The 57231-nt window shown below is 70.2% G+C and carries 50 protein-coding genes, 1 tRNA gene and 2 pseudogenes (1 of these 53 cut by a window edge); 20 read left to right on the plus strand and 33 right to left on the minus strand.

Translation table 11 applies throughout. From position 1 onward, the window contains the following. Positions 1–274: 274 nt before the first annotated feature. Both ACGFU7_RS07865 and clpS read right to left on the minus strand, forming a co-directional pair. On the minus strand, positions 275–859 hold the full coding sequence (locus tag ACGFU7_RS07865; RefSeq protein WP_393693378.1) for a DUF2017 domain-containing protein: 585 nt from the start codon (positions 857–859) through the stop codon (positions 275–277). A gap of 45 nt (positions 860–904) precedes the next feature. Beyond that, entirely contained in the window at positions 905–1240 is a 336-nt protein-coding gene (gene clpS / locus ACGFU7_RS07870; RefSeq protein ID WP_393693380.1) for an ATP-dependent Clp protease adapter ClpS, read from the minus strand. 56 nt (positions 1241–1296) lie between these two features. Here clpS and ACGFU7_RS07875 point away from each other — a divergent pair, with 56 nt between their 5' ends. Continuing rightward, positions 1297–2625 carry a nicotinate phosphoribosyltransferase gene (locus tag ACGFU7_RS07875; protein WP_393693382.1) on the plus strand — a complete coding sequence of 443 codons (1329 nt, stop codon included), beginning with the start codon at positions 1297–1299 and terminating at the stop codon, positions 2623–2625. Between the two features lie 174 nt (positions 2626–2799). Then, the gene (locus ACGFU7_RS07880; RefSeq protein ID WP_393693384.1) at positions 2800–3384 is read left to right on the plus strand and encodes an isochorismatase family protein; all 585 of its coding nucleotides are present in this window, start codon (positions 2800–2802) and stop codon (positions 3382–3384) included. A 66-nt stretch (positions 3385–3450) separates the two neighbouring features. Here the strand turns inward: ACGFU7_RS07880 and ACGFU7_RS07885 are convergent, their stop codons facing one another. Together ACGFU7_RS07885 and ACGFU7_RS07890 are read right to left on the minus strand one after the other, a co-directional pair. Then, the gene (locus ACGFU7_RS07885; RefSeq protein WP_393693386.1) at positions 3451–3795 is read right to left on the minus strand and encodes a hypothetical protein; all 345 of its coding nucleotides are present in this window, start codon (positions 3793–3795) and stop codon (positions 3451–3453) included. 124 nt (positions 3796–3919) lie between these two features. Then, positions 3920–6319, minus strand: coding sequence for an immune inhibitor A domain-containing protein (locus ACGFU7_RS07890; protein WP_393693388.1), 2400 nt, complete (start codon positions 6317–6319; stop codon positions 3920–3922). A 371-nt stretch (positions 6320–6690) separates the two neighbouring features. On the opposite strand from ACGFU7_RS07890, the gene ACGFU7_RS07895 reads away from it, so the two are divergent. After that, a complete protein-coding gene (locus tag ACGFU7_RS07895) occupies positions 6691–7056 on the plus strand; it encodes a hypothetical protein (protein ID WP_393693389.1) in 366 nt (121 codons plus the stop codon). A 79-nt stretch (positions 7057–7135) separates the two neighbouring features. Here the strand turns inward: ACGFU7_RS07895 and ACGFU7_RS07900 are convergent, their stop codons facing one another. Together ACGFU7_RS07900 and ACGFU7_RS07905 are read right to left on the minus strand one after the other, a co-directional pair. Next, positions 7136–7834, minus strand: coding sequence for an RDD family protein (locus ACGFU7_RS07900; RefSeq protein WP_393693391.1), 699 nt, complete (start codon positions 7832–7834; stop codon positions 7136–7138). A gap of 134 nt (positions 7835–7968) precedes the next feature. Further along, the gene (locus ACGFU7_RS07905; RefSeq protein ID WP_393693393.1) at positions 7969–9636 is read right to left on the minus strand and encodes an RDD family protein; all 1668 of its coding nucleotides are present in this window, start codon (positions 9634–9636) and stop codon (positions 7969–7971) included. Between the two features lie 212 nt (positions 9637–9848). On the opposite strand from ACGFU7_RS07905, the gene ACGFU7_RS07910 reads away from it, so the two are divergent. Continuing rightward, positions 9849–10325, plus strand: a complete 477-nt coding sequence (locus ACGFU7_RS07910) for an SsgA family sporulation/cell division regulator (RefSeq protein WP_393693395.1) — start codon at positions 9849–9851, stop codon at positions 10323–10325. A 23-nt stretch (positions 10326–10348) separates the two neighbouring features. Here ACGFU7_RS07910 and ACGFU7_RS07915 read toward each other — a convergent pair whose 3' ends face one another. After that, positions 10349–11716, minus strand: a complete 1368-nt coding sequence (locus ACGFU7_RS07915; RefSeq protein ID WP_393693397.1) for an FAD-binding oxidoreductase — start codon at positions 11714–11716, stop codon at positions 10349–10351. A 98-nt stretch (positions 11717–11814) separates the two neighbouring features. Between ACGFU7_RS07915 and ACGFU7_RS07920 the strand changes: the two genes are divergently transcribed. Beyond that, a complete protein-coding gene (locus ACGFU7_RS07920; protein ID WP_393693399.1) occupies positions 11815–13518 on the plus strand; it encodes a tetratricopeptide repeat protein in 1704 nt (567 codons plus the stop codon). A 102-nt stretch (positions 13519–13620) separates the two neighbouring features. Here the strand turns inward: ACGFU7_RS07920 and ACGFU7_RS07925 are convergent, their stop codons facing one another. Together ACGFU7_RS07925 and hppD are read right to left on the minus strand one after the other, a co-directional pair. Then, entirely contained in the window at positions 13621–14808 is a 1188-nt protein-coding gene (locus tag ACGFU7_RS07925; protein ID WP_393693401.1) for a hypothetical protein, read from the minus strand. 246 nt (positions 14809–15054) lie between these two features. After that, positions 15055–16200 (minus strand): 4-hydroxyphenylpyruvate dioxygenase, encoded by a 1146-nt coding sequence (gene hppD / locus ACGFU7_RS07930; RefSeq protein ID WP_393693403.1) that lies wholly within the window; start codon positions 16198–16200, stop codon positions 15055–15057. A gap of 134 nt (positions 16201–16334) precedes the next feature. On the opposite strand from hppD, the gene ACGFU7_RS07935 reads away from it, so the two are divergent. The 8 genes from ACGFU7_RS07935 to ACGFU7_RS07970 all read left to right on the plus strand — a co-directional run bounded on the left by ACGFU7_RS07935 (position 16335) and on the right by ACGFU7_RS07970 (position 22951). Then, a complete protein-coding gene (locus ACGFU7_RS07935) occupies positions 16335–16808 on the plus strand; it encodes an Lrp/AsnC family transcriptional regulator (RefSeq protein WP_393693405.1) in 474 nt (157 codons plus the stop codon). A 15-nt stretch (positions 16809–16823) separates the two neighbouring features. Next, complete coding sequence (locus ACGFU7_RS07940; protein WP_393693407.1) at positions 16824–17471, plus strand: ABC transporter permease; 648 nt, start codon at positions 16824–16826, stop codon at positions 17469–17471. Continuing rightward, the gene (locus tag ACGFU7_RS07945) at positions 17416–18735 is read left to right on the plus strand and encodes an ABC transporter ATP-binding protein (protein ID WP_393693409.1); all 1320 of its coding nucleotides are present in this window, start codon (positions 17416–17418) and stop codon (positions 18733–18735) included. Before ACGFU7_RS07940 ends, ACGFU7_RS07945 begins: the two co-directional genes overlap by 56 nt. Continuing rightward, positions 18732–19649: an ABC transporter permease gene (locus tag ACGFU7_RS07950; protein ID WP_393693411.1), complete on the plus strand. Its 918-nt coding sequence runs from the start codon at positions 18732–18734 to the stop codon at positions 19647–19649. The genes ACGFU7_RS07945 and ACGFU7_RS07950 overlap by 4 nt, the downstream gene beginning before the upstream one ends. A 1-nt stretch (position 19650) precedes the next feature. Then, the gene (locus ACGFU7_RS07955) at positions 19651–20631 is read left to right on the plus strand and encodes a glycine betaine ABC transporter substrate-binding protein (RefSeq protein ID WP_393693413.1); all 981 of its coding nucleotides are present in this window, start codon (positions 19651–19653) and stop codon (positions 20629–20631) included. 73 nt (positions 20632–20704) lie between these two features. Further along, positions 20705–21313, plus strand: a complete 609-nt coding sequence (locus ACGFU7_RS07960; RefSeq protein WP_393693415.1) for an ArsR/SmtB family transcription factor — start codon at positions 20705–20707, stop codon at positions 21311–21313. 23 nt (positions 21314–21336) lie between these two features. Further along, positions 21337–21534 carry a hypothetical protein gene (locus tag ACGFU7_RS07965; protein WP_393693417.1) on the plus strand — a complete coding sequence of 66 codons (198 nt, stop codon included), beginning with the start codon at positions 21337–21339 and terminating at the stop codon, positions 21532–21534. A 4-nt stretch (positions 21535–21538) separates the two neighbouring features. Then, entirely contained in the window at positions 21539–22951 is a 1413-nt protein-coding gene (locus ACGFU7_RS07970) for an MFS transporter (protein ID WP_393693419.1), read from the plus strand. Here ACGFU7_RS07970 and ACGFU7_RS07975 read toward each other — a convergent pair. The 4 genes from ACGFU7_RS07975 to ACGFU7_RS07990 all read right to left on the minus strand — a co-directional run bounded on the left by ACGFU7_RS07975 (position 22881) and on the right by ACGFU7_RS07990 (position 28639). Beyond that, complete coding sequence (locus ACGFU7_RS07975) at positions 22881–23669, minus strand: S16 family serine protease (RefSeq protein ID WP_393693421.1); 789 nt, start codon at positions 23667–23669, stop codon at positions 22881–22883. The two genes, ACGFU7_RS07970 and ACGFU7_RS07975, sit on opposite strands and share 71 nt — an antisense overlap. Positions 23670–23888: 219 nt before the next feature. Next, entirely contained in the window at positions 23889–24530 is a 642-nt protein-coding gene (locus ACGFU7_RS07980; RefSeq protein ID WP_124723277.1) for an IclR family transcriptional regulator, read from the minus strand. A 337-nt stretch (positions 24531–24867) separates the two neighbouring features. After that, positions 24868–26838 carry a hypothetical protein gene (locus ACGFU7_RS07985; protein ID WP_393693423.1) on the minus strand — a complete coding sequence of 657 codons (1971 nt, stop codon included), beginning with the start codon at positions 26836–26838 and terminating at the stop codon, positions 24868–24870. A 184-nt stretch (positions 26839–27022) separates the two neighbouring features. Continuing rightward, positions 27023–28639: a hypothetical protein gene (locus tag ACGFU7_RS07990; protein ID WP_393693425.1), complete on the minus strand. Its 1617-nt coding sequence runs from the start codon at positions 28637–28639 to the stop codon at positions 27023–27025. A 303-nt stretch (positions 28640–28942) separates the two neighbouring features. On the opposite strand from ACGFU7_RS07990, the gene ACGFU7_RS07995 reads away from it, so the two are divergent. Then, complete coding sequence (locus ACGFU7_RS07995) at positions 28943–29518, plus strand: hypothetical protein (RefSeq protein WP_393693427.1); 576 nt, start codon at positions 28943–28945, stop codon at positions 29516–29518. Positions 29519–29632: 114 nt separating this feature from the next. Here ACGFU7_RS07995 and ACGFU7_RS08000 read toward each other — a convergent pair whose 3' ends face one another. The 4 genes from ACGFU7_RS08000 to ACGFU7_RS08015 all read right to left on the minus strand — a co-directional run bounded on the left by ACGFU7_RS08000 (position 29633) and on the right by ACGFU7_RS08015 (position 33658). After that, positions 29633–31414, minus strand: coding sequence for a DEAD/DEAH box helicase (locus tag ACGFU7_RS08000; protein ID WP_393693429.1), 1782 nt, complete (start codon positions 31412–31414; stop codon positions 29633–29635). Positions 31415–31578: 164 nt separating this feature from the next. Further along, entirely contained in the window at positions 31579–31947 is a 369-nt protein-coding gene (locus ACGFU7_RS08005; RefSeq protein WP_393693431.1) for a type II toxin-antitoxin system death-on-curing family toxin, read from the minus strand. Next, complete coding sequence (locus tag ACGFU7_RS08010) at positions 31947–32144, minus strand: Arc family DNA-binding protein (protein WP_383973851.1); 198 nt, start codon at positions 32142–32144, stop codon at positions 31947–31949. The genes ACGFU7_RS08005 and ACGFU7_RS08010 overlap by 1 nt, the downstream gene beginning before the upstream one ends. A 32-nt stretch (positions 32145–32176) precedes the next feature. Next, complete coding sequence (locus tag ACGFU7_RS08015; RefSeq protein WP_393693433.1) at positions 32177–33658, minus strand: MFS transporter; 1482 nt, start codon at positions 33656–33658, stop codon at positions 32177–32179. A gap of 186 nt (positions 33659–33844) precedes the next feature. On the opposite strand from ACGFU7_RS08015, the gene ACGFU7_RS08020 reads away from it, so the two are divergent. Beyond that, positions 33845–33919: transfer RNA gene (locus ACGFU7_RS08020), tRNA-Cys, on the plus strand. 323 nt (positions 33920–34242) lie between these two features. Here ACGFU7_RS08020 and ACGFU7_RS08025 read toward each other — a convergent pair. The 9 genes and pseudogenes from ACGFU7_RS08025 to ACGFU7_RS08065 all read right to left on the minus strand — a co-directional run. Beyond that, a pseudogene (locus ACGFU7_RS08025) lies at positions 34243–34799 on the minus strand (hypothetical protein); the annotation flags it as partial. A gap of 105 nt (positions 34800–34904) precedes the next feature. Continuing rightward, positions 34905–37241: a xanthine dehydrogenase family protein molybdopterin-binding subunit gene (locus ACGFU7_RS08030; RefSeq protein ID WP_393693435.1), complete on the minus strand. Its 2337-nt coding sequence runs from the start codon at positions 37239–37241 to the stop codon at positions 34905–34907. After that, a complete protein-coding gene (locus ACGFU7_RS08035; protein WP_393693437.1) occupies positions 37238–38938 on the minus strand; it encodes a 2Fe-2S iron-sulfur cluster-binding protein in 1701 nt (566 codons plus the stop codon). The genes ACGFU7_RS08030 and ACGFU7_RS08035 overlap by 4 nt, the downstream gene beginning before the upstream one ends. After that, entirely contained in the window at positions 38935–39831 is an 897-nt protein-coding gene (locus ACGFU7_RS08040) for an FAD binding domain-containing protein (RefSeq protein ID WP_393693439.1), read from the minus strand. The genes ACGFU7_RS08035 and ACGFU7_RS08040 overlap by 4 nt, the downstream gene beginning before the upstream one ends. A 518-nt stretch (positions 39832–40349) precedes the next feature. Beyond that, entirely contained in the window at positions 40350–42011 is a 1662-nt protein-coding gene (locus ACGFU7_RS08045) for a beta-N-acetylhexosaminidase (RefSeq protein WP_393693583.1), read from the minus strand. Between the two features lie 22 nt (positions 42012–42033). Continuing rightward, positions 42034–42346: pseudogene (locus ACGFU7_RS08050) on the minus strand (ABC transporter permease subunit); the annotation flags it as partial. Positions 42347–42480: 134 nt separating this feature from the next. After that, positions 42481–42732: a hypothetical protein gene (locus ACGFU7_RS08055; RefSeq protein ID WP_393693588.1), complete on the minus strand. Its 252-nt coding sequence runs from the start codon at positions 42730–42732 to the stop codon at positions 42481–42483. A 297-nt stretch (positions 42733–43029) separates the two neighbouring features. Continuing rightward, positions 43030–43323, minus strand: coding sequence for a DUF3039 domain-containing protein (locus tag ACGFU7_RS08060; protein ID WP_072484142.1), 294 nt, complete (start codon positions 43321–43323; stop codon positions 43030–43032). Positions 43324–43353: 30 nt separating this feature from the next. Next, positions 43354–43914, minus strand: a complete 561-nt coding sequence (locus ACGFU7_RS08065) for a YqgE/AlgH family protein (protein WP_124723250.1) — start codon at positions 43912–43914, stop codon at positions 43354–43356. A 276-nt stretch (positions 43915–44190) separates the two neighbouring features. Between ACGFU7_RS08065 and murA the strand changes: the two genes are divergently transcribed. Beyond that, positions 44191–45531, plus strand: coding sequence for a UDP-N-acetylglucosamine 1-carboxyvinyltransferase (gene murA / locus ACGFU7_RS08070; RefSeq protein ID WP_393693441.1), 1341 nt, complete (start codon positions 44191–44193; stop codon positions 45529–45531). Between the two features lie 255 nt (positions 45532–45786). On the opposite strand, the gene ACGFU7_RS08075 is transcribed toward murA, so the two are convergent. From ACGFU7_RS08075 to ACGFU7_RS08100, 6 genes are all read right to left on the minus strand, one after another. Further along, positions 45787–46068, minus strand: a complete 282-nt coding sequence (locus ACGFU7_RS08075) for an HU family DNA-binding protein (RefSeq protein WP_003968811.1) — start codon at positions 46066–46068, stop codon at positions 45787–45789. Positions 46069–46381: 313 nt separating this feature from the next. Further along, positions 46382–47815, minus strand: a complete 1434-nt coding sequence (locus ACGFU7_RS08080; protein ID WP_393693443.1) for an NAD-dependent malic enzyme — start codon at positions 47813–47815, stop codon at positions 46382–46384. Between the two features lie 471 nt (positions 47816–48286). Beyond that, positions 48287–50665, minus strand: coding sequence for a HelD family protein (locus tag ACGFU7_RS08085; protein ID WP_393693445.1), 2379 nt, complete (start codon positions 50663–50665; stop codon positions 48287–48289). A gap of 103 nt (positions 50666–50768) precedes the next feature. Next, complete coding sequence (locus ACGFU7_RS08090) at positions 50769–51674, minus strand: anti-sigma factor family protein (protein WP_393693447.1); 906 nt, start codon at positions 51672–51674, stop codon at positions 50769–50771. Next, entirely contained in the window at positions 51671–52258 is a 588-nt protein-coding gene (locus ACGFU7_RS08095) for a sigma-70 family RNA polymerase sigma factor (protein ID WP_393693449.1), read from the minus strand. The genes ACGFU7_RS08090 and ACGFU7_RS08095 overlap by 4 nt, the downstream gene beginning before the upstream one ends. Before the next feature lie 89 nt (positions 52259–52347). Next, on the minus strand, positions 52348–52971 hold the full coding sequence (locus tag ACGFU7_RS08100) for a CGNR zinc finger domain-containing protein (protein WP_393693451.1): 624 nt from the start codon (positions 52969–52971) through the stop codon (positions 52348–52350). Between the two features lie 454 nt (positions 52972–53425). Here ACGFU7_RS08100 and ACGFU7_RS08105 point away from each other — a divergent pair, with 454 nt between their 5' ends. From ACGFU7_RS08105 to ACGFU7_RS08120, 4 genes are all read left to right on the plus strand, one after another. Next, positions 53426–53932 carry a SigE family RNA polymerase sigma factor gene (locus tag ACGFU7_RS08105; RefSeq protein ID WP_393693453.1) on the plus strand — a complete coding sequence of 169 codons (507 nt, stop codon included), beginning with the start codon at positions 53426–53428 and terminating at the stop codon, positions 53930–53932. A gap of 11 nt (positions 53933–53943) precedes the next feature. After that, the gene (locus ACGFU7_RS08110) at positions 53944–54414 is read left to right on the plus strand and encodes a hypothetical protein (RefSeq protein WP_393693455.1); all 471 of its coding nucleotides are present in this window, start codon (positions 53944–53946) and stop codon (positions 54412–54414) included. 110 nt (positions 54415–54524) lie between these two features. After that, positions 54525–55748, plus strand: a complete 1224-nt coding sequence (locus tag ACGFU7_RS08115) for a glycosyltransferase (RefSeq protein ID WP_393693457.1) — start codon at positions 54525–54527, stop codon at positions 55746–55748. Next, on the plus strand, positions 55745–57025 hold the full coding sequence (locus ACGFU7_RS08120; protein ID WP_393693459.1) for a hypothetical protein: 1281 nt from the start codon (positions 55745–55747) through the stop codon (positions 57023–57025). Before ACGFU7_RS08115 ends, ACGFU7_RS08120 begins: the two co-directional genes overlap by 4 nt. 11 nt (positions 57026–57036) lie before the next feature. Here ACGFU7_RS08120 and ACGFU7_RS08125 read toward each other — a convergent pair whose 3' ends face one another. Further along, on the minus strand, positions 57037–57231 hold the 3' portion of the coding sequence (locus tag ACGFU7_RS08125) for a GNAT family N-acetyltransferase (RefSeq protein ID WP_393693461.1). It continues 372 nt past the right edge of the window; only the last 195 of its 567 coding nucleotides appear in the window; its start codon lies off the right edge, out of view — the gene reads right to left on this strand; the stop codon is at positions 57037–57039.

Genomic DNA, 57231 nt, shown 5'->3' on the forward strand with positions numbered 1-57231 from the left:
CGGATATGGATGGAGTGCCGCCGGCGGTCGCCGGCCTGTAGCGCCCTCGGGAACAAGGGTGGCGTCCCCGAGCGGTCGTGAAGATTTATCACGGGCATACGGGTGATTCGTCGGACACGATGTGGCGCACACCATAGGAAAAAGCGGACAAGGGTTTCCAGTCGCCGCAAAAGAGACCGTTCAGGTGACGGGATCGTTATTCGGATTTGAGCGTCCGTTGAGCGAACGCGGTGCGCGAGTGATCGGGAAGCCCCTATTCGGGAACGTGCGGCAACTACGGCATCAGGGTTTCCACGAGGGTTTCCTGGAGCGCACCGAGCCAGAGATAGGCCATGACCATCGGCTTGCGCGGATCGCTGTCGGGAAGCCGGTAGAGCGAGCCGGCCTCGCCCCCGTCGTCGTCGGACACCTCAAGGCGGGTGCCGATGGTCAGCCGGAGGTCATTGAGCGCGCCGAGCCAGTTACGGCATTCGTCGCCGGTGAGCTCCAGCACGGCGCCGCCGTCCCCGGAAATGGAGAGGGCGTCCAGGGTGCGTACGACAGTGAGGGCGTCGTCGCGCTTGCGGGTGCGCAGATCGTTCTCGGTGAAGCGGCGGAACTCGGCGGAAGCGGCGCGCAGTTCGCTGTCCTCGTCGCCGTACGCCTCGGGGAAGAGGCGGGCCAGGGCCGGGTCGGTGGGCGGTTCACTGGGCCCCTCGGCGAAGAGGGCGGCGAGCGGGTCCTCGCCCTCGGCGGGTTCGTCGCCGGGGCCGATCAGTTCCAGCAGCTGGACAGCGAGGGAGCGCAGGATCGCGATCTCCACCTCGTCGAGCGCGACGGCCGCGCCGCCGCCGGGGGTGGCCTCGAAGTGGCCGGCCATGGGTTCTCTCCGATGGTGGGTCGGGCGGGGCAGAGGGCGATCGGTCTAGTTGCGGTCCTGCGTGAGGGTGGCCCACAGCCCGTAGCCGTGCATGGCCTGGACGTCGCGTTCCATCTCCTCGCGGCTGCCGCTGGAGACGACGGCGCGGCCCTTCTGGTGGACGTCCAGCATCAGCTTGTGGGCCTTGTCCTTGGAGTAGCCGAAGTAGGCCTGGAAGACATAGGCCACATAGCTCATGAGGTTGACCGGGTCGTTGTGAACCAGCGTCACCCAGGGGACGTCGGGCTCGGGGACGACGAGGTTCTCCTCGGCCGATTCGGGACGCTCGATCTCTGTGGGGGCGACGCTCACCACCCCATGCTGCCACCCGGGAGGGGTCATCGCACAAACGACCCGAGATCTCGTCACTCTGACGAAATAGGGGTAGCATCCGGAACATGAACTCTGCGGACCTTGGGCGACGGGTCGGTGTGCCGTCGACCGCGCTCTTCACCGACCAGTACGAGCTCACGATGGTGCAGGCCGCGCTGAAGGCCGGCACGGCCGACCGGCGCTCGGTCTTCGAGGCGTTCACCCGCCGGCTGCCGGAGGGGCGGCGCTACGGCGTCGTCGCGGGCATCGGACGGGTGCTGGACGCGGTGGAGAACTTCCACTTCGACGACGAGATGCTCACCTTCCTGCGCGAACAGAACGTCGTCGACGGGCCCACGCTCGCCTGGCTGGCCGACTACCGCTTCAGCGGTGACATCTGGGGCTACCCGGAGGGCGAGGTGTACTTCCCCGGCTCGCCGATCCTGCGGGTCGAGGGCTCCTTCGCCGAGTGCGTGCTGCTGGAGACGGTGATCCTGTCGATCCTCAACCACGACTCGGCGATAGCCGCGGCGGCGTCGCGGATGTCCGCCGCGGCGGGCGGGCGCGGGCTGATCGAGATGGGTGCACGACGCACCCATGAGCTGTCGGCGGTGGCGTCGGCGCGTGCCGCGTACATCGGCGGCTTCGACACCACATCCGACCTCGCCGCGGGCTTCCGCTACAACATCCCGACTGTCGGGACGAGCGCCCATGCCTTCACGCTGCTCCACGACACCGAACGCGACGCGTTCCGGGCCCAGGTCGACTCGCTGGGCCGGGGCACGACGCTGCTGGTCGACACGTACGACGTCGCCGAGGCGGTCCGTACGGCGGTCGAGGTCGCCGGGACCGAACTGGGCGCGGTACGGATCGACTCCGGGGACCTGCTGCTGGTCGCGCACCGGGTCCGGCAGCAGCTGGACGAGCTGGGCGCCACCGGGACGAAGATCGTGGTGACGTCGGATCTGGACGAGTACGCGATCGCATCGCTGGCCGCGGCGCCGGTCGACGCGTACGGGGTGGGCACGCAGCTGGTGACCGGCAGCGGGCAGCCCACCTGCTCGATGGTCTACAAGCTGGTCGCCCGCGCCGGGTCCGCCGACCCCGCGGAGCCGCTGCGTCCGGTCGCCAAGAAGTCGCTCGGCGCGAAGTCGTCGATGGGCGGTCGCAAGTGGGCCGCGCGCCGGCTGAACGAGGACGGGGTGGCCGAGGCGGAGGTGATCGGCACCGGCCCCGTACCGGCCGGGCTGGCCGACCGGCAGCTGTTGGCCGAGCTGGTCAGGGGCGGTGAGGTGATCGCCCGCGAGCCGTTGGACGCGGCACGTGAGCGGCACATGGCGGCGCGGGCGGGGCTGCCGATGTCGGCGATGCAGTTGTCGCGCGGGGAGCCGGTGATTCCCACGGAGTACGTGTGAGGGGGTGGGCGAGGGGAAGGTGACGGGGGTCGTCCGGTGACCGCTTTGTCCTCAATCTCCGGACAGGCTTCTTTACGTCCCCTCCCTAAGCCGCTCCGGAGTCTCTAGGCTCGAATGCGGCCCCCCCATGACCGCCGACCGTCCCCCACCGTCCCCCATCGAAGGACACCCGCCATGCACCGCGCCTTGATCGTCGTGGACGTTCAGAACGACTTCTGCGAGGGCGGCAGCCTCGCCGTGGCGGGGGGCTCCGATGTCGCCGCCGCCATCACCGACCTGATCGGCGAGGCCCAGGCCGGGTACCGCCATGTGGTGGCCACCCGTGACCACCACGTCGACCCGGGCAACCACTTCTCCGCGCAGCCGGACTTCGAGCACTCCTGGCCCGCGCACTGTGTCGCCGGTACGGAAGGGGTGGGCTTCCACCCCAATTTCGCCCCTGCGGTCGCCTCGGGGGCGATCGACGCGGTGTTCGACAAGGGTGCCTACGCCGCGGCGTACAGCGGCTTCGAGGGCCTCGACGAGAACGGTGTGGGGCTGGCCGACTGGCTGCATGACCGCGGGGTCACCGAGGTCGACGTGGTCGGCATCGCGACCGACCACTGCGTGCGGGCGACGGCGCTGGACGCGGTCCGGTCGGGCTTCACGACGCATGTGCTGCTCGACCTGACCGCGGGGGTCGCCGAGGAGACCACGGAGCGGACGCTCGAGGAGCTCCGCAGGGCGGGCGTGAAGCTTTCCGGCAAGCCCGTGGTGTAGCCGGGCGGGAGACGGGCGTAAGCCGCGGCTCACGCCCGTCGCCGGCACCGGCGCCGCCTCCGTGCCTCAGGCCGGGTGGCTGGCCGGTACGGCCGGAACCGCCGGACGGAGCAGCGCCCGGATCGGGTGCCAGAGTTCCTGGGCCTGCTGCGGTCTCGCTCGCCAGAGCACCCCGTCCGGGTGGTGCAGCACGGCGGTGATCTCGTCCGGGGTGGGCGGCTCGGCGTTGCCGCGGAGGTAGACGGCGCGCAGGCCCAGATTGCGCAGCCGGGTCAGCGCGCGGGCCCGGTTGGCCGCGTGCACCAGGACCCGGACCGGGGCACCAGGACCCGTTCCGTCCGTCGGACCGGTCAGGGTGATGGCCACCACCACACTGCCGTTCGGCAACTTGCTGAACCCTCCGCCTGCCATGCTCCGCGCTCCCCCGTGAGACGTCGTGTCAATAAGGATCTGAACAAGACGCACCTAAACACGATCGGCCGCCGCCCGCTAGAGGGCGACGGCCGATCAAGCTCTGACCTGCGGTGATGCGGGGTTACTTGTGCGAGGCCCCGACCTTGACGATCATCGTCGAGCCGTCGCGCGGCTCGCTGACGATCGTGATCCGGGTGTTCGTGTCAGCGACCTGAACACTTCCGGTCTCGTTTTCCTTGTACCAGTAGGTGCCCTTGTGGTCGTCGAAGACCGGGATGCCGACCTGCGGCTTGATCTTCAGCGCCACGTCGGCGTTGTGCAGCGTGAAGCCATCGGTCGCGTACCGGCTGAAGGGCGCGTCGAAGGGCTGGATCTTGTTGCGGATGACCGTGCCGTCCGCCCACTTCAGCGGCTTGGCGTGCGCGTCGACCGGCAGGATCAGGCCCTTGCCCGGGTGGGCCGAGACGTTGTTGTCCTTCTGGGAGGTGTCCCAGAGCCAGATGAGCAGACCGTTCTGGTACGGGTAGTGCTCGACCCAGTCCGGACGGGTCTTGGAGAAGCCGAAGTTGTACGGGCCGACCTTGAGGGTCTGGTCGTAGCTGACGTACTGGCGGTTCTCCGCGAGGTAGAACTGCGGGTATTCCTTGGTGAACGACTCGCCGACGCGGGAGAAGCCCTTGGCGGTCCAGCCGTTGTCGTCGCCCTCGGCGTTGTCCGTGAAGAGCGCGGCACCGTCGGCGTTGACCGAGATGGTGTCGGCCGCGAAGCCGACGCCGCCCGCGCCGCCGTCGGTGGCGTAACGGAAGCGGATGTCGATCTTCTTGCCCGCGTAGGCGTCCAGCGGGTAGGAGAGGGTCTGGTACTTGCCGGAGACGTCGGTCAGGGCCGGCTTGTCACTGGCGTCACGCGGGATCGCCTTGCCGTCGGCCGTGCCGTCGATCGCGGTCCAGCTGGTGCCGCCGTTCTCCGATACCTCGGCGTAGAGGTAGTCGTAGTCCTTCTCGATGTCCCACCAGCCCGAAAGGTCCAGGGATGCCTTGGACTTGCCGGTCAGGTCGACCGGGCGGGACAGGGTGTTGTTCAGGTTGTCACCCATGTCGCTCCACCACTGCTTGGAGCCCTCGGCGGGCTTCGTGACAGCGGTGGTGACGGGCTTGTCGGGCAGCGAGACGACGAGCGCCTGCTTGTCCTTGGTGTTGTACTCGGACACGCCCAGCTTGTGGGTGGAGTTCGTCGCGGCCTTGGCCTCGGCGTAGTTGAGCCAGCCCAGCTGGAACTTGTCCCAGGCGGTCATGTCGCCGGGCAGGTCACCGATCGAGTTCTTGCCGGTGCCGAGCCAGGAACCGGCCGACATCAGGGACCAGAAACCGACCGAGTTCTCAGCGGTGTTGGTGGTGTCGTACAGGTCGGGCAGGCCCAGGTCGTGGCCGTACTCGTGGGCGAAGACACCCAGGCCGCCGTTCTCGGGCTGCGCGGTGTAGTCGCCGACCCAAATGCCGGTGTCACCGATCTCGGTGCCGCCGGCCTTGTTGTCGGCCGGGCCGGTCGCACCGGCGTTGGTGCCGTACGCGTACCAGCGGTGCGCCCAGATGGCGTTCGGGCCCTCGACGCCGCCGCCCGCGGACTCGTCCTCACCGGCGTGGACGATCTGGAAGTGGTCGATGTAGCCGTCGGGCTCGTTGAAGTTGCCGTCGTTGTCGTGGTCGTAACGGTCCCACTGGTCGTACTTGGCGAGATCCGTCTTGATCTGCTCGGGGGTACGGCCCTTGGCCTTCTGGTCGGCGGCCCAGGCGTTCACGCCGTCCTTGATCATGTCCCAGGCGTTGGCGCAGTTGGTCGAGCCGCAGTAGTTGGACCCGTAACGGGCCTCGTTGTACGGCACCTTGACCCAGTCGGAGACCTCGCCGTCGACCGAGTAGCGTCCGGAGGACGTCTTCTCGTAGTACGTCTTCAGCGAGTTCTTGCCGGCGCCCGTACCGAAGTAGAGCTCCTGGAAGTGCGCCTGGTTGTAGTCGGCCTGCCAGGCGGTGCTGTTGTCCTTCTTGGGGTCCGGCTTGGCTATCTTGTTGTGCGCCGGGCCGGGCGTGCCGCCGTACTTCGGAACGGCCGGCTTGGGGCCGTCGCCGTCCGGGTCGAACATGGTCGTGTTGTCGACCTGGTCGCCGAACTCCACCAGGACCGTGAAGATCTTGTCGGTCTTCTCGCGGCCGAGCTCGACATACTTCTTGTCGTCGAGCTTGACGACCTTGGAGCCGTTACGCGTCGACACCTTCTTGTCGCCCGCCATGACCTGCTCCAGGGCGGCCTGACGCTGGGCGTCCTGCTGCTTGCTGAAGGGGCCCTGCAGGTCGTGCGCGTTACCCTTGGCCGAACCCGGGTCGCGGCGCTCGACTACGGGCGCCTTCGCCCCCGAGGTGTGGTCATCTGCCTGAGCAGTGGCGAAAGCCGACGCCGTGGCGGCAGTGGCGGCCATGGCCACGACAACCGCTGCGGCGCGAAGCGCCCGTCTATTAGTGGTCACTTGATGCAGTCCTCCCCGGCGTCCGCGGCGGCGGCCTGATGTGGTGTGGAAGGGCCGCGCGCGGATACGCGTCACAAGTGACGACATTCGACCGGAGTTACGCGAGAAAAGACAGACCTTGACTTGAACAGGCCAAGTGCACTATGCAGGAGCACATTTCCGTTATCCGAACGTTCACCATGCAGGCAACCGGCGCGTCACGGCCCGCTGTTGGAGAGCGGAATGACTCCGTGCGCCCCCCGTGCACCGGTACCGTGGGTTAGGTGATGCTTACTACCGGTTCCTCTCGGGCATCCACCGTCGTAGAGTCGCTCGACAGTGCGACCGCGTTGAGAGACTGCCCATCCGATGCCCCGAGGACGGATACCGACATGCCGCGTATCACTGCCGCACAGCTCTCCTACGGTTCGGTCACCGTCGTCTTCTCGACCCTCGCCATGCTGCTGCTCTCCCGTACGGGTTCGGGCCTCGGCATCGCCGTCATCGGGACCGCGGCGCTTGCGCTCGGCCTTCTGGTGGCCGTGACCGTACCCCACCCGTCCCGGGCGAAAACAGCGAAGTCGGCGAAGGCCGGGGCCGCAGTTCGTACGAACCAGGATGCGGTCTCCGCCGCCGTCGAGGCCGAGGGCCTCGCCCTCGACGGGGTCCAGGCCTCGATCCCGGCGGCCCGCACAGCCGAACAGCTCGCCGCAGCGCGTGTGGACGAGCTCCTGGGCGAGCATTCCCTGCGGAGCTGACGCATACGGCCTCGGTCTCCGTACAGGCTCGAATACCGAGCCTGTACGGAGACCGAGGCCGCAGGGCGTGAAAGAGGCCTCAGCCGGTCTGGACGACCACCGTCTTCGCCGCCTTGTCCTGGAGTCCCTGCCGGTACGGCTTGTCCGTGAACATGAGCACGATGTTGATCAGCCACCACAGGCACGGGCAGCACAGCAGCGCCGGCAGCCACAGCACCACGGCCCGCAGGAACGACGCACCGGTGTCCGGCACCCGGCCGTCGTTCAGCATCGCCACCCGCAGCTTCAGCAGCCGCTTGCCGATGGTCCGGCCGTCCTTGTGTGTGAAGTACGTGTCGTACGCGACGTAGATCACCAGACCGATCAGCGACCAGAGCAGCTGGTGCCCGCTGTACGTCTGGCTGAAGACATCGCTGACGTCGCTGTTGCTGTTGTTGTCGTTCATCTCGACCGCGCCGCCCCACGGCAACGAGATCAGATACAGCGGGATCGAGATGATCAGGAAGTCGATCAGCCGAGCCAGAATCCGCTTGCCGGGCTCGGCGAGCGGCGGCATACCGGCCAGCGGATCCACGCCCCCGTACGGGCCACCGCCGCCGTAGGGACCGGGATCATACGGCGGCGGAGGAGGCGGAGCGCTGTCGTAGGGCGAACCCGACGACGGCCCCTGAGGCCCCTGCGGTCCCTGCGGCTCCTGAGGCCCCTGCGGTTCCTGCGGCTTCTTGAGGAACGGGTCGTCCTCGGGCGGCTGACCGGACGTCGGCTGATCGTTGCTCATGGGGGCAGTGCACCCCGGCCCACGGGCGCCCGCAACGGCTCAGGTGCGTTCGGGGGAACAGCACATCTCCCGACGGCCCCTCCCCCGATGGGCCGTCAGCCGGAGGAGTGGGCTCCGCGGGCCTTCGCGCAGAGTCAGTCCGCGACGAAGGTGTGCGCCACCTTGTCGTGCCAGCACTGGCGCCACGGCCGGTCGAACAGACACCAGAGCACATTGACCACCCCGACCACCAGGACGCCCAGCACGCCGTAGACCAGCCAGCGGCGCAGTGCGGCGCCGAAGGCCGGGGCCTCGTGGGACTCGATGTCCCGCACTTCGAGTCCGCAGAGCTTCTTGCCGAGCGTACGGCCCCACTTGGCGGTCGGCAGCGCCTCCAGCAGGACGCCGAGCACGAGAAACGCGCCGAGCACCCCACCGAACAGTCCGGCCGTGGTGGAGTCCACCAGCCAGACGGTGACCGTCTCACCGGACAGCTTCGCCGCGCTGATCTTCTCGTCGATGTGGTCCATCGCCCGCGAGACGAGCGGGAAGCCGATCGCGCCGGCGAGCGCGACCAGCACCACCGTGTCGACCAGCCGGGCGGCGAACCGCTTGCCGAGTCCGGCGGGCCTGGCCGATGCCTGGGCCTGCGCGAGCTGCTGGAAGGGGTCGTTGACCGGGGGCTTCCAGGGCACGACGGGCTGGTCCGGCTGCCCACCGTGCGCACCGAGCTGCGGGTGAGGCTGCCCCTGGAACGGGAGGTGGGGCTGGGGGTGCTGGGGTTGGGGTTGCTGGGGCTGCGGCTGCGGGCGGGCCGTCTGGTCGGGCTGGTGGACCTGCTGCGCCCAGGAGGCGGCACCGCCGCCGGGGCCCGGGGTGAGAGGACTGTTGAGCTCGGCGGCGGCCGGGGCGGGGGGCTGGTTCCGGGCCGGGGCGGGGGGCTGCGCAGGGGTCTGCGCGCCTGTCCCGGTCCCTGCCCCGGGGACGATCGCGCGGATCGCCATCGTCCCGTCCGCGGGCTCCTGTTGCGTCGTCCGGGGAGCGGGCGGGCGGCCGCCCCCGCCCACGGCGCGGATCGCGACCGTACCGTCGACCGGCGGTCCCCCCGCGTCACCGCCGCCGGGGCGGCCCGGGCGGTCGACCCGGATCGCGACGGTGTTCTCGGGGGCCCGGCTGCGGCCGTCGCGCATGCCCGGCAGCGCACCGCCCGTCGGGTCCGGGGAGGCGGGCCGACGCGGGTCCGCGGGAGCACGGTCCACGGGTTCCCGGACCGCGGGGGCCCGATCGGCCGGGACTTGGCCGGCGGGGGCCCGGTCCGCAGGAACACGGTCGGCCGGGGCACGGTCCGCAGGCGTACGCGGATCCCGGCCGGACTCCGGCCCCGAGCCGGACCCCGCCCCGGACTCCGGCCCCGACGGCCGGCCCGGCTCGCCCTGCCGGCCCGGCTCGCCCTGTCCGCCGGGCTGCCCGGCGCCGCCCCAGGAGACCCGCCGGTCGCGTTCGCCGCCGAAACCGGTCTGCCGGGAGGCGTCGGCCTGCCAGGCGGTGGCCGGTTCGGGGCCGTTGTCCGTGTACGACTCCTCGTCGAGGAAGACCGGACCGGTCTCGTCCACCGGCGCGGGCGCCGGGGCCGACGGCTGCGGTTCGGCCGCCGCTTCGGATGGCATCGCGGGCATCGACTCGCCCTGCTGAGGGGCGGGCCGGCTCGTGCCGGGCACCCACGATGCGCCGTTCCAGTACCGGACATATCCGGGAATGGACGGGTCGGGGTAGTACCCCTCGTGGGGGCTTTCGTCACCGGGTGCCGGGGTTGGGGCGCTCATCACCGTGGTCCCGTATCTCTTCGAGGCCTCAATACAACGGGTCCACATCTATCAGACGCCCGCGTACCCCTGGGCCAGTCCAGGGGTTTGGGCCACTTTCCGGTCACGCGGAAATTTTTTCCGGAAGTCGCGTAATAGATGGCGGGGAGGGCGCTCTCTCCCTGTGCGGACCGGTCGCGGGACCGGCCCACAGGCACCGAAAGGACGCACGCATGCACACCGTCGTGGAACGCGAGCTGGAGCTCAAACTGGTTCTGTCGCCCGAGCGCAGCATCCCCGTCCCTGCCCGGCTGACGTACCGCACGGAGGACCCGTACGCCGTGCACATCACCTTCCATATCGGCTCCGACTTCCCCGTCTACTGGACGTTCGCCCGCGATCTGCTGGTCGAGGGCGTGTTCCGGCCGTGCGGCCACGGGGACGTGCGGATCTGGCCGACCAAGGTCGACCGGCGCAACGTCATCTTCGTGGCACTGACTTCGCCCGACGGCGACGCCCTGCTGGAGGTGCCGTCCGCCACGGTGGCCGCCTGGGTGGAGCGGACTCTGCGGCTGGTTCCGCCGGGTACGGAGACCGAGCGGCTCGGCATCGAGGAAGGTCTCGCCGAGCTGCTCGCGCCGCTGCCGGCCGACGATCTGTGGCTGAGCGACCCGTGGGCGTCGGACGAGTGGCAGGACGGCGACGCGTGAGCGGGCGCGGTCCCGGCCGGCCGTCAGAACACCTTGCCCGGGTTGAGCAGCCCCAGCGGGTCGAACGCCTGCTTGATGCCCCGGTGCAGTTCGACGCTCACCTCGCCGAGCTCGCGCGCGAGCCACTCCTTCTTCAGGACGCCGACGCCGTGCTCGCCGGTGATCGTGCCGCCGAGTTCCAGGCCGAGCGCCATGATCTCGTCGAAGGATTCGCGGGCCCGCCGGGACTCGTCGGCGTCGGTGTGGTCGAAGCAGACGACGGGGTGGGTGTTGCCGTCGCCCGCGTGCGCGCAGACGCCGATGGTGAGGTCGTACTTCTCGGCGACGGCGGCGGTGCCTTCGAGCATCGCGCCGAGCTTCGAGCGCGGTACGCAGACGTCGTCGATCATCGTGGCCGGCTTGACGGTCTCCAGTGCGGTGAGCGACATCCGCCGGGCCTGGAGCAGCATTTCGGACTCGGCGGCGTCCTCTGCGGGGACCACCTCGGTGGCGCCGGCCGCGGTGCACAGCTCGGCGACGGCGGCCAGGTCGGCCGACGGGTCCGGGGTGTCGAAGGCGGCGAGCAGGAGCGCCTCGGTGGTGTCGGGGAGGCCCATGTTGGCCATCCTGTTGACGGCATGGACTGTTGTACGGTCCATCAGTTCGAGGAGTGACGGGGTGTGACCGCGCTCCATGATCCGGCAGACCGCATCGCAGGCGGTGGCCGCGCTCGGGAACTCGGCGGCCAGGACCAGCTGCTGCGGCGGCTGCGGCCTCAGCGCGAGCACGGCCTTGACGACGATGCCGAGGCTGCCCTCCGAGCCGACGAAGAGCCGGGTGAGGTCGTATCCGGCGACGCCCTTCGCGGTACGGCGGCCGGTGGTGAGCAGCCGCCCGTCGGCGAGGACGACCTCCAGGCCGAGTACGTATTCGGCGGTGACCCCGTACTTCACGCAGCACAGACCGCCGGACGCGGTGCCGATGTTGCCGCCGATGGTGCACATCTCCCAGCTGGAGGGGTCCGGCGGGTAGTAGAGGCCGTGCTCGTTGACCGCCCGGGAGAGCACCGCGTTGATGACGCCCGGCTCGACGACGGCGATCCGGTCGACCGGGTTGATCTCCAGGATCCGGTCCATCTTCACCAGGGACAGCACGATGCAGTCGTCGGAGGCGTTGGCCGCGCCCGACAAACCGGTGCGGGCTCCCTGCGGGACGACCGGGACGCGCAGGGCCGTGGCGGTGCGCATGATGTGCTGGACCTGCTCGACCGTGCGCGGGAGTACGACGACGGCCGGCGTGCCCGCATCGCAGAAGCTCGCCATGTCGTGGGCGTAGGAGGCCGTGACGTCAGGATCGGTGATCATGGCCTCGGCGGGCAGACCCGCACGCAGTTGTTCGAGAAGACCGTTCATGATCCAAGCGTGGCACCCGGGGCCCATTGGTGTGAACCCGTCTGACGCAGCCTTCGCAAGGCGCGGTGTGCTCTTCGTACTGACGCAGAGTGATCGGCATGGATGTCACGCCGCAGCTGCCTCTGGAGTCCCCCGATTCGACCGAGCCTCCCCGTGAACCCCCCGAAACCGACCCCGCACCACTGGACCCGGCATCGCCGGACCCGGATCTGGCCGAGCTGCCGCCCGTCTCGCTGCGTACGACGCTGCGCAGGGCGGCCATGGGCGTGGTGGCGGGTGCGGTGCTGGTGACGGGTGCGGTGGTGGCCGTACCGGACGACGAGAAGAAGTCCGCGCCGCCGCCCGCGCCGGGTCCGGTTTCGCGGGCCCTGAAGGCCAGGGACATGGGCTCACCCGCCTCGCTCTCCGATCTGACTGCGCTGATCGGGGACCGGCAGCAGTGGGTGGGCACGCATCCGTCCGACGCGCCGTCGTGGGCATTGCTCGGTACGGCGTATGTGGAGTGGGGGCAGCGTTCCGCGGACGCGGCGTACTTCGGCCGGGCCGAACAGGCGCTGAAGCGCTCGCTGGACGTCGAGCCGGGTGAGAACGGGAACACGGCGGCCTGGGTGGGACTCGCGACGCTCGCCAATGCCCGGCACGACTTCGTCACGGCGAAGAAGTGGGGCGAGAAGGTACGGGCGCGGCAGCCGAAGCAGTGGAACGTGTATCCGGCCCTGATCGACGCGTACAACGGCCTCGGTGACTACAAGTCCGCGAACTCGGCAGTGGAGAAGTTCACGGCGCTGCACTCCGGCGCCCCGGCGCTCATCCGGACGGCGCAGAGGTACCGGGACCGCGGCCGGGGCGAGGACGCGCAGGCCAATGCGCAGGACGCGGCGGACCGGGCCACCACACCGGCGCAGAAGGCGGAATGCCTGTATCTGCTGGGCGAACTGGCCTGGGAGCGGGGCGAGCCCGACGAGGCGGTGGCGCAGTACAGCGCGGCACTGCGTACCGACCGTGCCCACCATCCGTCGCTCGTGGGCCGGGCCAGGGCGCTGGTGGCGCTCGGCCGTACGGACGAGGCTCAGCGCGACTACAAGGCGGCGCTGGCCAACCTCCCCCTGCCCGAATACATGCTGGATCTGGGCGAGTTGTACGAGTCGCTGGGCCGGGGCGAAGATGCCCGGAACCAGTACGCGCGGCTCGGCAAGGCTCTCGCGCTCGATGCCGGCCAGGGGGTGGACAACGCACTGCTGCGCGGCCGTTTCGAGAGCGATCACGGGGATCCGGCCACGGCGGTGAAGCTGCTGAAGGCGGAGTGGGCCCGGTCGCACCGCAGCGCGGCGGTGGCGGACGCGCTGGGCTGGGCGCTGCACCGCTCCGGCGACTCGTCCTCCGCGCTGGCATACGCGACGCGGGCGGTCGACACGGGTGGGCAGAACGCCTCGTACACGGCCCACCTGGGCGCGATCCAGCAGTCGTTGAAAGACTACGGTCCGGCGCGCCGGAATCTGGCGGAGGCCCTGCTCACCAACCCGCACTTCTCACCGCTGGAGGGCCCGGAGGCCCAGAAGGCCCTGGAGTCCCTGGGCGGCCCTCCGGCAGGCGGCCGACAGGACACGGAGGCCGCCCAGGCGCCCGTCCCGGTCCCGGTTCCGGTTCCGGTGGCGGGGCACAGTGCGCCGAAGGCGCAGTCGAAGGCGCAGTCGAAGGCGCAGAACGCGGAGCCCCGGAAGTCCGCGCCGGGAGCGGCCGGCCCCGGCCGCAGCGCACACGCTCCGGCCGAGGCGGCACCGCGGTCATCGGGCAGCCTCTGACGGGGGGCGGTAGATCCTCGCCTCGTTCCCGCGTCGGTTCAGTCGCCGGACGGCCCGCGATGTGCGGGCCCTCCGGCGACTTCCATGACTGCCCGGGACCGTCTACCGGCTCAGGGTGGCGTGGGCCTTGACCCCGGTCCTCCGGAGGGGTCCGTAGCCCTCGGCGAGCAGTTCGGCGGTGACGGTCAGGGAGTCCTTCGGTCCCACCCGGCCCGGGCGGTCACGGTGGGTGATCGTGATCGGCGTGGTGTAGGTGCCGTTCGGGTCGAGGTCGACGCTCGGGTTGGGGGTGACTACACCGATGAGGGTGTGGTTCGGGCCGACCGCGAGGGTCACTGGGAGGCCGTTCGCGGTCACCTTGAAGTCGCTGCGGGAGAGTGAGCGTCCGTTGGCGATGACCAGGCGGGTGCCGACGGCGTGATACTCCGGGCCGTCGGACGGGCTTGTGAAGGTGATCGTGCCGGCCGCCGAGTCGATGTCCCCGCCCGCGGTCCGGCATCCGCGGTGGTCACAGTTGTCGCCCGGGCCGGTGTTTCGCAGAGTGACCCGGCCGGTGGCGAGCCCGCCGATGGCGAAGTCGTAGACGGTTCCGTTCACGGTCAGGTTGTCGACGTACGTGTCGAGCGTGGCGTTCACGTCGCCGAGCCGGCCGACGTTCGCGATGACCCCGCCCACCCCGTCACCGGGGGCGTTGCAGGCGGCGGCGTAGTCGCTCAGCGGATGGTCGCTCAGCGCGGGGAACGTCGCCACCGCCTGGGAGGTGCGCCACGGGCTGGACGTGCTGGAGGTGAAGTGCTGCCAGGTGTCCTCCACCACGCCCGGGCGTCCCTGGGCGTCGGTGTTGTTCTCCGGCCGGAAGCTGAGCGTCGTGAACACACCCTGGCAGATCATCGGGAGCTGGAGGTTCGGGCCGGTGCCGGTGGCCGAAGACGCACTCTTCACGTAGGTGTCGTACGAGAGCTTGGCGGCCGCGATGGTGCTCAGCGGGACCAGCTGGGGGAAGGCGTGCCCGGCCTGCGACTGCTGGCCGCCGCCGATCGCCAGATGCAGGCTGCCGTTGAACCGGACAGGGTCGGCGAACGGCGAGACCTCCTGGGTCCCGGGGGGCGTGGGGATGTTGTTGGGCGGGTCCTGCAGCCGGAGCCACGGCTTCCCCGGCCCGAGGTCGGTGGGCAGGACCTTCAGTACGGTGTTCGCTGCCGCCGCGCCGATGGCGGCAGGGGCGAGAAGTGCGAGGGATGCGCCCGCTGCCACGGCGGCGGCGGAGACGGACGCGGTGAGACGGTTCATGCGTGGGGACTCCCATCGAAGCCTGCGGCGGTCGGCCGCAGGGGCCGCGACGACGCGTCGCGGCCCCCTATCAGTCCCACTGCCGTCCTTTTCGCCCCCGTGCCCCCGGCTGCCTCACTCGATCAGCATGGTCAAGGACCCGATCGGCGTGCGCGTCGTGCGCCGGGGGAGTGTGCCTTCCGGCACGGGCAACACATGAGGCGGGGCCCCGGGTTCGCCGGGGCCCCGCCTTCACGCCCCGAGGGCTCAGAGGTTGCCGCGCTTCTCCTGCTCGCGCTCGATCGCCTCGAACAGGGCCTTGAAGTTGCCCTTGCCGAAGCCCATCGAGCCATGGCGCTCGATCATCTCGAAGAAGACGGTCGGGCGGTCCTGGACCGGCTTGGTGAAGATCTGCAGCAGGTAGCCGTCCTCGTCGCGGTCGACGAGGATCTTCAGCTCGCGCAGGATCTCCACGGGGACGCGGGTCTCGCCCGCCCACTCGCCGAGGGTGTCGTAGTACGAGTCGGGGGTGTCCAGGAACTGGACGCCGGCCGCCCGCATCGTACGTACCGAGGCGACGATGTCGTTCGTCGCGAGCGCGATGTGCTGGACGCCCGCGCCGCCGTAGAACTCCAGGTACTCGTCGATCTGCGACTTCTTCTTCGCGATCGCCGGTTCGTTGATCGGGAACTTCACCTTCAGGGTGCCGTCGGCGACGACCTTCGACATGAGGGCGGAGTACTCGGTGGCGATGTCGTCGCCCACGAACTCCTTCATGTTGGTGAAGCCCATCACCTTGTTGTAGAAGCCGACCCACTCGTTCATCCGGCCGAGTTCCACATTGCCGACGCAGTGGTCGACGGCCTGGAAGGTGCGCTTGGCGGGCGGCTCGACGATCGGGGACGCGGCGGCGAAGCCGGGCAGGTACGGGCCGTCGTAGCCGGTGCGCTCGACGAGGGTGTGGCGGGTCTTGCCGTACGTGGCGATGGCGGCGAGCACGACCGTGCCGTGCTCGTCCTTGACCTCGTGCGGCTCGGCGAGGCCGAGGGCGCCGTGCTCGACCGCGTACGCATAGGCCGCGCGGGCGTCCGGGACCTCGATGGCCAGGTCGACGACGCCGTCGCCGTGCTCGGCGACATGGTCGGCGAGGAAGCGGCCGTGGTCGGTGGACACCTTGATGACGGAGGTGAAGACGAAACGGGCGGAGCCATTGGTCAGGACGTAACTCGCCGTCTCGCGGCTGCCGTTCTCCGGTCCGGAGTAGGCGACCAGCTTCATGCCGAAGGCCGTCGAGTAGTAGTGCGCGGCCTGCTTGGCGTTGCCGACGGCGAAGACGACCGCGTCCATTCCCTTGACCGGAAAGGGGTCGGCCTGCCGGGCTGTGTCGGGGGTGGTGTGCAGAGTCTCAGTCATGGTCGAAGGCTCTCGCCGCTTCGCAAGGTGCGCAATAGTTCGCGAATCTGCTGGGCAATCTGCACAGCAGATGGGGATGATGTCCGGGCTATCTGTACATGATGACCAACACAGTGACCCCCCGGAGGCGCACCATGGCGATCGATCATCTGGACGGGCAGCTCATCGTACTGCTGGCCCGCGAGCCCCGTATCGGCGTCCTGGAGGCATCGCGACGGCTCGGCGTGGCACGCGGGACGGTGCAGGCGCGCCTCGACCGGCTTCAGTCGAATGGAGTCATCCGCGGATTCGGCCCGACCGTCGATCCGGCGGCGCTCGGCTACCCCGTCACCGCGTTCGCGACGCTGGAGATCAAGCAGGGTCAAGGCGTCGATGTACGGGCCCACTTGGCCGGTGTTCCGGAAGTGCTGGAACTGCACACCACCACCGGGCACGGCGACATGCTCTGCCGTCTCGTCGCACGTTCCAACGCCGATCTTCAACGGGTGATCGACCGGGTTGTCGGTTTTGATGGCATCGTCCGGGCCTCCACGGCCATCGTCATGGAGAACCCGGTTCCGCTGCGCGTCATCCCGCTCGTCGAGCAGGCCGCGGGGGACAACGACTGAGCCGAGGAGTGGCGTGTGAGCTTCTGGGAGTACCTGGGCAACCGGCACCAACAGCTGCTCACCGACGCGTACCAGCACGTCAGTGCCGTATTCCAGTGCATGGTGATCGCCACCGTGCTGGGCGTCCTGATCGGGGTCGTCACCTATCGCAGCGGATGGGCGGGGTCGCTGGCCATCACATCGACGGCGACGATCCTCACCATCCCCTCCCTCGCCGCGATCGGTCTGCTCATCCCGCTGGTGGGGCTGGGGGTCGCGCCCACGGTGATCACTCTGACGCTGTACGGGCTGCTTCCCATCGTCCGTAACTCCATCGTGGGGCTGCGCGGCGTCGATCCGGCGCTCGTCGACGCGGCGAAGGGCATCGGGATGTCGCGGCCGGCCCGGCTGTGCCGGGTGGAGCTGCCGCTCGCCTGGCCGCCGATCCTCACCGGCATCAGGGTCTCCACACAGATGCTGATGGGTATCGCCGCCATCGCCGCGTATGCGTCGGGCCCCGGCCTGGGCAATGAGATCTTCCGCGGCATCGCCTCGCTGGGCAGCGCCAACGCGATCAATCAGGTGCTCGCCGGCACGCTCGGCATCGTCATCCTCGCCCTGCTCTTCGATGCCGCGTACGTACTGCTCGGGCGGCTCACCATTCCTAGGGGGATCCGTGTCTGAGACCGCCGGCCCCGGCCACGGGGTCGACAGCGCCGGGACGACGGGGACCACTTCCGGCGCCACCATCCATCTGGACAACCTGACCAAGCTCTATCCGGGCAATCCGAACCCGGCGGTGGACAACGTCACGATGGACATCAAGGCCGGCGAAACGGTGATCTTCGTCGGCCCGTCCGGCTGCGGGAAGTCCACCACCCTGAAGATGATCAACCGGCTGATCGAGCCGACGTCGGGGCGGATCAGGATCAACGACGAGGACGTCACCGACATCGACCCGGTGAAGCTGCGCCGCAAGATCGGTTACGCGATCCAGGCGTCCGGGCTCTTCCCGCACATGACGGTCGCCGAGAACATCGCTCTCGTACCGAAGATGGTCGGCTGGTCGAAGTCGAAGGTGAAGGACCGGGTCGAGGAGATGCTCGATCTGGTCGGCCTCGACCCGCGGGAGTTCCACGGGCGCTACCCGCGTGCGCTCTCCGGCGGACAGCAGCAGCGGGTGGGCGTGGCGCGGGCCCTGGCGGCCGATCCGCCGGTGCTGCTGATGGACGAGCCGTTCGGCGCGGTCGACCCGATCACCCGCGACCACCTCCAGGACGAGCTGATCCGGCTCCAGCACGAGCTGCACAAGACGATCGTCTTCGTCACCCATGACTTCGACGAGGCGATCAAGCTGGGTGACCGGATCGCCGTGCTGCGGGAGCGTTCGCACATCGCGCAGTTCGACACCCCGGAGGCGATCCTCACCAACCCGACGGACGACTTCGTCTCGGGTTTCGTCGGTGCCGGGGCGGCGCTGAAGCGGCTCAACCTCACCCGCGTACGGGATGTGGAGATGGCCCAGTTCCCGACGGTGACGGTCGACGACCCGCTCCAGTCGATCTTCAACAAGCTGCGCAGCGGCCCGCACAACGAGCTTCTGATGCTGGACCGCAGGAACCGTCCGTACAAGTGGCTGCGGCGCGGCGACCTGATGCGGGCCCGGGGTTCGCTGGCGCGTGCCGGGCAGCTGGTCCATGACACGGTGACGCGGGACGCGACGCTGCACGACGCGCTGGAGGCGGTGCTGACCGACAGCGGCGGGCGGGCCGCGGTGACCGGGCGGCGCGGCGAGTTCATCGGGGTCGTCGACATGCACACCTTGATGAACTCCGTCCAGGAACTGCTGGAGGCCGACCGGCTCGCCGCCATCGAGCACCAGCACGACCTGGAGGAACTGCGGGCCCACCAGACCGAACAGGAGCTGGAGGGCGGTGCGGGCGCATGAATCCCAACTCCCCGCGGAATCCCGACTCGGCGCGGACTCCGCGTTCTCCCCGCCCGGCGCCCGCGCCCGGGTTCGGGCCCGGGTCCGACAGAGACCGCCCGCCCGGCGAACACGACGTCAAGGGCCATGCCTTCCGCGACGAGGAGGAGGAACCCCCACCGCCACCGGCGGGGCCGCGGCGCCGGATCACCTGGCGCAAGCTGGTGCTGCTGCCGGCCGCGCTCGCGATCGTCCTGGCCCTCACCTATCTGTGGATCACCAACATCCACCTCGACTCGATCGCGAGGAACTCGCTCACCGGCGGCAATGTGCAGCTGCGCTGGTGGCAGCATGTGAAGCTGACCGCGATCTCGACGTTCTGGGTGCTGATCATCGCCATCCCGCTGGGGATCGCACTGACCCGGCGCAGACTGCGCAAGGGCGCCCCGCTGGTCACCGCGCTCGCCAACATCGGGCAGGCGACCCCGGCGATCGGTCTGCTGGCGCTGCTGGTCATCTGGCTGGGCATCGGCCCGTCGACCGCGATCATCGGCATGGTGATCTACGCGGTGCTGCCGGTGTTCTCCAACACGGTGGCCGGTCTCAAGGCGATCGAACCGAGCCTGGTCGAGGCCTCGCGCGGCATCGGCATGTCGGCGATGGGGACGCTCACCAAGGTCGAACTGCCGCTCGCCGTCCCGCTGATCCTGGCCGGGGTACGGACGGCGCTGGTGCTCAACGTCGGTACGGCGACCCTGGCCACCTTCGTCGGTGGCGGCGGCCTCGGGGACCTGATCACCTCGGGCATCCAGACCCAGCGGATGCCGGTGCTGGTGCTCGGCTCCGTGCTGACGGTGGTGCTGGCGCTGCTGGTGGACTGGCTGGCCTCGCTGGTCGAGGTGGCGTTGACGCCGCGCGGACTGGAGGTGGGGTGAGATGGGCCCGCGGAAGGTGCGTGCCGGGCTCGTGGGGGCGGTGGCCCTGGCCCTGGCACTGGCCGGGTGCGGGCTGAAGAGCGGCTCACCGATGGTGGACGACGTGGTGCCGGGCTCCGTCGGCCGGGGGCAGCCGCTGGACGGTGCCTCGCTGACCGTCACTTCGAAGAACTTCAGCGAGAACATCATCCTGGGCCAGATGATCGGCCTGGTCTTCAAGGCCGCCGGCGCGGAGGTCCTGGACCGGACGAACCTGCCCGGTTCGATCAGTGCGCGCGAGGCGATCGTCAAGGGCGACGCGGATGCGATGTACGAGTACACGGGCACCGGCTGGATCACCTATCTGGGCCGTGCGAAGCCGATCGCCGACCCGCTGGAGCAGTGGAAGGCGGTCCGCGACGAGGACCGGAACAACGGGGTGACCTGGCTGACGCCGTCCACCCTCAACAACACCTACGCGCTCGCCATCAGCAAGAAGAACAACGCGAAGTACCACCTGAGGACGCTCTCCGATGTCGCCGCGCTGGCGAGGAAGAACCAGTCGGCGGTGACGATCTGCGTGGAGAACGAGTTCGCCTCGCGCGATGACGGGCTGCCGGGCATGGAGAAGGCGTACGGGATGTCGGTCCCGGCCGCCAACATCAAGAAGATGGACGCCGGAATCATCTACACCCAGATCTCGAAGTCCAACTCCTGCCTGCTGGGCGAGGTGTTCACCACGGACGGCCGGATCAAGGCCATGGACCTCGATGTGCTCGTGGACGACAAGCACTTCTTCCCCAACTACAACGCGGCGCCCGTCATCCACACCAAGACCTTCGACAAGTACCCGCAGATCGCCGGGCTGCTCGACCCGGTCAGCAGGAAGCTGACGACGGAGGTCGCCCAGGAGCTGAACGCGAAGGTGGACGTCGACGGGCAGGACCCGCACGAGGTGGCGAAGGACTGGCTGATCCAGGAGGGGTTCATCAGGAAGGGGTAGGCCGCCCGGAGTTACAAAGAAGTCGTTGCAAAGAAGGGTTGCAAAGAGACCTTTGCATGTCTACAGTCGAGGCATGCCAGTGAACGAAGCCGACGGCGAGAAGCCGCTCGATCCGAAGATCCACCATGTCGACGCCCGGACCCTGCGCGGGCTCGCCCACCCCCTGCGTTTCCGCCTGCTCAACGCCCTCCGGGAGTTCGGCCCCGCCACCGCGTCGGGGCTGGCGGACCGGCTCGGCGAGTCCAGCGGCGCCACCAGCTACCACCTGCGCCAACTGGCCGCGTACGGCTTCGTCGAGGACGACCCGACGCTCGGCAAGGGGCGCGAGCGGTGGTGGCGGGCCGTACACATGGGCATGGCCTTCGACCGCACTGCGGACTTCCTCCACGACCCGGACCCGGAGGTGCGCGGCGCCATGGGAGTCATTCTCCACGAGGCCGCCACCACACACGCCCAGGAGCTGAACACCTGGCTCGGCACCATGCACGAATGGCCCGAGGAGTGGCTGCGCAGCTGGGACGTCAGCGACTTCAAGCTGCGCCTGACCCCGGAACTCTCGCTGGAACTCGCCGAGAAGATCCACGACCTGATCGACAGCTACCGGGACCGGGTCCCCGAGGACACCGAGGGCTCGGCCCTCGTCCGTACCCATCTGCACCTCTTCCCGCGCCCCAACGCCTGAACCGACCGAAGGGAACCATCGCCATGCACCCCGAGACGCTCCTGCAGCTGCACGCCGCCCGCTCCGCCGATCTGCGCCACCAGGCCGACGAGTTCCGCCTGGCGCCGCGCGCCCCGCGCAAGGACCTGAGGACCCAAGTCGGCTGGACCATGGTCGAGTTGGGCCTGCGCCTGATACCGAACCGGCCCACGCTGTCGGCCCACTCACCTCGCACGGCGTAGAGACGTGGACGGGGGGAAGAACACACACGACAGCCCGCACGACGACACGCCCGCCGAGAGCCGCGACCGCAGGCCGCTCGCCGCCGTCCTGGCAGCCAACTCGATCTCCACCGTGGGCAGTTCACTCACCCTCATCGGCGTCCCGTGGTTCGTACTGGAAACCACGGGGAGCGCGGGACGGGCCGGCGTCGTCGCCTTCTGCGCGACTCTGCCGATCGTCATCTCCGCACTGATCGGCGGACCCGTCATCGACCGGATCGGACGGCGCCGGGTCTCTGTCGCCTCCGACCTGGTGTGCGGCATCGCTGTCGCCGCCATACCGCTGCTGCACTACGCGGACGCGCTCGACTTCTGGATGCTGTGCGCGCTGATGGCGGTCAGCGGACTCCTGCACACCCCGGGCAACACGGCGCGCTACGTCCTCGTACCCGATCTCGCCGAGCACGCCGGCACCACCCTCGCCCGCGCCGCCAGTCTCTTCGACGCCGTCTCGCGCGGCGCCCGCATGGTCGGGGCGGCGCTGGCGGGCGTACTGATCGCACTGGTCGGCGCGGAGACCGTACTGCTGCTGGACGGCGCAACCTTCGTGACGTCCGCGCTGCTGATCGCGGCCGGGGTGCGGGGGGTACGCGCGGCCGAACCCCGCAAGGCCGCGGAGCCCGTCTCGCTGCGGGCGTACCGCACCGAACTGCGCGAGGGATACACCTACCTGCTGGGCAACCGGCTGCTGCTGGCCGTCGTCGTGATGGTCCTCTTCATGAACGGCACCGATCAGGGCTGGAACGCCGTCCTGCTGCCGGTGCACGCCTCCACCGAGCTGGGCGGGGCCAGGGACATCGGACTGCTCACCGCGCTGTTCGGCGCGGGCGGGCTGACCGGGGCGCTGCTGTACGGGGCGGTCGGGCACCGTTTCTCCCGGCGGGCCGTCTTCACGGTGTGCGTGGTGCTGTGCGGCGCGCCCAGGTATGCGGTCGCGGCGCTGACCGGGACGACGTTGCCGCTCGCCGTGACCATGGCGCTGAGTGGCATCGCGGGCGGGGTACTGAACCCGATCCTGACGACGGTGATCTACGGAAGCGTGCCCGAGGAGCTGCGCAGCCGGGTCTCCGGGGTCCTCACGGCGGGCGGCGAACTGGCCATGCCGGTGGGTGGTCTCGCGGCCGGGCTGCTGGTGGAGAGCGCGGGCGCGAGGGGTGCGCTGCTGGCGATGGGCACGGTGTACCTGCTGGCGACGCTGAGCCCGCTGGTGTTCCCGGTGTGGCGCACGATGGACGGGGCGGGGGTGGGGGCGGAGTCCGGGGGTACGGCAGCGGGGGTCGCCGTACCCCCCGACCCTGCCGCCGAGGTCAGCAGCTCGGGACCTTGCGCCCCTGCTCCAGTGCCTGGAGCGAGGACACCGCGCTCTTCAGGGTCGTGACCGGAATCAGCCGGAGCCCCTTGGGGAGCTCGGCGCCCGCCTCCTTGCACTCGGCCTTCGGGACGAGGAAGACGGTCGCACCGTCGCGGTGCGCGGCCTGAGTCTTCAGCGACACCCCGCCGACCGCGCCGACCGCGCCGTTCGCCTGGATCGTGCCGGTGCCGGCGATGGTGCGGCCACCGGTGAGATCGCCGCCGGAGCCGTCGCCGTCGAGCTTGTCGACGATGCCGAGCGCGAAGAACAGGCCCGCGCTGGGGCCGCCCACATCGGCGAGGTGCAGGGTGACGTCGACCGAGTCCTTGGGCTTGCCGAGGTAGTTCAGGGCCGCGTCGACGGCGGAGTTCTGCGACTTCCTCATGTCGTCGAGGTTGTGCTTCTCGATCTCCTTCTCGGAGCCGCCGGTCGGGTAGACGGAGTCGCGGGGCAGGACCGCCCGGTCCGTACGGAACCAGCTGTCGACCACATCACCGATGCCGACATCGGAGGTGGGCCCGGTCGCGACGATCGTCGTCATCCGCAGCTCGCCCTTGGTGGGACGGGTGGGCGCGCCCTTGATGCTGATCACGGGAGTGCCGTGATCGTTCCCGAGCACGTTCGCGGTCGTGCCGGGCTGCGCCAGCGTGAACGGCAGCGGCACGAACGCGGCTACGCCGAACAGGGCAAGGACGGGCAGGGCGCACAGGGCGAGGGTGCGGGGGCGCGAGTGACGAGTGAGCACCCGCCCAATCTAACCGCCGGGGCGGCGGTGCGGGCCGGGTGGTGTGGCGACCCGGCCCGCCCGGCTGCCCGTGCCCCCGCGAGGGGCCGGGTCATCCGGCCGGACGCTTTGCCCTCAAACGTCGGACTGGCTTGAATTGCCCGGCCGGGCGCCGCACGCGACATGCCGGGTCGGCCGGGCCGACCGCTTCGTCCTCAAGCGCCGGACGGGCTTGAATTGCTACCGGAGCGCGTCCGCCACCTCGCGGGCCGCGTCCACGACTCGGGGGCCGACCCGTTCGGGTACGGAGTCCGCGAGCATCACCACGCCCACGCTGCCCTCGACCCCCGTCACCCCCACCAGCGCAGCCGCGGCCCCGCTCGCCCCGGCTTCCAGTTCGCCGTGGGTGAGGGTGAAGGCGGTCTCGCCCACCGGCTTCTGGCGGGCGGCGAGGATCGCCCGGCCCGCGGCACCCCGGTCCAGCGGGTGGCGGAAGCCGGCCCGGTAGGCCACGTGGTAGTCGGTCCAGGTCGGCTCGACGACCGCGACCGCCAGCGCGTCACTGCCGTCGACCAGCGTGAGATGGGCGGTGGCCCCGATGTCCTCGGCGAGGGACCGCAGCGCGGGCAGCGCGGCTTCCCGTACGAGCGGATGCACCTGGCGGCCCAGGCGCAGCACGCCCAGGCCCACCCTGGCCCGGCCGCCCAGATCGCGGCGCACCAGGGCGTGTTGTTCCAGGGTGGCAAGCAGACGGTAGACCACGGTTCGGTTGACGCCGAGTTTGTTGGACAACTCGGTGACGGTCAGGCCGTGGTCGGTGTCGGCGAGCAGTTTGAGGACCCGTAGTCCCCGGTCGAGCGTCTGGGAGGTCTCCGCGGTCACGACGCCCTCTCCTCTTTGGTGAGCGGCGGCGGCTGGTTCCCACGGAATGTGCGCCACCGGTCCCAGCGGCGACGCACGGAGAGGCCGCCGGCCTGGCCAAGGCAACCGGCTGCGCTCCGCGGCGGCGTTGCCACGGGGCGTGCATTTTTTTGGACAGTAGCGAGCGAGTCCGCTCAGCGGAAGACCTCGTCCAGAATCCGGGCGCCGGCGGAAGTGGAGTTGCGGTGAAGAACCATAAGCGCCGGTCAGCGCGGCGCCGGCCGAAACCTGGACGTCTACGCGCGTCCAGGTCGGCCGACGGCCCGGCGACGCTCCGCGCACCGGACGTGAACGGGCGTTAGCTCACCGTGAACGACTGTTGCACAATTTTTCCGTTCACGAGCACCTCGCAGGCTCTGATCGCCCTCGTCGCGGGGTCGCGGACGGTGAAGTTGAGGGCGAAAGTGCCGTCGAGTCCGATGACTCCGGTGACGTACGAGTCCGAGGTCTGCTTCCCGTCCGCGGTGCGGCCGGTCACCGAGACCGTGGCTACGGGGGCGAAGCCCCGGGCGGTCACCTGGACCACCGTACCGACGGGCCCCTCGGACGGCGAGAGCGCGAAGGACGGCCCGGCGGGGACGGTCCCGTCCTGGACGGTGAACGCCGCGGTCTCGGTGCGCGGGTTGACGAGGACCTCCCGGACCCTGATCGCGACGGTGTCGGCGGCGTCGACCGTGAAGGTCTGCGAGAACGCCCCGTCCAGCCCGACCACCTTGGTCTTCACCGGGTCGGACGTCTGCGATCCGTCGGCCCGCAGCCCGACGATGGATACGGTGGCGACCTTCGCGAAGCCCTGCCCGAGGACGGTGACGGCGGTGCCCTTAGGTCCGGCCGACGGGGTGAGGACGACAAAGGCCGGGGCGACGGTCAGCGGGGTGAGGGCCTGCGCTCCTCCCGCGGTGACCTGGAGCGCGTACACGGCGCGCGGGGTGGATCCGGCCACGGTGACCGTACCGGCGAGCGTTCCGTCGGCGCCGATCCGGAGGGTGGAGCCGCTGATCCGTGCGCTGTCGCAGGCGCTGCCGTCGGCGGCGCAGAGCGCGGCAGCGGGCGTGGTCCCGGTCGGCCAGTCGCCGCCGGAGAGGGTGATCGTTCCGCCGGGTTTGACCTTCGCCGCGCCTGCGGAGAGCGTCGCGGAGGCATCGGTCACGGCGAACGGGGTGGTCAGTACGGTGGCCGGGTCGTTGCCCTCGTCGACCTGGATCGAGGCGATGGCCGGGTCGGAGACGGTGAAGTCGGCGCTGAACGTGCCGTCGGGGGTGCTCTTCACATAGACGGCGGTGTCGTCGAGCGTCGCCCCGCTCGCGTCCAGGCCGACGGTGTTGATCCACCGGTCCTGGAAGTAGTTGCTGCCGGTGACCTCGACGACGCTGCCGAGCGGCGCACCGGCGCGGGAGAGCGCGATGGCCCGTGGCCCGCCGGGGACATACGCCTTGACGGTCAAGGGCGCGGTCGCCTCCTTCGTACCGTCGCCGACCTTCACCAGGTACGAGCCGTCGGCCACGGTGCCTGCGGCGGCGAGCACCGCGCTTCCGGTCAACTCCCCCGAGCCGCTGATCGCGAGGGTGCTGGAGACGAACTTGCCGGTGTCGCAGCCACCGCCGTCCGCCGCGCACAGCGACGGTACGGGGGTGGCGCCGGCGGTCCACAGACTGCCCGTCAGGGCGACCCCGGTGGACGGCCGGACGGCGGCGGTGGGCGCGGTCAGGGTGGCGGGCAGGCCCGCGGTGCCCTCGGCGGTGACGGTGCCGATGGAGCCGCCGCCGCTGATCACGTCGCACGGGGTCTCATAGGTGGAGCCGAGCACCTTCGTACGCGTCAGATTGCGTACCGGGGTGAAGGAGATCGGTCCGCTCGCGTCGGCGGGGATGATGAAGTCCCCTTCGTACGGCGGGATCTCGATCGGCTTCCCGGACGGGATGTCGAGGTTGATCTGCGGTCCGGTGACGGTGACCGTGCCGGTCGCGCCGCCCGACATGGCGAAGTCGATGCTGGGGGTGGTGGGCACATCGCTCAGGCTGAGTCCGCTGGTGGCGGGGGACGGGCCGAGGGTGACCTTGGCGTGGACCTTGCCGCCCGGGTCGACGACGGCCGGTGAGAGGTCGACGCTCATCTGCTGCGGCCCGGTGGCCTCGCCCTGGCCGGCGGGCAGGGTGCAGTGGACGGTCGGGGTGACCGTATCGGCGTGGGCGACAGGGGTGAGTGCGACGGTTCCGCCGGTCCAGGCGAGCACGGCCCCTGCGGTGAGGGCGACGGCGCGGCGTAACACCGCACCCGGTCTTTCCGGTCTTCTCGATCTCGGCCGTAAGGACATGCGACTCCTCCGTGACTACGACTACGACTACGACTACGGGAATTCTCCGAATTCGAAACCGGAGACGCCCGCCTGCTCCCTTGCGAAACGGAGCAGGCGGGCGTCTCCGGCACTTACCTTTCCCCGACGGTGACGGATCTCAGAGAAGAGTGAGTGTCAGGGTGGCGCTGTAATCTCCGGGCCGGGTGAATCCGGGAACCGTCAGTGTGAGATCGGCGTCGGCGTCGAACCGGCCGCCGGTGAACGGACGGGATCCGTCCGGATTCATCCGGCAGAGGCTCGCCGCCTCGCTCCCGAGTGCGGCGGGCGACCCGGCCACCGGCACCCCCGCACTCCCGTTCTGCGCCGTGCACTTGGGTGTCCACCGGACGGCGCCCGCCGGGATGGTGCCCCCGTCGGCGCTGGTGAAGCCGGTGAGGGTGGCGGTCAGGGACCAGCCGCTGTTGACGCCGCGGGCGTCCTCCACCTCGACCCGGTTGAGCCGGGAGCGCTGCACACCGCTGCCGGTACCCAGGACCGTCGTACCGAAGTCGACGGTGTCGCCGTCCTGGACCATGGACAGTGTCCCGGCCCGGACCGAGGTGTTCAGCTTCTGGTCGGCGGTGCCGCCGCCTCCTTCCCCGCCTGTGGAGACGGTGAACGGGGCGGTGCGTACGGTGGCCGGGTCGTTGCCCTCGTCGGCCCGGACGGCGACGACGGCATCGGAGATCACGGTGAACTCGACGGCGAAGGTGCCGTCCGAGCCGCTCCTGACGTAGACCGCGCTGTCGTCGAGCCCGGTGCCCGTCGCGTCGAGGCCGATGACATTGATCCAGCGGTCCGGGTTGTAGTTCCTGCCGCTGACCGTGATCACGCTGCCGACCGGTCCGCTGCTCTGCGAGAGCGAGATCTCGCGGTCGCCGGCCGCGACGGCCTTCACGGTGAGGGGAGCGGTGGCTTCCTTCGTACCGTCGTTGACCTTCACCTCGTACGCGCCGTCCGGCACCGCCCCGGCCTCCGCGAGGGTGGCCGCGCCGTGCAGCGTTCCGTAACTGTCGATGGTGAGGGTATGGCCCTTGAACTTCAGCGGATCGCAGCCGCCACCGCCCACCGCACAGAGCGAAGGCACGGGTGTGCCGCCCGGCGTCCAGCCCGAACCACCCAGCGTCACCGGGGTGTTGGGGCGTACGGGATCGGCGGGGGCGGTCAGGGTGGCGGGCTCGGAGCCGGTGCCCTCCACCGTGACGGTGCCGATGGAGCCGCCCCCGTCGACCACGTCGCAGGGCGTCTCGAAGACCGAGCCGAGCACCTTGGTCTGCGTCAGCGTACGGACCGGGGCGAACGAGATGTCCCCGGAGGCGTCCGCCGGGACCAGGAAGTCGCCCTCGTACGGCGGGAGTTCAATGGGCGTCCCGGCCGGGATGTCCATCGTGAACTCGGCGCCCCGCACGGTGACGGTTCCGGTGGCCCCGCCCGACATGGCGAGGTCGAGGCTGGGGATGGTCGGCACATCATCCAGCGCGATCCCGCTGGTGGCAGGGGACGGGCCGAGCGTGACCTTCGCATGCACCTTGCCGCCCGGGGCGACGACCGCGGGCGACAGCTCGACGGTCATCTGCTGCGGCCCGGTCGCCTCGCCCTGACCGGCGGGCAGGGTGCAGTGGACGGTCGGGGTGACGGTACCGGCGGTCTGTTGTCCGGCCGGTGGCGCGGCCTGGGCGGTGGCCCCGACACAGCTCAGGGACAGTACGAAGCAGGCAGCGAGCAGACCGGTCACGCCGGATCTCCGTCGTCGGATCACCAGACACCCCTCCATGGTCCATTGATTGCGCACATTGAGGAGGTCGCGTGCAGAGAAGTCAAGAGAGAATTGACTGATCCTTATCTGAAATGCCCGAAAAGCATTTCTGCGGCCACTTTACGAGCACCTGTTGACATCTCTTGACATCTCTGAAGATCACAGTTTCACTGCACCCGACATGCCGGGCCCGGCACGCAGATCCGCAAGAAGATCGCGCCACATCTATTTCTGCGAATCGAGCGAATCTGCGGAATTCAACCGGAAGGAGTTCCCCCCGTCATGTCAATCACTTCAGCACGGCCGTCGGCGTTACGGCCGCCGGCCCGAAGACGCATTCGCGTCCGCATCCCGCTGGTGCTGGCCGCGGCCTGTTCCGCGGCCGCCGCGCTCGCCCTGGCACCGACGGCCCAGGCGGTGACCCCGCTCACCGCGACGGCCACGTACAACTGCGGCGCCTGGGGCAGCGGTCTCGCGACCCTGACCGCCGCCGACTCGGGCACGGCCAAGACCATCAAGATCACGTCCACCGCGATCACGATGCCGGCCGGTACCAGCGCCGATCCGAACAGCATCACGACGACGCTCAAGCTCACCAAGACCTCGGGCGGCGTCACCAGTCAGGTGCAGTTCTCCGGAAAGACCAACCCCGGCATGAGCGGCGGCAGCCCGATCACCCTGGGTCCGCTGAAGCTCACCTCCGGCACCCTGGCGGCGGGTGACCGCACCGATTCCGTGGTGCTGGCCGCTCCCCCGAGCGCCACCAACTGGTCACTGCAGATCGTGGCCTCGTCCCCGACGTCGGCCACGGTTCCGTGTGTGGCCACGGCAAACCAGTCCGCACCGTTCGTCTGGTAGCCGTACGTCACCGTTCGTCCCCCATCCGCACCAGATCCGCATGAACGACGCCGGCCCGGGGCGAGGACCGCTGTCCCCGCCCCGGGCCGGCACTTCCACTTCACGAGAGCCGCCTCACGTCATACGCGTGGCCCACTCCTGCACCTTCTTGATCCGCTGCTGGATCTGCCCGGCCGTGGCCTCCGCGCTCGGCGGCCCGCCGCACACCCGCCGCAGCTCGGTGTGGATCACTCCGTGCGGCTTGCCGCTCTGATGTGTGTACGCCGACACCATCGTGTTGAGCTGCTTGCGCAGCCCCAGCAACTGCTTGTGCGTGACCACCGGCCGCGCCTCGGCCGGCTTCTCCAGCAGATCGGCGTCCCCGGCCGGCTTCTGACGGCTGTGCGCGATCTGCCGGGTCTGCCGCTTCTGGAGCAGCAGCTGCACCTGGTCGGGTTCCAGCAGCCCCGGAATCCCCAGGTAGTCCTGCTCCTCCTCGCTCCCGGGGTGTGCCTGCATGCCGAATTCGGCACCGTCGTACAGCACCCGGTCGAAGACCGCGTCGGATTCGAGGGCCTCGAAGGGCAGCTGCTCCTCGGTCTCCTCGTCCTCCAGCTTCTCGGCGTCGGCGAGGAGCTTGTCCTCCTCCGCGAACGGGTTCTCCTCGTCGCTGCCCTTCTTGGGCTTGTCGAGGACGTGGTCCCGTTCGACCTCCATCTCATTGGCGAAGTCGAGGAGCATCGGAATGGTCGGTACGAAGACGGAAGCGGTCTCACCCCGCCTGCGCGAGCGCACAAAACGGCCGACGGCCTGCGCGAAGAAGAGCGGCGTGGAGATCGTGGTGGCGTACACGCCCACGGCGAGGCGCGGCACGTCGACGCCCTCCGACACCATGCGGACCGCGACCATCCAGCGCGATTCGTCCTCGCTGAACTTGTCGATCTTCTTCGACGCGGCCTTCTCGTCGGAGAGGACGACGGTGGCCTTCTCGCCCGTGACCTTCTTCAGGATCTTGGCGTACTCGCGCGCCGATTCCTGATCGGTGGCGATGACGAGCCCACCGGCATCCGGAATGCCCTTGCGCACCTCGGTCAGCCGCTTGTCGGCGGCGCTCAGCACATTGGGGATCCAGTCCCCGGTGGGCGACAGGGCGGTGCGCCAGGCCTGCCCGATGGCGTCCTTGGTCATCGGCTCGCCGAGCCGGGCGGCGATCTCGTCACCGGCCTTGGTGCGCCAGCGCATGTTGCCGCTGTAGCTGAGGAAGATCACGGGCCGGACGACACCGTCGGCGAGCGCGTTGCCGTAACCGTAGGTGTAGTCGGCCGAGGAACGCCGGATGCCGTCGTTGCCCTCCTCGTACGCGACGAAGGGGATCGGGTTGGTGTCGGACCGGAACGGCGTACCGGTGAGCGCGAGCCGTCGCGTCGCCGGGTCGAACGCCTCCTGGCAGGCCTCGCCCCAGGACTTCGAGTCACCGGCATGGTGGATCTCGTCGAGGATCACGAGGGTCTTGCGCTGCTCGCACCGGTTGCGGTGCAGCATCGGCCGGACGCCGACACCCGCGTAGGTGACCGCGACCCCGTGGTACTCCTTGCTCACGGGGCCCGCGCTGTACTCGGGGTCGAGCTTGATCCCTATCCGGGCCGCGGCCTCGGCCCACTGCTTCTTCAGGTGCTCGGTCGGCGCGACGACGGTGACCTGCTGCACCACGTGGTGGTGCAGCAGCCATGACGCGAGGGTCAGCGCGAAGGTGGTCTTCCCCGCGCCGGGGGTGGCGACCGCGAGGAAGTCGCGCGGCTGCTCCTGGATGTACTTCTCCATGGCGCCCTGCTGCCAGGCTCGCAGCTTGCCGGCCGTGCCCCAGGGGGCGCGGCCGGGAAAGGCGGGTGAGAGGTGGTGGGAGGCGGTAGTAGTCACGGTCTCCGGTTCGGGTCTCTCGGGTACGTGGGGCGCTGTCCGTACGGGCCGGGACGGACTCGTACGCGATACGACAACCGGGCCACCTTACCGGGGGGCCGGGCGGAACCCCGTATGAACGAGCGGTGGTTCGGCCCCGCTGAGACCCTCTTCACAGAACAGCGTTACGCGGCGAACCGGGGGAGCCGTTCCGCGGTCCTGGGCATGTCGAGGGCTCCCTGGCACACGTCCAGCACGAACTTCTCGGCCTCCTCGACATCGAAGTCCGCGCTCAGGCGGTGCCCGTTGATGTGCAGGAAGACCCAGGTGGCATACCAGGCGATGCGCTTGTTTCCGTCGACGAGCGCAGGATTGCGCGCCAGGGACTCCATGAGCGCTGCGGCCTTCTGCCACACGTCCGGATAGGCGTCCTGGCCGAACACGCTCGCCTGCGGGCGGGCGAGTGCCGAATCGAGCAGCCCGTAGTCGCGCACCTCGGCGGCCCCGAGGCGCTCGGCGAGGCTGAGCAGCTCGGGAAGTGTCAGGTACTTCATCAGGCAAGCCTCCGGTTGAGCTCCTCACTCACCTTCAGCACGTGGTCCGCAGCCTCGTCGAAGAGGCGCGAGTGTTCGTTTATGGCGGTGATCACCGCGTCGTGGGCGAACGACTGCATGCTCCGCCCCTCCGACTCGGCGCGTGCACGCAGTGCGTCCAGCTCTTCTTCGGTGAACCGCAGATTCAGACCAGCCATGCACGGATGGTGCCGCGTGGTACCACGCGGCACTAAGGCTTTGTCCGCACCCGCGCCGCCACCCACGCCCCCGCCAGCGCCACCCCCGCCATCGGCAGGAAGACCACCGCGAACGCCCCCGGATGAGATCCGGAGGCCCCTGCCTCCGCCGCCCCGTGCACGGCCCCCACCGCACCGCCGCCGAGCGCGGCGAACGCCGCCCCGCCCGCGGCCAGCAGCAGGACGTTCGACAGCCCGTCGGAGATCTGGAGGGCAGCCGAGTTCGCCCCCGCCTCCTCCGGCGCCGACAGCTTCAGCAGCAGCACGCTCGTCGATGCGATCACCATGCCCATGCCGAAGCACCCGACGGCCCAGGCCACGGCCACGATCCACACCGGTACCGCCGCGATCAGCACGGACGGCGCGGCCGCGATCGCCGCGGCGACCAGCACCATGCCGCCCACCATCAGACGCTCCCGGTACGGCTCAAGGCGCGGCCGAGACTGTACGTACGAACCGAGCGCCCAGGTCCCGCCCCCGGCCGCGAGCGAGAGCCCGGCCATCGTCGGGCTCAGCCCGCGCTGGGTCACCAGCATCAGAGGTACGAACGACTCGGCGGCGATGAACGACCCGGCCGCCACCCCGCGCAGCAGCACCACCGAGGGCAGCCCGCGCGCCGCCCGGCCCGTGCCCGGGGGCAGCAGCCCGCGCACCGCGGGAACGAGCAGCCCGAACCCGACGACGGTCGGAAGCAGGGCGAACCAGTTCCGCTCCTGCCCCGCGTACTGGAGCAGCCCGGCCCCCACCGAGATCCCGAGCGCGAGCACGATGCGGCGCCGGTCGTACGGCTCGACGGGCGCCGCGGGATCGGCCGGCCCCGACGCCCGGCGCCGGATCGCGGGCAGCGCGAGCGCCAGCGGGAACACCACCAGCACGGGGATGCCGATGAAGACCCACCGCCACCCCAGGTGCTCGGTCACACTCCCGGCGGCGAGCGGCCCGACGACGGACGGGATCACCCAGCTCGCGGCGAACGCGGCCAGGATCGACGGCTGCAGACGCTTCGGGTAGGCCCGGCTGATCACCACGTACAACGCCACGATCACCAGCCCGCCGCCGAGCCCCTGGACGGCCCGCCCGGCGATGAACATCCACATGCTGCCCGCCGTACCCGACAGCAGCAGCCCCGCCCCGAAGGCACTGATCCCGGCGGCCAGCGGCCCCAGCGGCCCGCGCCGGTCCGCCCACTGCCCGGACAGGACCATGGCGAACAGACTGGTGGTGAAGTACGCGGAGAACGCGAACGCGTAGAGCGGGATGCCGTGCAGCTCCCGGGCGGCGACCGGCATCGCGGTCCCCACGGCCGTCGCCTCGAAGGCGATGAGGAACACGACGGAGACAATGCCGACGCTGAGCGCTCGATAGCTCCGCCCGAGCACCCCTCCGGATCCGGCGGGCGGGACCGGCATCGCCACATCGGCACCGGTACTGGTGTCGGTGTCGGTACCGGCGTCTCGTGGTTCCAGGGCACTCATGAGCCCAAGAGTAAGGGGCAAGATCTCATTTGAACCCTGTCGCAAGGCGGTCCACCGCTGGTCCGTTGGTCGTAGGACCGCGGATCCGATCGTGAACGCGGTATGGCAGTCGCATTGCACCCCGCCCCGCACCCTTGAGCGGCGAGCACACCCGGCCCTACGGTCGACCCACAACGAGGAACACACGGCCGTGTGCCCGAGTGGTTGAGGGACTCGCCTGCAAAGCGAGTTACGCCGGTTCGATTCCGGTCACGGCCTCCAGCGGGAAAATCCGGAAGGGCACGCCCGCCCAGCAAGCGTCATACGTCGCGCTGGGCGGGCATCGGCATTCTTCAGGAACAACCCTGAGCCTTGAGCGCGGACGGTACGAAACCGTTGATGAATTCCTTCAGCGCTTTACGGCGGTCGGCGACATCCTCGGGCACCGGCTTGGATTCGCCGAGTTCGACAAGGACGGCGTACTTCCGCGGGGAACCCTGGTGGACGCACTCCTTCACGGCGAGCGCGAAGCGATCCATGATGCGGGTGCCCCGGTACTGCGCACCGTCCTTCGGTGCGGCGTCCTTCCCCAGCCTGAGGTACCAGTATTCGGGCGCGTTGAAGTCGGGGCGATCCGTTACGTTGGCTTCGAGGGCCCGCTTGAAGGATTCGCCGGTTTCCTTGCACTTGTCGACGATCAGGTCGATCTTCTTCTGCCAGGCTTCGACAGCGGCCCGCTGCTTCCGCAGGGCTTCCGGGTAATCCGGGTCATGGCGGGCACCGGCGTCATCCTCCAGCGGATGCCGTGCCGTCACTTTCCCTTTGGTATCGACATGGATGCCGGCACCCGGGGTCTCGTCGTCGCGGATGCGCACAAGGTCGTCCTGGCCTGCTTGATGGCCGTATGTGCGTCCTCAAGAATGACCTTGACGCCCTTGGCCTCGGCAGCAGCGTCCTTGAACTCTTTCGCAGTCTTGCCGATGAACGCCTTTGTCACTCCGGCATTGGCGCCTTCCCACTCGGCCTTGTCGGCCTTGGCCTTCATGCCGTCAAAGGCATCCTCTGCCGGCCGATCCAGCTGGGTGACCATGTCCGACCATGCGTCCGCCGCCGTCTTGAGCGCGGCGACAGGTGCGTCGACTATGTCCTCATACTTCAGCATGCCCGTTCCCCGTGGATTACTTGAGATAGTCGTTGAGCTCGGACACGGAGATCAGATCGCCACCGACAACCCGGATCACATCGGATCACGCCATCCGTGCAGGGCTCAGGAGTTGGGGGCTGCCACCGCCGCCTGGGGCCTGATGGGGAGGCGGTTTATCGGGCGGCCGGTGGCGGACCGTACCGCTGCGGCCACTGCTGCGGGGGAGGTCACCACGGGGATCGCCGAGGCGGGTTTGGCGCCGAAGGGGGCCACTACGTCGCGTTCTTCGACGAGTTTGACGATGCGAATGTCGGGTGCGTCCAGGGCGGTCGGCAGCGCGTAGCCGGTGAGGTCGGGGTGGCGGATCAGGCCGCGGGCGCTGCGGAGGTTCTCGGTGAGGGCGGCGCCGATGCCCTGGGTGATGCCCGCCTCGATACGGGTCGCCAGCTGGGACGGGTTGAGGACCCGGCCGACGTCCTGGGCGATCGCCATCTCCACGACCCGTACGGAGCCGAGTTCGATGTCGACGTCCACCACCGCGCGGATCGCGCAGAAGGCGAGGCCGACGAAGGCATCGCCCTGGCCCGACTCGTCCAGGGGTTCGGTCGGGTGGGGGCGGCACTGGGCGGTGGCCCAGAGTTCCTTGCCGTCCATCGCCTCCGTGACCGTCGTGGACAGCACCCCGTCGTACGAGGTGATCTTGCCGTCGGCGATCTGTAGCAGCTCCGTGGACATGCCGAACTTGTGGGCCAGGGGCTGGAGAAGCTGCGTACGGACCATCTTGGCGGCGCGTTCCACCGCTCCGGCCGAGACCCAGGTGTGGCGGCCGTGCGTGGCCGGGCCGGCCGGAGGCTGGTCGGTGTCGACGGACGCTACGTGGACCTCTTCGATGCCCAGGGTCTCCTGGACGACCTGGCGGGCGAGGGTCGAGAAGCCCTGGCCCGTTTCGACCGCGGCGCAGATGACCGTGGCGATGCCGTCGTGGACCCTGACCGTGGCCGTGGAGACCTCGTCGGCGCCCTCCGCCCCGAGCATGTGGACCATGCCGAGCGCATAGCCGACCCCTCGGCGCACCGCACCGGGTTCGCCCGCACCCTCCGGGCCGCCGGGCAGCAGCCAGTCGTCCTCCGGAGCGTCCTTGGGGAGGGCGGGGAGGGGGAAGTCCCGTACGGATTCCAGGAGTTCGGATACTGGTGCCGGGCAGGTCACCGTCTGGCCGGTGGGGAGGATGTCGCCGGTGGACAAGGCGTTGCGCAGGCGCAGCTCGGCCGGGTCGATGCCCAGCTTGGCGGCCAGCTTGTCCATCTGGCCCTCGTACGCCGCGCAGACCTGCATCGCACCCTCGCCACGCACATGGCCGGACGGCGGGTTGTTCGTACGGACCGCCCAGCCCTCGATGAAGGCGTGCGGGACGACGTACGGGCCGCAGGCGAACGCGACCGCCGCGGCCAGCGACTCGGACGAGGCGTCGGCGTACGCGCCCGCGTCGAGCAGGATCTGTGCCTCGACCTTCACCAGCCGGCCCTCGGCGTCCGCGTGGTGGCGGTAGCGGAGCAGGGTCGGGTGGCGGTGGGCGTGGCCGAGGAAGGACTCCTCGCGGGTGGCGGCCAGTTTGACCGGGCAGCCGGTGCGCAGCGCGAGCAGGCCCAGCGGGAGCTGGAAGCCGGGGTCCTCGCGGTCGCCGGTCGCGCCGGGGACGCCGGTGACGACGACCTTCACCCGGTCCGGTTCGAGGCCGAAGCAGGCGGCGGCGAGATCGCGGTCGGTGTGCGGGTCGGTGGAGGCGGTGTAGATCTCCACGCCGCCGTCGGGGCGGGGCACGGCGAGTCCGGCCTCGGCACCGATCGGGGCCGGGTCCTGACGGCCGATGCGGTACAGGCCCTCGACGATGACCTCGCCGGTGACATCCGGGTCGCCGTAGCGCAGCGGGATGTGGCGGATCAGATTGCCGTCGGGGTGCAGCGGTTCGGCGGCGAAGGCCCTCTCCGGGTCGGTGACCGGTTCGAGGACCTCGTACTCGACGGCGATGGCCGCGGCGGCGAGCCGGGCCGTGTCGGGGTGGTCGGCGGCGACCGCGGCGATCGGCTCGCCGTGGTGGCGCACCAGGTCGGAGGCGAAGACGGGGCGGTCGACGACCCTGCGCCCGTACGCGCCCTCCCCGGGGATGTCCTCGTGCGTGACGACGGCCCGTACCCCCGGCATCTCGACGGCGGCCGAGGTGTCGATGGACAGGATGCGGGCGTGCGGGTGCGGGGAGCGGAGGACGGCCGCCCACAGCAGGCCCTCGGCCCAGAGGTCGGCGGCGTACGGGAAGGTGCCCTCGGTCTTGGCACGCGCGTCGGCGGGCGGGAGGGAGACGCCGAGGCCGAGTGCGGGCGGCTCGGTGTCGGGGCCTTCGGCCGACGGGGTGGTGATCCGTGTGCTGGTCGCGTTGGCAGCGGTGGCTGCGTCGTTGCTCACGCCATGCCTCCGTCCTGCGGGTGCGGCTGGACGCTACCGGCGCCGGGAGCCGCCTGGTGCGGGATGCGGGCCTCGTCGGACTCCGGGGACGAGGAGTCCGACGAGGCGTGGTCGGTGATTGCCTCGCGGCCCGCGATGACCTCGTTCACGGCGTCGAGGACGCCCCGGTAGCCGGAGCAGCGGCAGAGGTTGCCGCAGAGCGCCTGACGCGTCTCCAGTTCGCTGGGGGCGTGGTTGCCCTCCAGGAGGTCGTGGACGGTCATGGCCATGCCGGGGATGCAGAAGCCGCACTGGACGGCGCCGCACTTGGCGAGGGCGCGCTGGACGTCCGACGGCTCGCCGTCCACGGCCAGGCCCTCGACCGTACGGACCTCACTGCCTGCCGCGGTCGCCGCGGGTACCAGGCAGGAGGCGACCAGACGGCCGTCCACCTGGACGTTGCAGGCACCGCACTCGCCCTGCGAGCAGCCGTCCTTGGCACCGGCGAGACCGAGGCGCTCGCGGAGCACGTAGAGGAGCGACTCGCCGATCCAGGCGTCGGTGACGGGGCGGTCGGCGCCGTTCACATGCAGGACGTAGGAGGCGGCGGGGTGCTCGCTGGGGACGGATAGGGGTTGGGCTTCGAGGGGCTGGGCTTCGAGCGGTGGCGCGTCGGGCGCCGTGTCCGGTTCCGCGTCGGGTGCCGTGTCGGGCGGCGGCTCTGCCGGATGGTGCTCGGGCGTGGCCTCCACCGGGTGATCGGCCGCGCTGTCCGCCGCCGGAGCGGTGTCGGGGGTCGGGATCTGTGCGAGGTCCACCCCGAGAACGGGCGTGTCTCCGGCAGCGGGTACGGGGCCGTCCTCGACGGCGGCGGGCGTCTCCGGTGCTGCCTCGGGGGCCTGGAGGGTGTCCTCGTAAGTCACGGAAGACGTCACGGAAGACGCCTCGGAGGGCTGTGCCGCAGGCGCGAAATCGGCTTCCGGCGCGTGCTCCGGCTCGATGTCCGCGCCGGGGTCCGGTCCCACCGCGGGCTCGGGCTCGGGCTCCGCGACCGGCTGCTGAGTCGCCCACGGAGCGGGCGCACCGCCCGGCAGCGTGGCGGGAGGAGTCCGGTCCGCGTACCACTGGGAGGCCAGAGCCGAGGCCGCGAACTCGCCGGACTCCTCCGGGAGGTCACCATCGGCCACCGGAATCGTCCACTGGCCGGTGTGGCCGGGCTGAACGGTGTGGCCGGTGTAGCCGGCCGGACCGCTGTGGTCAACATGGCCGGCGTGGTCCGCGTGACCGCCGAACTCGGTGGACTCGGTGAAGTTCCACTGGCCCGTCGCGGCCGACGTCTCCCGGTACTGCTCCTGCTGCGGGTACTCGTACTCGTACTGCGGCTGCTGCGGCTGCTGGTTCGGGTCCGGCCAGTGCACCGCGTCGGGTGCCGGCTGCTCCGCTCCCGTAGCCCGCTCCTGCTGGTTCTGCGTCTGCACGACCCAGCTGCCCGTGGCCGCCGGGTCGAGCCCGGCCGCAGGGGTCAGCGGCAGAATCATCGGCGGTACGTAGCCCTGGCCGGGCGCTGCCAGCGGGATGTTCGCCAGGTCCTCCGGCGGCAGGTGGACGAAGGCCGTCGCCTCGGCGTCGTACTCGCCGCCCTGCGGCGTCGGCTGCCAGCCCCCGTGCTGCGGCTGCTCCCGCTGCCCGTGCTGATCGTTGTGGTCCTCGTTGCTCACGACAGTGCCCTCCCCAGCGCGCGTCGGGCCAGCGCGGCGACGGTCCGCCGCAGATGCAGTACGGCGGGGGGCAGCGGTGGTGCCTCTCCCCCGTCGGCGGACGGTGCCTGGTCCGGGATGCAGGCCGCGGCGACGTACTCGCCGAAGGCGGCCAGCGCGTCGGGGGCCAGGCCCCGTTCGCCGTCCCAGTCGATCAGTGAGGCGATCCAGCGTTCGGCCTCCAGCGGCCGCAGCGGCATCGGCGCGATGGCGCCGACCGCGCAGCGCACCCCGCGCCGGGCCGGGTCGAGGACGATCGCGACGGATGCAGTGGCGCGGCCGGGGCCGGTGCGGCCGGTGGCCTTCAGGAAGACCTGGGGGGCATGCAGCAGCGGTACGCGGACGAAGCCGATCAGTTCGGCGGGTTCGAGCATGTCGCGGCCGGCCAGCAGGTGCGAGACCGGGATCTCGCGGCGGGCGCCGCCGGGGCCCGCGATGACGAGCTCGGCCTCCAGCGCGGCGAGCACCGGCAGGGCGTCGCCGGTCGGGGCGGCGGTGGCGATGTTGCCGCCGAGTGTTCCGGCGTTACGGATCTGGGGCGGGCCCGCGGCGCGCGCGGACGCGGCCAGGGCGGGGATGAGCGCGGCGAAGTCGGGCCGTCCCATGCGCGCGTGGGTGAGTCCGGCGCCGAGCAGGGCGTGGCCGTCCTGGTAGTGCCAGCCGCGGAGCTCGCTGATCCGGCCGAGGCCGACCAGCCCCGAGGGGCGCAGCAGCCCCTTGTTGACGGCCGACATCAGGTCTGTACCGCCTGCCACAGGAACGGCGGCGGGCATGGCGCCCAGTGCCGCCACGGCCTCGTCGAGCGAGGCCGGCAGCGTCACGGACTGCGTCGCCTGCGGTGCGTGCGTGGTCAACCCAGCTGCCCCTTCCCGGTGTCCCGGCTGTCCGGCTTGTTTCGCCGTACGGTACGTGCTCAAAGCCTGGACGTGGCAACTCTGGCACATCTTCCGACCGGCCCGACGCGAGGGTCCGCGAAGGGTGTATCCGTCCCCGACCAGGGGGATGATCCCGATTCGCCCTACTTCGGCGCAGAGCGCGAATTGCCACTCTTCGGCGAGCCTTGTACGGCTTGTTCCGGTCCGGCGGGGGCACGTTCCGGTCCGGGGGAGGCGCGTTCCGGTCCGGCGGGGGCACGTTCCGGTCCGGGGGAGGCGCGTTCCGGTCCGGGGGAGGCGCGTTCCGGTCCGGCGGGGGCACGTTCCGGTCCGGGGGAGGCGCGTTCCGGTCCGGCGGGGGCACGTTCCGGTCCCGCGGAGGCGCGTTCCGGTCCGGGGGAGGCACGTTCCGGTCCCGCGGGGCGCGTTACTGGGAACGACTGCCGGCCGTCACACTCCCGGGGAGGGTGACGGCCGGACCCGGAGTGCGGCCGGGATCACACGTTCGGGGGCGCTCCCTCAAGGGGGCGTCCGAGGACGCCGGGGCGCTGCTGCCGGGGCAACGGGCCGCTCGGCGGCCGGTAGTCGACACCGAGCGCGTCAAGTCGGGCGTAGTGCGTGGTCATTCGGCGTTCGAAGTCGGCGAAGTCCCGGTCGGCGGAGGCGGGCAGGGGCGACCAGGCGACCTCCGCGAATGCCGCCAGGCGCGGGAAGACCTGGTAGTCGACGCGGGCCCGGTTCTGCATGACCTCGGTCCAGACATTGGCCTGGGTGCCGAGGATGTGACGGGCCGCCTCCTCGGAAAGGCCCGCAGGTACGGGTTCGAAGCGGTAGACGTCCTCCAGGGTGCGGATGAAGCCGATGGGCATCGGCTCGTCGGCGCCGCCGTCCTGACGGTGGTCCAGGTACACGTGCTGTTCCGGGCACATCACCACGTCGTGGCCGGCCTCGGCGGCGGCGATGCCTCCCCCGTAACCCCGCCAGGACGACACGGCGGCGCCCGCCGGGAGGCCGCCTTCGAGGATCTCGTCCCAGCCGATGAGCCGGCGTCCGCGTGCGGTGAGCCAGGTGTCGAAGTGCCGGATGATCCAGGACTGCAGCTCGTCCTCGTTGGCCAGGCCGAATTCGTCGATCCGGGCCTGGGCCGCCTGGGACTCCTTCCACTGGTCCTTGCGGCACTCGTCGCCGCCGATGTGGATGAACGGCGAGGTGGCGGCGGGGAAGAGGTCGAGGACCTCTTCGAGGACGCCCTCGAAGAAGCGCAGGGTGTTGTCAGTGGGGGCGAGTACGTTCGAGTTGATGCCCCAGGTGTCCCAGACGGAGAGGGTGGTGGTGTCGATGACGTCGGTGTTGCCCAGTTCGGGGTACGCGGCGATGGCGGCCTGCGAGTGGCCCGGGATGTCGATCTCGGGGACGACCCGGATATGCCGCTCGGCGGCGTACGCGACGATCTCGCGGATGTCGTCCTGCGTGTAGTAGCCGCCGTGCGGGGTCTCGTCCCACAGCTCGGAAGCCCGGTGACCGTGCTTGGTACGGGACCGCCAGGAGCCGACCTCGGTCAGCCGGGGGTGGCGCTTGATCTCGATGCGCCAGCCCTGGTCGTCGGTGAGGTGGAAGTGGAAGACATTCAGCTTGTGCGCGGCGAGGAGGTCGAGATAGCGCAGGACGTCGTCCTTGGGCAGGAAGTGCCGCGCCACATCGAGCATCATGCCGCGCCAGGGGAAGCGCGGGTGGTCCTCGATGTCCGTGAAGGGGATGGCGGGCCTGCTGCCGGGGCTGATGGGCGCGCGGCGGAAGGCTTCGGGGCCCAGGAGCTGACGGAAGGTCTGCGCGCCCCAGAAGACTCCGGCGGGGCTTCCTCCGGTGATCTCGACACTCTGGCCGGACCCGGTGCCCAGTCGGTAGCCCTCGGGTTCCAGAGCCGGGTCGATGCGCAGCCGGATGGTGTTCGCTGCGTCCTCGCCGCCCGGTGCGAGCGGCAGGCCGAAGGCGGCTCCGAGCGTGGAGCGCAGCCAGCGTTCGGTGTTCTCGGTGCCCCGGGCCGCCGCAATGGTGGTGGAGGGGTCCAGCAGGAATCCGGCCCGCCCCTCGTCACCGATATCGGCGGACTCACCGGAGTCACCGACGTGCACGGGTGCCGGGATCAGTTCCGTTTCCATGTCCATGCCCCTGTCCATGACGTCAGTCCTTTACCGCTCCGCCCAGTCCCGAGACCAGGCGGCGCTGTACGAGTACGAAGAAGACCAGCACGGGAATGGTCATCACCGTCGAGGCTGCCATGATCCCTCCCCAGTCGTTCTCGTCGGGTTCGAAGAAGACCAGCAGCGCCATCGGGAGCGTCGACTGGGAGGTGTCGCTGATGATGAACGACTTCGCGAACAGGAAGTCGTTCCAGGTCGAGATGAACGAGAAGACGCTGGTCGCCACCAGACCGGGGAAGACCAGCGGGGAAGAGGATCTGCCACAGGAAGCGCGTGCGGCTCGCGCCGTCGATGCAGAGCGGCAGCCTCGGCGGCCAGCCGGCCGGGCCGGCCGGCGGATGCGCAGTCGCCGACCGGAATCGGGCCTTGAAGGCCGGGGCGTCGGCCCGGCCCTCCCAGCTGTTGATCCACGCCCGGTGGTACGTCTTCAGCACCGCCTGGGCGGCCTGCGCCGGGAGCACCGCAAGCCGGTCGATTCCTTGCGGGCCTCGCGGATCGCGGCGTCCGCCGCCGCGAGAGATCTGCGGTGCCTGGGAAGCATGGTCCACCGGTCATGCAGGAGATTCCACGTGGCGCGTGCGGCGCGCGCCTGGTCGTCCATGAGCAGGACTTGCGCAGGGGTCAGCGCAAGCCGGGCACGATGCCCGAACTGCCGCTTCACCCCTGCCTGTTCGCTCATGAACACGAAACCAACACTGGTCTACGACACTCCGACGAACCCGAACACCAACGCCCGGAACCGCCTCAGCCGTGACCGCGACCTGCACGTTCACATGACCACTACCGCCAGAAACCATCGAGATGTGATCACTCCCATCATGCCGACGCGACGCGATACAAGGAGATCAACCAGGAAGTCCGAGGACGACGAGCGCGGCAGACCAGCATCACGCCCAGGGCATACGAAAAAGCCCCCGGGGCGCGCATCAACGCGCGCCCCGGGGGCCCGAAGCAATGGTGGCCGAACGGCTCCGGACTACTTCTTGTCCTTGCCGCCCTTGCCCTTGTCCTTGTCGCCGCCGGCGCCCATGGACTCGTAGATCTCCTTGCACATGGGACAGACCGGATACTTCTTCGGGTCGCGACCCGGTACCCAGACCTTCCCGCACAGTGCGACCACGGGGGTGCCCTCCAGGGCACTCGCCATGATCTTGTCCTTCTGGACGTAATGGGCGTAGCGCTCGTGGTCGCCGTCGCCGTTCGACACCTGCGGCGTCGGCTCTACGAGGGTCCCCGTACCTGCCCCGCGCTCGGGCTCAAGAGTGCTCATAACCGCCAAGGGTACTGAAAGCCCGGAGCATCAGTTCAGCGAAGGGTCGTCCGGATACGTGGCGATCATCGCCAGTTCGCTGCGCTGGCGGCGCAGGACCGCTCGCCAGAGGTGTTCGGGGCGCGGGGAGGAGACGTCTCCGGGCTCGGACTCGACGACGTACCAGGCCCCCTCGGTCAGTTCCGTCTCCAGCTGTCCGGGGCCCCAGCCGGCGTACCCGGCGAAGATCCGCAGCGAGCCGAGCGCCGCTGCCAGCAGCTCCGGCGGGGCCTCCAGGTCCACCAGGCCGATCGCCCCGTACACCCGGCGCCAGCCGAGCGGGCCCTCGTCGCCGGGGATGACGGCCACACCGAGCGCCGAGTCGAGCGAGACCGGGCCGCCCTGGAAGACGACGTCGGGTTCGCCGGTCAGGCCGGCCCAGGACGTGAGGATGTCGCCGACGCCGACCGGGGTCGGGCGGTTCAGGACCACGCCGAGTGAGCCCTCCTCGTCGTGGTCGAGGAGCAGCACCACCGCGCGGTCGAAATTCGGGTCCGCCAGGGCGGGTGTGGCCACGAGCAGTCGCCCTGTGAGCGAGGACACCTCGGTCATGGCAGAAATGATCCCGCATCTTCGCCCTCTGCGGGGACCATGTGGGCCGCCCGGTCGGTCAGGGCGCCCGAGCGCAGCTCAGGGCGCACGGATGCACGGGGAGCGCACCACCCGGAAGGCAATGCGGACGGTAACCCTCCGCAAGAGTCGGGGTGCAGAGCGTGTTGTGGCGAATTCATGACGTTCGCGCGTCCCCCGTTCTCTTACGGAAGGGGGGTGGTGGGCCATTACCCTTTCGTTTGGCCCCCTGCCCGACCACTCCGGAACGCGAGATTCATGACCGGCACAGACGATGTCCTGCTTGTCCACGGCGGAACCCCGCTGGAGGGCGAGATCCGCGTCAGAGGCGCCAAGAACCTGGTGCCGAAGGCAATGGTCGCCGCGCTGCTCGGCAGCGGGCCCAGCCGGCTGCGCAATGTGCCCGACATCCGCGACGTGCGGGTGGTACGGGGGCTGCTGCAGCTGCACGGTGTGACGGTCCGGCCCGGTGACGAACCGGGCGAGCTCGTCCTGGACCCGACCTATGTAGAGAGCGCCAACGTCGCCGACATCGATGCCCACGCGGGCTCGTCGCGCATCCCGATCCTCTTCTGCGGCCCGCTGCTGCACCGGCTGGGTCATGCATTCATCCCGGGGCTCGGCGGCTGTGACATCGGCGGCCGGCCGATCGACTTCCACTTCGACGTGCTGCGGCAGTTCGGCGCGACCATCGAGAAGCGGGCGGACGGCCAGTATCTGGAGGCCCCGCAGCGGCTGCGCGGCACGAAGATCCGGCTGCCGTACCCGTCGGTGGGCTCCACCGAGCAGGTACTGCTGACGGCCGTGCTCGCCGAGGGCGTCACCGAGTTGTCCAACGCGGCCGTGGAGCCGGAGATCGAGGACCTCATCTGCGTACTGCAGAAGATGGGCGCGATCATCTCGATGGACACCGACCGGACGATCCGGATCACCGGTGTCGACCGGCTGGACGGTTATACGCACCGGGCGATCCCGGACCGCCTGGAGGCGGCCTCCTGGGCATCCGCGGCGCTGGCCACCGAGGGCAACATCTACGTACGGGGCGCACAGCAGCGCTCGATGATGACGTTCCTGAACACCTTCCGCCGGGTCGGCGGCGCGTTCGAGATCGACGACGAGGGCATCCGCTTCTGGCACCCGGGCGGCGCGCTGAACGCCATCGCCCTGGAGACGGACGTGCACCCCGGCTTCCAGACCGACTGGCAGCAGCCGCTGGTCGTGGCCCTGACGCAGGCCTCGGGCCTGTCCATCGTCCACGAGACGGTGTACGAGTCCCGGCTCGGCTTCACCTCCGCGCTCAACCAGATGGGCGCGCACATCCAGCTCTACCGCGAGTGCCTGGGCGGCTCCGACTGCCGCTTCGGTCAGCGCAACTTCCTGCACTCCGCGGTCGTCTCCGGGCCGACGAAGCTGCAGGGCGCGGATCTGGTCATCCCGGACCTGCGCGGCGGTTTCTCGTACCTGATCGCGGCGCTGGCGGCGCAGGGCACGTCGCGGGTACACGGCATCGATCTGATCAACCGCGGCTACGAGAACTTCATGGACAAGCTGGAGAAGCTCGGCGCGAAGGTGGAGCTGCCGGGCGGGGCGCTGGTCTGAGGGTCCTGGCCCGAGGGTTGGCGCCGGTCTGAGGCGTGGCGCCTGACGGTTGCTGACGGGGGTTCGGGGCGCTGCCCCCGGGCCCCCGTTCGCCGTTTCCCGTTCGCGGGAGGGGCCCGGGTCCGTACCCTCTGATCCGTAATAGCGGCAGAAGCCCAGAAACGGGCCCTCTGGGGCCGGTACGCAGAAGGGCGGTCACCCTGGTCGGGTGACCGCCCTTCGTCGCGCCTGTGGGGCTTACTTGCCCTTGGCGGCTTACTTGCCCTTGGCGGCTTCCTTGAGCTTGGAGCCCGCGGAGACCTTCACGCTGTAGCCGGCCGGGATGTTGATCGGGTCGCCGGTCTGCGGGTTACGAGCGGTGCGAGCGGCACGGTGGGTGCGCTCGAAGGTCAGGAAGCCGGGGATGGTGACCTTCTCGTCGCCCTTGGCGACGATCTCACCGACGGTCTCGGCGAGCGCGGCCAGCACGGCGTCGGCGTCCTTGCGAGTCACCTCGGCGCGGTCGGCCAGGGCGGCCACCAGCTCACTGCGGTTCATGTTGTTACTCCCGTGTTCTTCTTGCCTGTGAGGCGTGAGATCGAAGCCGATGCTGCCAGGGCCCTCGGACAGTCCCCGGACCCGGGTCTGTCGTCAGACCCTCGCGCCCGATTACGCATCCTGCCCCCACCTGCGGCGGGAAAGCCAATCCGGCACCCTCCGGAGTCACACGAAAAGCGCCACTGCCTCGTCGTGGTGACGTTCCGTCGACTCCCCGAAAGCGGTCCGCAGCGGATGCGGGGCTCTGCGGGACGCGCCGCCCGCCCACCCTAAAGGGGCGTTTGGGGCGCCGCGACCCGCGACGCGCCGTAGCTCAAGCCAACGTGGGGCCCGTCACAGCGCCGCTCGCCGCCTTCGCGGCGTCCCGGACGGCGCCGGCGACCGCTCCCGCGACCTTGTCGTTGAAGACCGACGGGATGATGTAGTTCGCGTTCACCTCGTCCTCGGCGACGACATCGGCGAGGGCGCCCGCCGCGGCCAGCATCATCTCCGTGTTGACGGTGCGGGACTGCGCGTCCAGCAGGCCGCGGAAGACGCCCGGGAAGACCAGCACGTTGTTGATCTGGTTCGGGAAGTCGGAGCGGCCGGTGGCGACAACTGCCGCCGTCTGGCGGGCGATTGCCGGGTCGACTTCGGGGTCCGGGTTCGCGAGCGCGAACACGATCGCATCGTCCGCCATGGCGGCGACATCGGTGCCGTCCAGCACGTTCGGAGCGGAGACGCCGATGAAGACGTCGGCGCCCACGACAGCCTGCTTGAGGGTGCCGGTGATGGACTCGGGGTTGGTGTTGTCGGCGATCCAGCGCAGCGGCGAGTCGGCGTCGGCGGAGACCAGGTCCTCGCGGCCCGCGTGCACCACACCGTGGATGTCGGCGACGACGGCGTGCTTGACGCCCGCGGCGATGAGGAGCTTCAGGATGGCCGTACCGGCCGCTCCGGCGCCGGACATGACGACCCGTACGTCCCCGATTCCCTTGGCCACCACGCGCAGTGCGTTGGTCAGCGCGGCCAGGACCACGATCGCGGTGCCGTGCTGGTCGTCGTGGAAGACGGGGATGTCCAGGGCCTCGCGCAGCCGTGCCTCGATCTCGAAGCAGCGGGGTGCGGAGATGTCCTCCAGGTTGATGCCCGCGAAGCCGGGGGCGATCGCCTTGACGATCTCGACGATGGCGTCGGTGTCCTGGGTGTCCAGGCAGATCGGCCAGGCGTCGATGCCGGCGAACCGCTTGAAGAGGGCCGCCTTGCCCTCCATCACGGGGAGGGCGGCCATCGGTCCGATGTTGCCGAGGCCGAGCACCGCGGAGCCGTCCGTCACAACTGCGACGGAGTTGCGCTTGATCGTGAGGCGGCGGGCGTCCTCGGGGTTCTCGGCGATCGCCATGCAGACCCGGGCCACACCCGGGGTGTAGATCATCGAGAGGTCGTCACGGTTGCGGATGGGGTGCTTGGACGCCATCTCGATCTTGCCGCCGAGGTGCATCAGGAACGTACGGTCGGAAACCTTGCCGAGCACGACACCCTCGATGCCGCGCAGGTTTTCGACGATCTCGTCCGCGTGCGCGGTGGAGGTGGCGGCGATGGTGACGTCGATCCGCAGCTTCTCGTGGCCGGAGGCGGTCACATCGAGGCCGGTGACCGAACCGCCGGAGGACTCCACGGCCGTGGTCAGCTGGGAGACCGCTGTGCCGCTCGCGGGCACCTCCAGCCTGACCGTCATCGAGTACGAGACGCTGGGCGCCGTTGCCATGGCCGAGTCCTTCGCTTTCCTTAGCTTCATTGCCGCGCGGCCGGGGCGCTCGCCTCGGACACGCTTCCCGATCGTCGCACCTACTGGCTGGTAGCCGGTAATGACTGCCACGTTTCGGAAAGTATTTTCCACCATACGAGAGATGACTGCTTCAGCGGAACCCCCAACCGCTCCCGGCCGGGGCCGACCGGGGCGGGAAGCAGCCAGGTCCGTAAGGAAGCTGCCAGGTCCGTAAACAAGAACAGACCCGCGCCACCGGAAGGTGACGCGGGTCTGTCTTCTTGTTCAAGCGGCACCGACCCGCCATGCTCGCCTCGCGGCAAGTGGTCGCTCGAAGCGACGAAGGTTGGGCCCGGGGGCTTGGATCGAGCCGGTGCCGACACCAGGCTAACAAAGACCCCGCAGAAGTGATTCCCGCAGGGCAGATCGGTTCAAAAATCTGTCCCGACGGCGGTACCTGTGCCCCTTGCCTCAGTCCCTCAGCAGGTCCGGAACGCCGTCCTCGTCGGGCAGGTCCCGCTCCCCCGAGACCACCGTGAGCTGCTGCGTCGCACGCGTCAGCGCCACGTACAGCACCCGCAGGCCGGCCGGGGACTCGTCCGCGATCTCCGCGGGCGAGACGACCACCGTGGCGTCGTACTCCAGGCCCTTCGCCTCCAGACTGCCCAGCGCCACCACCCGCTCGCCGAGCTCGGCGAGCCAGTTGCGGGCCTGCGCCCGGCGGTGCATCGCGACGACCACACCCACCGTGCCGTCCACCTCGGCCAGCAGCCGCCGCGCCTCCTCGCGCACCGAAGCGGCCAGATCGCCGTCCCGTACGGTCTCGAAGCGCGGCTTCACACCTGTGGAACGGACCGCGGCCGGTGACTCCATTCCGGGCATCGCGAGCGCCAGGACCTTCGAGGCCAGCTCGGCGATCTCCGCCGGGTTGCGGTAGTTGACCGTGAGGGTGAAGCGGCGGCGCGGCCGGTTGCCGAGCGCCTCGTCGCGCGCCTGGGCGGCCTCGTCCGGATCGGACCAGGAGGACTGCGCCGGGTCTCCGACGATCGTCCAGGTGGCGTGCCGGCCGCGGCGGCCGACCATGCGCCACTGCATGGGCGTGAGGTCCTGCGCCTCGTCGACGATGACATGCGCGTACTCCGTACGCTCCGCGGCCAGCCGCTCGGCCCGCTCGCGCTGGGTCTCCTCGCGCTGCGGCATCAGCTCCTCCAGACCGGAGAGCTGGTCCAGCGGGTCGAATTCGCGCTTCTTCTTCGGCCGGTACGGGGTGCCGAGCAGCGTCTGCAGCTCGTCGAGGATCGCCACGTCGTGTACGGAGAGCGGCCCGTTGCCTTCGCTGTCGAGCCGCTTCAGGGAGCGGGCGAAGCGGCGCACCTCGCCCTGGTTGAGGACCCGGCGCGCCCAGCGGCCGAGCCGCTTCTCGTCGGCCATCGCGGCGAGCACCCCGCGCGGGGTGAGCTCGGGCCACCAGGCGTTCAGGAAGGCGAGGAAGGGCGTCTCGGTGGAGACGTCCTCGTCGAAGGAGGAGCGCAGCTCGGCGGCCAGCTCGGGGTCGGTGTAGCGGCCCCGGCCGGAGGACTTGTTCCACAGGGCGTCCAGGAGCATTCTGCGGGCGCGCGGGCGCAGCAGGTTGACCGGGGCGGTGCCGCCGAGGACGGACTGCCGGATGCGGTGCAGCTCGTCGGCGTTCAGCTCGACCCGGGCGCCGAACGCGACGACCCGCAGGCGGGTCGGGGTGGCCGGGGCCTCGTCGGTTCCGTCGCCGAAGGACAGCTGGCCGTCCCGGTCCTCCGCCTTGCGGGGGGTGCCGGGCTGTTCCAGCGCGCCGCGTGCCGCCTTGCGCAGCACCTGGAGCATCCGGGAGGAGCCCTTGATCCGGGCGACGGCGGGCTCGTCGTACGTGGTGGCGCCCTCGACGCCGGCCGCCTCGTCGGAGAGCGAGCCGACGGCGCGGATCGCGACCTGCCCCTCCTCGCCCAGCGAGGGCAGCACGCCTTCGGTGTACGCGACGAGGAGCGGGGTCGGCGAGACGACGAGGATGCCTCCCGCGTACCGTCGCCGGTCCTGGTAGAGGAGGTACGCGGCGCGGTGCAGGGCGACGGCGGTCTTGCCGGTGCCGGGGCCGCCGGAGACCTCGGTGACGGAGGCGGCGGGGGCCCGGATCACCAGGTCCTGTTCGGCCTGGATGGAGGAGACGATGTCCCGCATGGTGTGGCTGCGGGCCTGGCCGAGCGCCGCCATCAGCGCGCCGTCGCCGATGACGGGGAGCTTGTCGCCGCCCAGGTACGCGGTCAGCTCGGGGCGCATCAGGTCGTCCTCGACCCCGAGGACCTTGCGGCCCTTGGAGCGGATGACCCGGCGGCGTACCACCCTGCCCGGTTCCTTCGGCGTCGACCGGTAGAACGGTGCGGCGGCCGGTGCGCGCCAGTCGATGACCAGCGGCGCGTAGTCGGAGTCGAGAACGCCGATCCGGCCGATGTGCAGCGTCTCCGCGATATCGGCGGAGTTGTCGTCGCGTACGGCGTCGTCGGCCGGTTCGACAGACGTGTACGCGCCGTCCGGGCCGCGTTCGCCGTCCTTGCCGAGCAGCAGATCGATCCTTCCGAAGAGGAAGTCCTCGAACTCGCTGTTCAGCCGATTGAGGTGGATTCCGGCCCGGAACACCTGGGCGTCGCGCTCGGCGAGCGCACCCGGGGTGCCGACCTGGCCGCGCTTGACGGCGTCACTCATGAGAAATTCCGCCTCGTGAATCTTCTCTTCGAGGCGGTGATAGACACGGTCGAGATGTTCCTGCTCGACACCGATTTCCCGGTCCCGCATCGAATCGACAGCGGCATCCTGCGCGGCCACCGAGGCCCCCTTCTGACGTGCATTGGGCAGCCGTCAACCCTATGCGAAGCGGGGGCCGCCGCGCACCTGCCGCGCGTATCGAAATGGCACGGCGGGGTCTCGATCAGGCGTCGACCTCCACCAGCCGCTTGCCGTCGAACGTACGCACCTCGAAATGATCGATGTCGCCGCGGTCCATGGCCGCGCCGCCGTGGACATAGAGCGGGTACTTCGAGGCCGGGTGCGGGGAGTCCTTGATGCCGTACCCCCACTTCGGTACGGACCAGGAGGTGACGACCTCCTCCTCACCGGTCTTCGACACGGCGATCAGGCTGCATTTCTCCGGGCCCGTGACGTTCTTGAGCTCCAGCACGGCGTGGGTGCCCCAGGCCTTCTTCTCCATGCCGATGGTGGCATCGACCTTGGTGGTGGGGTCGGTGGCCCGCACCTTCTCCGTCATGTGGTGGAAGAAGGCGTCCTCGGCGGGGCTGGTGGGGTGCGGGTCGGCCGCCTGCGTCGAGGCGCCGTCGTTGCCGGTCGCCAGGACCGCGACCACCGGACCGCCGATGATCAGCGCCGCTGCCGCCGCCACCAGATACATGGAGCGGCGTCTGCGCCGGGCCCGCTTGGCCGCCACCTCGTCGACCAGCCGGTCGAGCATGCGGGGTGCGGGCGGCTGCGGGACGTGCGGGACGGGGCGGGTGCCCGGTGCGGCGGCCGGGGACTCGGAGAGCATCGCGAGCATGGGTTCCAGGCCTGCGAACTCGTCGAGATGGGCGGCGCACAGGTCGCAGCCGGCCAGATGCGCTTCGAAGGCGGACGCCTCGGCATCGTCCAGAACGCCGAGGAGATACGCACCGGCGGCGTCGTGCCCGGGCCCTTCGACGGCTCCGCGCGGGGCGGTGCGGCCGGGGCCATCGGGGCTGCGGGGGCCGGAGAGGCTGCGGGGGCCGCTGGGGCTGCCGGGGGTTCGGGGGCCGGAGGGACCGGTCGGCCGGGGCCCGAAAGGCTCCCACTCGTGGTCGCTCATGCCGTGATCCCCCTCTCTTCGAGTGCGAGCTTCATCGAACGCAGTGCGTAGAAGACCCGGGACCGTACCGTCCCGCTGGGTACGCCCAGCACATCGGCTGCCTCATTGACCGTACGGCCCTTGAAGTAGGTCTCGACCAATGCTTCCCGGTGGGCAGGGGTCAAATCGTCGAGCGCGTCCGAGAGCGTCATCAGCCACAACGCCTTGTCTATCTCGTCCTCCGCGGGAATGACCTCCAGCGGCGACGGATCGACCTCGTGCGGCCGGGCCTGCCGGCTGCGGTGGCCGTCGATGACGATGCGCCGGGCGACCGTCACCAGCCAGGGGCGGACTGAGCCGGTGGCCCGGTTGAGCCGGCCGGCGTTCTTCCAGGCACGGATGAGCGTTTCCTGCACCACGTCCTCGGCGCGCTGTCGGTCGCCGGCGACGAGGCGGAGCACGTACGCGAGCAGAGGTCCGGCGTGTTCGCGGTAGAGCGCCCGCATCAGCTCCTCGTCGGGGACGTCGGAGGAGGACGGGGGCGGCTCACTGCGATGTCGAGCCCTGTGCGGACGGTCATCGGCCACGGCCGCATCCTTGCGCACCCGAACCTCCCGGTCGAGACCCTGTAGAGCTCCTTGGCCATCGAATACGGAACGGGACCGCGATCCATTCAAACGGGTTTCAAGATTCTTTACGGTGCTCCGGCGTCCGTGACCGCGTCCATGACCGCCACGGCCGCCGTCCGGCGCCGGTGCCGGGCCACCCGCTCCCGGTTCCCGCACACCTCGCTGGAGCACCAGCGGCGTCGGCGGCCGCGCGAGGTGTCCAGGTAGAGGCGGGCGCAGTTGTCTGCCTCGCAGCGGCGCAGGCCGGCTCGCGCCACCGGGTCGGTCAGGAGCTCCACGACGTCGCGGGCGACGGCGGCCAGCAGTGCCCCGCATTCGGGATCGGCGCTCAGTGTCCGTACCAGCGTGCCGCCTCTTCCGCGTACGGCCCGCAATCCCGGTGGGGCGGCCGCGGCGAGCGCGTTGACCCGTTCCAGGGCGCTCTCGGCTCTGTGGCCGCCGAGTTCGGCGGTCAGCAGGCGGTCGACGCCGGTCCTCAACTGCCGGAAGCGCACCACCCAGGTGTCGTCCACGGCGTCGAGGTGGGTGCCGCTCGGTACGAGTCCGGCGGCCACCAGCCAGTCGGCGAGCCGCTCGGCGCCGTCGAGCAGTTCACATGCGCCGGAGGTGCCGATTCCTGTGGCCACCAGGTCCAGGCAGGGGCGGCCGGAGTCGAACCGCCAGTCGTACGAGCTCTTGCCCGCCGCCATGCGTATGTCACCGCCTCGGGGTCTCCGGTGGGGGTCTCCCCCAGAGTGCCCCTCGGGGGGCCGACCCGGAACCCCTGCTGCCACGCGGGGTGGCGGCGGGGCCCGTGGGGCGCGCCCGGCGTGGTGCCCCGCCTTTGTCCTCAAACGCCGGACGGGCTGGATTTTCGCCGGACGGACATGAGAATTGAGCCTGCTCGGCAGCATCTGGCCCTCCGTCGGGAGGTCTTGCTGTCTGTAAGCACTTGTTTTGGGACCAGCGGACCAAGTTCTTTTGGCTCCGGTCGGTGCACCGCGTCCAGCACGACCGGCGGCGTCGCTGACGGGACGGAGGAGCGTCTCGCGCTTGTCGTCGGCATGCCCTGTGATCCATATCACGGGCCACAGGTGCATCGTGGGCCGCGTGCCAGTGCCTTCTACAGGGTGTAGGCGACCGGCGAGAACAGGGACAGTGCGGATGGAGCAAAGTCGAGCCCGTGCGTTCGATGAGTTCGTGGCTGCCCGCTGGTCGGTGCTGGTCCACCTGGCCCGTCTGCTCGTCGGAGGCGATCGGCATCGGGCCGAGGACTTGTTGCAGGAGTCCTTGGTCAAGCTCTGGTTCGTCTGGCCCAGGGTCGCGGATGACGCACCGGAGCCGTACGTCCGCAAGGTGATGGTGCGTGCGGCGGCACGCTCGGGACAGCGGCGTTGGTGGGGTGAACGCCCCGTCGAACAGCTGCCCGAGGCGGCGGTGGTCGGCGATGTGTCCGCGGACGTGGTGGAGCGTTCTCGGCTGGAGGCCGCGCTGGCCCAGTTGTCGCCGAAGCAGAGGGTGGCGGTGGTGCTGCGCTACTACCAGGACCTGCCCGAGGGGCAGGTGGCGGAGGCGCTCGGGTGTCCGGTGGGCACGGCTCGGTCCCATGCCGCACGCGGAGTGGCGCAGCTGAGGCAGCTCCTGGGCAATGTGAACGAGCCGGTGCGGTGAAGGAGAACCCCATGGATCACTTCGAGCGGCAGCTGGCACAGATGATGTGCGACACCGAGGCGCCCGCACCGTTCGAGCCGAAGCACCGGGAACGTCTCTGGGCAGGGGTGCGTGTCCGCTGTCGGAGACGGGCCGCACAGAGGGCAGTCGGCTCCGTCCTGGCCGTCGTCGGCCTCAGTGTCGGGCTGTTCCTGCTGCCCGTCCATGCGACCCGGGTCGAGCCCAGCCGCCCCGGCCCACAGCCCGCGACGAGCCCGTCGCCCTCCGCCCCGCCCGCGACACCCGACGCGTCCCCGAGCGCGCCCTCCTCCTCGGACGCCTCCACTGCCCCCGCGTCCCCGGACGGGACCGCCTCAATCACGCCGCCGGCCGCGACCGGGAGTACGGCCACGGCCACCGGGACCCCGCCGGGGAGCACGGAGGGTGCGTCGCCGCCCTCGACCTCGGCCCCGCCTTCGGGTACGGCGACCGCGCGGAACTAGCCGTCGACCGCCTCGCCCTCGCTCATCACCCCGTAACGCCGTAACGCCGTAACGCCGTCGCCCCGAGTGTCTTCGGCCCGCCCCGTACCAGGTCACAAAAAGGACAACATATGAGAAATCAAGGGTCACTTGCCCTGAAGGACCTGAGCCGACTGCCACACCGCGCACCGGTGGCGACGCACCACCCGGAGCCCGTCCTGGACGTGGTCGTCCCCGTGTTCAATGAGGAGAGAGACTTGGAGCCGAGCGTGCGGCGGCTCCACGCACACCTGTGCGAGACCTTCCCCTATCCGTTCCGTATCACCATCGCCGACAACGCCAGCACGGACAGCACCCCGCGGATCGCCGCTCGGCTGGCAGACGAACTGCCCGAAGCACAGTGGCTTCGGCTGGCCGAGAAGGGGCGCGGCCGGGCGCTGCGTACCGCCTGGTCGCTCTCGTCGGCCCCCGTACTCGCGTACATGGACGTGGACCTGTCCACGGAACTGACGGCGTTGCTGCCGCTCGTGGCCCCGCTGCTCTCCGGCCACTCCGATATCGCCATCGGCACCCGCCTGGCCCCCGGTTCCCGGGTGGTGCGCGGCCCCAAGCGAGAGATCATCTCTCGGTGCTACAACGCCCTCCTGCGCTCCGTCCTCGCCGTGGGCTTCTCCGACGCGCAGTGCGGATTCAAGGCGGTGCGGCGTGATGTGGCCGAGCGGCTGCTGCCCCTCATACAGGACTCGGAGTGGTTCTTCGACACCGAACTTCTGGTGATCGCCGAGCGTGCCGGGCTGCGCATCCATGAGGTGCCGGTCGACTGGGTGGACGATCCCGACACCCGGGTCGACATCCTCGCCACGGCAATGGCCGACCTGCGCGGCATCGCCAGGATCGGCGGGGCACTGGCGCGGGACACGCTGCCGCCGGGCGGGTCGCTCCGCGACGGTGGCGCCGACGCTCCGGGCAGGCTCGCCACCCAACTCGTGTGCTTCGCCGCCGTAGGAGCCGTCAGCACCCTCGCATACCTGCTCCTCTACGCGGCGCTGCGCCCGGTGGCCGGATCCCAGACCGCCAACGCACTCGCGCTGCTGGTCTGCGCCGTCGCCAACACGGCCGTGAACAGGCGGCTCACCTTCGGCCTCCGTGGCCGCGGCGGTGTGCTGCGCCACCAGGGCAGGGGCCTGGTCGTCCTCCTGATCGGCCTGGCGCTCACCGGCGGATCGCTCGCCGCCCTGCACCACGCGGTGCCCTCGGCCGGGCAGGCCACCGAACTCGCCGTACTCCTCGCCGCCAACCTGGCCGCGACGCTGCTGCGGTTCCTGCTCTTCCGAGCGTGGGTGTTCCGCGCATGATCAGGACCACCGCCCGTACGACCGCGACCGGCACCCTGAGCTGGAACGCGAGGCTGTCGCAGCAGCCCGCCATCACGGACCCCGACCGCCGGCGCCGGCTGCGCCGCACAGCCGAGCACTACGGCCCCGTACTGGCCGTCTACGGCACGCTCAAGTTCATCGGCTTCGCCGCCTTCATGTGGCTGCTGCACTCCGCCGGGGACTACCGCACGAAGAACCCGCGCTTCGGCGGCGGCGCCCACCCGTGGGACGTCCTGGCCAGCTGGGACGGCTGGTGGTACCAGCAGATCGCCGTGCACGGGTACGACCCTCAACTGGTCCCGATCCCCGGCGCCGCCGGCCCGATCACCCTCGAAGGGAACTCGGCGGCGTTCTTCCCGCTCTACCCGGCGCTGATGCGGCTGGTCTCCGAGCTCACCGGCCTCGGCCTGTACGGCGCCGGCCTGCTGGTCTCCGTCGTCGCCTCCTTGGCCGCCGCCCTGGGCATCTACGCCATCACCGAACGCCTCGGCGGCAGACGGGCCGGGCTGGCCGCGGCCGGACTCTGGGCCGTCTGGCCCGGTTCCGGCGTGGAGTGGGCGGTCTACTCCGACTCCCTCTACGTGGCCCTGGCCGTCTGGGCCTGCCATGCCGTCCTGAGCCGCCGCTGGCTCACCGCCGGTCTCCTCACCTGCGTGGCAGGGCTCAACCGGCCCACCGCCGTGACGCTGATCGCCGCCGTCGCCGTCGCGGCCCTGCTCGCGCTCTACCGTCTCCGGGACGGCATCTGGCGTCCGGTGGCCGCGATGGCCGTCGCCCCGCTCGGCCTCCTCGCCTATCTCGGCTGGGTGGGTCACCAAATGGGCGACTACGGCGGCTACTTCAGGCTTCAGTCCGGCGCCTGGGCCCACGAGTGGGACTACGGCCGGCACACCCTCGACGTCCTCACATCCGTCCTGGTGGGCCACTCCGACTATCTCTCCGCCTGGCCCTTCGCGGACCTGATCGGCGTCGGTGTCGTCCTGCTCGCGCTCGCACTGCTCCCGCTGCTGATCCGGCTGCGTCCCCCGGCCGTCCTGGTGGTCTACACCGTCCTCACCCTCGTCCTCGTCCTGGGCAGCCAGCAGATATTCGGCAACGTCTCCCGCTATCTGCTCCCCCTCTTCCCGCTCTTTCTCCCGCTCGCCCTCGCCCTGCGCCGCCTCAGCCTGACCCACCAGCTCATGCTCCTAGGCATCGCGGCCCTGGCTTCCGGCTCGTACGCGGGCTACGGCCTTTTCGAACTCGGCGTCCCGTAACCGGCGGGCCCTCACTCCATCAACGACGCCCCATCGTGCAGAATCCGCTGGAACAGCCGATGGTCACGCCACTCGCCGTTGATGTGCAGATAGCGCGGCGCCATCCCGTACTGCTCGAAGCCGCACTTGGCGAGCACCCGCTGCGACGCGACGTTGTCCAGCACCGTCCCCGCCTCGATCCGGTGCAGGCGCAGTTCGTCCCTGGC

It is taken from the genome of Streptomyces sp. NPDC048473 (genome assembly GCF_043200155.1).
Classification (GTDB): domain Bacteria; phylum Actinomycetota; class Actinomycetes; order Streptomycetales; family Streptomycetaceae; genus Streptomyces.

Coding starts and splice junctions, on each gene's coding strand:
- ACGFU7_RS07865 (WP_393693378.1), bottom strand. CDS start 859: ATGGCCGGCCACTTCGAGGCCACCCCCGGCGGCGGCGCGGCCGTCGCG.
- clpS (WP_393693380.1), bottom strand. CDS start 1,240: ATGACCCCTCCCGGGTGGCAGCATGGGGTGGTGAGCGTCGCCCCCACA.
- ACGFU7_RS07875 (WP_393693382.1), top strand. CDS start 1,297: ATGAACTCTGCGGACCTTGGGCGACGGGTCGGTGTGCCGTCGACCGCG.
- ACGFU7_RS07880 (WP_393693384.1), top strand. CDS start 2,800: ATGCACCGCGCCTTGATCGTCGTGGACGTTCAGAACGACTTCTGCGAG.
- ACGFU7_RS07885 (WP_393693386.1), bottom strand. CDS start 3,795: ATGGCAGGCGGAGGGTTCAGCAAGTTGCCGAACGGCAGTGTGGTGGTG.
- ACGFU7_RS07895 (WP_393693389.1), top strand. CDS start 6,691: ATGCCGCGTATCACTGCCGCACAGCTCTCCTACGGTTCGGTCACCGTC.
- ACGFU7_RS07900 (WP_393693391.1), bottom strand. CDS start 7,834: ATGAGCAACGATCAGCCGACGTCCGGTCAGCCGCCCGAGGACGACCCG.
- ACGFU7_RS07905 (WP_393693393.1), bottom strand. CDS start 9,636: ATGAGCGCCCCAACCCCGGCACCCGGTGACGAAAGCCCCCACGAGGGG.
- ACGFU7_RS07910 (WP_393693395.1), top strand. CDS start 9,849: ATGCACACCGTCGTGGAACGCGAGCTGGAGCTCAAACTGGTTCTGTCG.
- ACGFU7_RS07915 (WP_393693397.1), bottom strand. CDS start 11,716: ATGAACGGTCTTCTCGAACAACTGCGTGCGGGTCTGCCCGCCGAGGCC.
- ACGFU7_RS07920 (WP_393693399.1), top strand. CDS start 11,815: ATGGATGTCACGCCGCAGCTGCCTCTGGAGTCCCCCGATTCGACCGAG.
- ACGFU7_RS07925 (WP_393693401.1), bottom strand. CDS start 14,808: ATGAACCGTCTCACCGCGTCCGTCTCCGCCGCCGCCGTGGCAGCGGGC.
- hppD (WP_393693403.1), bottom strand. CDS start 16,200: ATGACTGAGACTCTGCACACCACCCCCGACACAGCCCGGCAGGCCGAC.
- ACGFU7_RS07935 (WP_393693405.1), top strand. CDS start 16,335: ATGGCGATCGATCATCTGGACGGGCAGCTCATCGTACTGCTGGCCCGC.
- ACGFU7_RS07945 (WP_393693409.1), top strand. CDS start 17,416: ATGCCGCGTACGTACTGCTCGGGCGGCTCACCATTCCTAGGGGGATCC.
- ACGFU7_RS07950 (WP_393693411.1), top strand. CDS start 18,732: ATGAATCCCAACTCCCCGCGGAATCCCGACTCGGCGCGGACTCCGCGT.
- ACGFU7_RS07955 (WP_393693413.1), top strand. CDS start 19,651: ATGGGCCCGCGGAAGGTGCGTGCCGGGCTCGTGGGGGCGGTGGCCCTG.
- ACGFU7_RS07960 (WP_393693415.1), top strand. CDS start 20,705: ATGCCAGTGAACGAAGCCGACGGCGAGAAGCCGCTCGATCCGAAGATC.
- ACGFU7_RS07965 (WP_393693417.1), top strand. CDS start 21,337: ATGCACCCCGAGACGCTCCTGCAGCTGCACGCCGCCCGCTCCGCCGAT.
- ACGFU7_RS07995 (WP_393693427.1), top strand. CDS start 28,943: ATGTCAATCACTTCAGCACGGCCGTCGGCGTTACGGCCGCCGGCCCGA.
- ACGFU7_RS08005 (WP_393693431.1), bottom strand. CDS start 31,947: ATGAAGTACCTGACACTTCCCGAGCTGCTCAGCCTCGCCGAGCGCCTC.
- ACGFU7_RS08010 (WP_383973851.1), bottom strand. CDS start 32,144: ATGGCTGGTCTGAATCTGCGGTTCACCGAAGAAGAGCTGGACGCACTG.
- ACGFU7_RS08015 (WP_393693433.1), bottom strand. CDS start 33,658: ATGAGTGCCCTGGAACCACGAGACGCCGGTACCGACACCGACACCAGT.
- ACGFU7_RS08045 (WP_393693583.1), bottom strand. CDS start 42,011: ATGGAAACGGAACTGATCCCGGCACCCGTGCACGTCGGTGACTCCGGT.
- ACGFU7_RS08055 (WP_393693588.1), bottom strand. CDS start 42,732: ATGAGCGAACAGGCAGGGGTGAAGCGGCAGTTCGGGCATCGTGCCCGG.
- ACGFU7_RS08060 (WP_072484142.1), bottom strand. CDS start 43,323: ATGAGCACTCTTGAGCCCGAGCGCGGGGCAGGTACGGGGACCCTCGTA.
- ACGFU7_RS08065 (WP_124723250.1), bottom strand. CDS start 43,914: ATGACCGAGGTGTCCTCGCTCACAGGGCGACTGCTCGTGGCCACACCC.
- murA (WP_393693441.1), top strand. CDS start 44,191: ATGACCGGCACAGACGATGTCCTGCTTGTCCACGGCGGAACCCCGCTG.
- ACGFU7_RS08075 (WP_003968811.1), bottom strand. CDS start 46,068: ATGAACCGCAGTGAGCTGGTGGCCGCCCTGGCCGACCGCGCCGAGGTG.
- ACGFU7_RS08080 (WP_393693443.1), bottom strand. CDS start 47,815: ATGGCAACGGCGCCCAGCGTCTCGTACTCGATGACGGTCAGGCTGGAG.
- ACGFU7_RS08090 (WP_393693447.1), bottom strand. CDS start 51,674: ATGAGCGACCACGAGTGGGAGCCTTTCGGGCCCCGGCCGACCGGTCCC.
- ACGFU7_RS08100 (WP_393693451.1), bottom strand. CDS start 52,971: ATGGCGGCGGGCAAGAGCTCGTACGACTGGCGGTTCGACTCCGGCCGC.
- ACGFU7_RS08105 (WP_393693453.1), top strand. CDS start 53,426: ATGGAGCAAAGTCGAGCCCGTGCGTTCGATGAGTTCGTGGCTGCCCGC.
- ACGFU7_RS08110 (WP_393693455.1), top strand. CDS start 53,944: ATGGATCACTTCGAGCGGCAGCTGGCACAGATGATGTGCGACACCGAG.
- ACGFU7_RS08115 (WP_393693457.1), top strand. CDS start 54,525: ATGAGAAATCAAGGGTCACTTGCCCTGAAGGACCTGAGCCGACTGCCA.
- ACGFU7_RS08120 (WP_393693459.1), top strand. CDS start 55,745: ATGATCAGGACCACCGCCCGTACGACCGCGACCGGCACCCTGAGCTGG.